54 protein-coding genes, 2 tRNA genes and 1 pseudogene (2 of these 57 only partly in view) are annotated in these 56,588 nt (G+C 59.1%); 23 read left to right on the top strand and 34 right to left on the bottom strand.

All coding sequences use genetic code 11. The annotated features are described in order from the left end of the window. From M1E04_RS23395 to rfbB, 7 genes are all read right to left on the bottom strand, one after another. On the bottom strand, window positions 1–226 hold the beginning of the coding sequence (locus M1E04_RS23395; protein ID WP_456292129.1) for a YiiD C-terminal domain-containing protein. It extends 242 nt beyond the left edge of the window; the window shows 226 of its 468 coding nt (coding positions 1–226); its start codon is at window positions 224–226; its stop codon lies off the left edge, out of view. Continuing rightward, entirely contained in the window at window positions 219–1,595 is a 1,377-nt protein-coding gene (locus M1E04_RS23390) for a sigma-54-dependent transcriptional regulator (protein WP_065987417.1), read from the bottom strand. Before M1E04_RS23390 ends, M1E04_RS23395 begins: the two co-directional genes overlap by 8 nt. Then, on the bottom strand, window positions 1,592–3,406 hold the full coding sequence (locus tag M1E04_RS23385) for a sensor histidine kinase (protein ID WP_065987515.1): 1,815 nt from the start codon (window positions 3,404–3,406) through the stop codon (window positions 1,592–1,594). The genes M1E04_RS23390 and M1E04_RS23385 overlap by 4 nt, the downstream gene beginning before the upstream one ends. 88 nt (window positions 3,407–3,494) lie before the next feature. Next, window positions 3,495–4,376, bottom strand: a complete 882-nt coding sequence (gene rfbD, locus M1E04_RS23380) for a dTDP-4-dehydrorhamnose reductase (RefSeq protein WP_456292128.1) — start codon at window positions 4,374–4,376, stop codon at window positions 3,495–3,497. Next, complete coding sequence (gene rfbC / locus M1E04_RS23375) at window positions 4,373–4,918, bottom strand: dTDP-4-dehydrorhamnose 3,5-epimerase (RefSeq protein ID WP_192130733.1); 546 nt, start codon at window positions 4,916–4,918, stop codon at window positions 4,373–4,375. The genes rfbD and rfbC overlap by 4 nt, the downstream gene beginning before the upstream one ends. Continuing rightward, the gene (gene rfbA, locus M1E04_RS23370) at window positions 4,915–5,790 is read right to left on the bottom strand and encodes a glucose-1-phosphate thymidylyltransferase RfbA (protein ID WP_456292127.1); all 876 of its coding nucleotides are present in this window, start codon (window positions 5,788–5,790) and stop codon (window positions 4,915–4,917) included. Before rfbA ends, rfbC begins: the two co-directional genes overlap by 4 nt. Beyond that, window positions 5,787–6,866, bottom strand: a complete 1,080-nt coding sequence (rfbB, locus tag M1E04_RS23365; RefSeq protein ID WP_456292126.1) for a dTDP-glucose 4,6-dehydratase — start codon at window positions 6,864–6,866, stop codon at window positions 5,787–5,789. The genes rfbA and rfbB overlap by 4 nt, the downstream gene beginning before the upstream one ends. A gap of 296 nt (window positions 6,867–7,162) precedes the next feature. Between rfbB and M1E04_RS23360 the strand changes: the two genes are divergently transcribed. From M1E04_RS23360 to M1E04_RS23330, 7 genes are all read left to right on the top strand, one after another. Further along, entirely contained in the window at window positions 7,163–10,078 is a 2,916-nt protein-coding gene (locus M1E04_RS23360; protein ID WP_456292125.1) for an aminotransferase, read from the top strand. A gap of 212 nt (window positions 10,079–10,290) precedes the next feature. Beyond that, complete coding sequence (gene aguA / locus M1E04_RS23355; protein ID WP_456293233.1) at window positions 10,291–11,355, top strand: agmatine deiminase; 1,065 nt, start codon at window positions 10,291–10,293, stop codon at window positions 11,353–11,355. A 180-nt stretch (window positions 11,356–11,535) separates the two neighbouring features. Then, complete coding sequence (locus M1E04_RS23350) at window positions 11,536–11,766, top strand: hypothetical protein (RefSeq protein ID WP_083233037.1); 231 nt, start codon at window positions 11,536–11,538, stop codon at window positions 11,764–11,766. A gap of 242 nt (window positions 11,767–12,008) precedes the next feature. After that, the gene (locus M1E04_RS23345) at window positions 12,009–13,277 is read left to right on the top strand and encodes an OprD family porin (protein ID WP_456292124.1); all 1,269 of its coding nucleotides are present in this window, start codon (window positions 12,009–12,011) and stop codon (window positions 13,275–13,277) included. 143 nt (window positions 13,278–13,420) lie between these two features. Continuing rightward, the gene (locus M1E04_RS23340; protein WP_456292123.1) at window positions 13,421–14,197 is read left to right on the top strand and encodes an AraC family transcriptional regulator; all 777 of its coding nucleotides are present in this window, start codon (window positions 13,421–13,423) and stop codon (window positions 14,195–14,197) included. 49 nt (window positions 14,198–14,246) lie between these two features. After that, window positions 14,247–14,384, top strand: coding sequence for a hypothetical protein (locus tag M1E04_RS23335; protein ID WP_192130740.1), 138 nt, complete (start codon window positions 14,247–14,249; stop codon window positions 14,382–14,384). A 38-nt stretch (window positions 14,385–14,422) separates the two neighbouring features. Beyond that, window positions 14,423–15,382, top strand: coding sequence for a quinone oxidoreductase family protein (locus M1E04_RS23330; protein ID WP_192130741.1), 960 nt, complete (start codon window positions 14,423–14,425; stop codon window positions 15,380–15,382). A 35-nt stretch (window positions 15,383–15,417) separates the two neighbouring features. Here M1E04_RS23330 and M1E04_RS23325 read toward each other — a convergent pair whose 3' ends face one another. The 3 genes from M1E04_RS23325 to M1E04_RS23315 form a co-directional block, all read right to left on the bottom strand. Further along, on the bottom strand, window positions 15,418–16,167 hold the full coding sequence (locus M1E04_RS23325; protein ID WP_456292122.1) for a substrate-binding periplasmic protein: 750 nt from the start codon (window positions 16,165–16,167) through the stop codon (window positions 15,418–15,420). Window positions 16,168–16,309: 142 nt separating this feature from the next. Beyond that, the gene (locus M1E04_RS23320) at window positions 16,310–16,630 is read right to left on the bottom strand and encodes a hypothetical protein (RefSeq protein WP_065987406.1); all 321 of its coding nucleotides are present in this window, start codon (window positions 16,628–16,630) and stop codon (window positions 16,310–16,312) included. A gap of 172 nt (window positions 16,631–16,802) precedes the next feature. Then, a complete protein-coding gene (locus tag M1E04_RS23315) occupies window positions 16,803–17,294 on the bottom strand; it encodes an AAA family ATPase (protein WP_456292121.1) in 492 nt (163 codons plus the stop codon). 723 nt (window positions 17,295–18,017) lie between these two features. Here M1E04_RS23315 and M1E04_RS23310 point away from each other — a divergent pair. The 3 genes from M1E04_RS23310 to M1E04_RS23300 all read left to right on the top strand — a co-directional run bounded on the left by M1E04_RS23310 (window position 18,018) and on the right by M1E04_RS23300 (window position 23,014). Continuing rightward, window positions 18,018–18,890: a hypothetical protein gene (locus M1E04_RS23310; RefSeq protein ID WP_456292120.1), complete on the top strand. Its 873-nt coding sequence runs from the start codon at window positions 18,018–18,020 to the stop codon at window positions 18,888–18,890. Beyond that, entirely contained in the window at window positions 18,887–22,006 is a 3,120-nt protein-coding gene (locus M1E04_RS23305; protein WP_456292119.1) for a DEAD/DEAH box helicase, read from the top strand. Before M1E04_RS23310 ends, M1E04_RS23305 begins: the two co-directional genes overlap by 4 nt. A gap of 369 nt (window positions 22,007–22,375) precedes the next feature. Next, window positions 22,376–23,014 carry a hypothetical protein gene (locus M1E04_RS23300; protein WP_456292118.1) on the top strand — a complete coding sequence of 213 codons (639 nt, stop codon included), beginning with the start codon at window positions 22,376–22,378 and terminating at the stop codon, window positions 23,012–23,014. Between the two features lie 188 nt (window positions 23,015–23,202). Here M1E04_RS23300 and M1E04_RS23295 read toward each other — a convergent pair whose 3' ends face one another. Then, window positions 23,203–23,715, bottom strand: coding sequence for a hypothetical protein (locus M1E04_RS23295; RefSeq protein WP_456292117.1), 513 nt, complete (start codon window positions 23,713–23,715; stop codon window positions 23,203–23,205). Window positions 23,716–23,930: 215 nt separating this feature from the next. Between M1E04_RS23295 and M1E04_RS23290 the strand changes: the two genes are divergently transcribed. Further along, window positions 23,931–24,740, top strand: a complete 810-nt coding sequence (locus M1E04_RS23290; protein WP_456292116.1) for a hypothetical protein — start codon at window positions 23,931–23,933, stop codon at window positions 24,738–24,740. Between the two features lie 113 nt (window positions 24,741–24,853). Here M1E04_RS23290 and M1E04_RS23285 read toward each other — a convergent pair. The 7 genes and pseudogenes from M1E04_RS23285 to M1E04_RS23255 all read right to left on the bottom strand — a co-directional run. Further along, window positions 24,854–26,084 (bottom strand): annotated as a pseudogene (locus M1E04_RS23285) (DNA cytosine methyltransferase); the annotation flags it as partial. A 149-nt stretch (window positions 26,085–26,233) separates the two neighbouring features. After that, window positions 26,234–26,309 (bottom strand) — tRNA-Thr (locus M1E04_RS23280). A gap of 295 nt (window positions 26,310–26,604) precedes the next feature. Beyond that, window positions 26,605–27,810, bottom strand: a complete 1,206-nt coding sequence (locus M1E04_RS23275) for a methyltransferase (protein ID WP_456292115.1) — start codon at window positions 27,808–27,810, stop codon at window positions 26,605–26,607. Between the two features lie 157 nt (window positions 27,811–27,967). Beyond that, window positions 27,968–28,657, bottom strand: coding sequence for an ABC transporter permease (locus tag M1E04_RS23270; RefSeq protein ID WP_074889863.1), 690 nt, complete (start codon window positions 28,655–28,657; stop codon window positions 27,968–27,970). Beyond that, a complete protein-coding gene (locus M1E04_RS23265; protein WP_065987400.1) occupies window positions 28,654–29,349 on the bottom strand; it encodes an ABC transporter permease in 696 nt (231 codons plus the stop codon). The genes M1E04_RS23270 and M1E04_RS23265 overlap by 4 nt, the downstream gene beginning before the upstream one ends. A 67-nt stretch (window positions 29,350–29,416) precedes the next feature. Further along, on the bottom strand, window positions 29,417–30,181 hold the full coding sequence (locus M1E04_RS23260; RefSeq protein ID WP_065987399.1) for an ABC transporter substrate-binding protein: 765 nt from the start codon (window positions 30,179–30,181) through the stop codon (window positions 29,417–29,419). 13 nt (window positions 30,182–30,194) lie between these two features. Continuing rightward, window positions 30,195–30,968 (bottom strand): ABC transporter ATP-binding protein, encoded by a 774-nt coding sequence (locus M1E04_RS23255; protein ID WP_296316150.1) that lies wholly within the window; start codon window positions 30,966–30,968, stop codon window positions 30,195–30,197. A 495-nt stretch (window positions 30,969–31,463) separates the two neighbouring features. Here M1E04_RS23255 and gabP point away from each other — a divergent pair, with 495 nt between their 5' ends. Beyond that, window positions 31,464–32,855 (top strand): GABA permease, encoded by a 1,392-nt coding sequence (gene gabP, locus M1E04_RS23250; protein ID WP_456292114.1) that lies wholly within the window; start codon window positions 31,464–31,466, stop codon window positions 32,853–32,855. Window positions 32,856–32,961: 106 nt separating this feature from the next. Here gabP and M1E04_RS23245 read toward each other — a convergent pair whose 3' ends face one another. From M1E04_RS23245 to M1E04_RS23215, 7 genes are all read right to left on the bottom strand, one after another. After that, window positions 32,962–33,504 carry a cytochrome b gene (locus M1E04_RS23245; protein ID WP_456292113.1) on the bottom strand — a complete coding sequence of 181 codons (543 nt, stop codon included), beginning with the start codon at window positions 33,502–33,504 and terminating at the stop codon, window positions 32,962–32,964. A gap of 90 nt (window positions 33,505–33,594) precedes the next feature. After that, window positions 33,595–34,089, bottom strand: coding sequence for a hypothetical protein (locus tag M1E04_RS23240; RefSeq protein WP_065987396.1), 495 nt, complete (start codon window positions 34,087–34,089; stop codon window positions 33,595–33,597). Window positions 34,090–34,153: 64 nt separating this feature from the next. Then, window positions 34,154–34,813, bottom strand: coding sequence for a hypothetical protein (locus tag M1E04_RS23235; protein ID WP_456292112.1), 660 nt, complete (start codon window positions 34,811–34,813; stop codon window positions 34,154–34,156). 98 nt (window positions 34,814–34,911) lie between these two features. Next, window positions 34,912–34,987: transfer RNA gene (locus tag M1E04_RS23230), tRNA-Phe, on the bottom strand. A 102-nt stretch (window positions 34,988–35,089) separates the two neighbouring features. Continuing rightward, entirely contained in the window at window positions 35,090–35,362 is a 273-nt protein-coding gene (locus M1E04_RS23225; RefSeq protein ID WP_456292111.1) for an oxidative damage protection protein, read from the bottom strand. Then, a complete protein-coding gene (gene mutY / locus M1E04_RS23220; RefSeq protein ID WP_192130803.1) occupies window positions 35,359–36,426 on the bottom strand; it encodes an A/G-specific adenine glycosylase in 1,068 nt (355 codons plus the stop codon). Before mutY ends, M1E04_RS23225 begins: the two co-directional genes overlap by 4 nt. A 134-nt stretch (window positions 36,427–36,560) precedes the next feature. After that, window positions 36,561–38,789 (bottom strand): AsmA family protein, encoded by a 2,229-nt coding sequence (locus tag M1E04_RS23215; protein ID WP_456292110.1) that lies wholly within the window; start codon window positions 38,787–38,789, stop codon window positions 36,561–36,563. Between the two features lie 330 nt (window positions 38,790–39,119). Here M1E04_RS23215 and M1E04_RS23210 point away from each other — a divergent pair, with 330 nt between their 5' ends. The 6 genes from M1E04_RS23210 (at window position 39,120) to hisF (ending at window position 44,250) form a co-directional block, all read left to right on the top strand. Beyond that, entirely contained in the window at window positions 39,120–40,781 is a 1,662-nt protein-coding gene (locus M1E04_RS23210) for an OFA family MFS transporter (protein WP_065987389.1), read from the top strand. A 288-nt stretch (window positions 40,782–41,069) separates the two neighbouring features. Continuing rightward, window positions 41,070–41,663, top strand: a complete 594-nt coding sequence (gene hisB, locus M1E04_RS23205; RefSeq protein ID WP_065987388.1) for an imidazoleglycerol-phosphate dehydratase HisB — start codon at window positions 41,070–41,072, stop codon at window positions 41,661–41,663. Further along, complete coding sequence (hisH, locus tag M1E04_RS23200; RefSeq protein ID WP_456292109.1) at window positions 41,663–42,301, top strand: imidazole glycerol phosphate synthase subunit HisH; 639 nt, start codon at window positions 41,663–41,665, stop codon at window positions 42,299–42,301. The genes hisB and hisH overlap by 1 nt, the downstream gene beginning before the upstream one ends. After that, complete coding sequence (locus M1E04_RS23195) at window positions 42,301–42,561, top strand: DUF2164 domain-containing protein (protein WP_037016295.1); 261 nt, start codon at window positions 42,301–42,303, stop codon at window positions 42,559–42,561. Before hisH ends, M1E04_RS23195 begins: the two co-directional genes overlap by 1 nt. A 91-nt stretch (window positions 42,562–42,652) precedes the next feature. Beyond that, window positions 42,653–43,402, top strand: coding sequence for a 1-(5-phosphoribosyl)-5-[(5-phosphoribosylamino)methylideneamino]imidazole-4-carboxamide isomerase (gene hisA, locus M1E04_RS23190; protein WP_456292108.1), 750 nt, complete (start codon window positions 42,653–42,655; stop codon window positions 43,400–43,402). Between the two features lie 77 nt (window positions 43,403–43,479). Beyond that, the gene (hisF, locus tag M1E04_RS23185) at window positions 43,480–44,250 is read left to right on the top strand and encodes an imidazole glycerol phosphate synthase subunit HisF (RefSeq protein ID WP_065987385.1); all 771 of its coding nucleotides are present in this window, start codon (window positions 43,480–43,482) and stop codon (window positions 44,248–44,250) included. Between the two features lie 76 nt (window positions 44,251–44,326). Here the strand turns inward: hisF and M1E04_RS23180 are convergent, their stop codons facing one another. After that, a complete protein-coding gene (locus M1E04_RS23180) occupies window positions 44,327–45,844 on the bottom strand; it encodes a trypsin-like serine peptidase (RefSeq protein WP_456292107.1) in 1,518 nt (505 codons plus the stop codon). Window positions 45,845–46,043: 199 nt separating this feature from the next. Here M1E04_RS23180 and M1E04_RS23175 point away from each other — a divergent pair, with 199 nt between their 5' ends. Further along, window positions 46,044–46,826, top strand: coding sequence for a substrate-binding periplasmic protein (locus M1E04_RS23175; protein ID WP_456293232.1), 783 nt, complete (start codon window positions 46,044–46,046; stop codon window positions 46,824–46,826). A gap of 34 nt (window positions 46,827–46,860) precedes the next feature. On the opposite strand, the gene M1E04_RS23170 is transcribed toward M1E04_RS23175, so the two are convergent. From M1E04_RS23170 to gpmI, 4 genes are all read right to left on the bottom strand, one after another. Next, entirely contained in the window at window positions 46,861–47,661 is an 801-nt protein-coding gene (locus M1E04_RS23170) for a divergent polysaccharide deacetylase family protein (protein WP_065987382.1), read from the bottom strand. A gap of 1 nt (window position 47,662) precedes the next feature. Beyond that, on the bottom strand, window positions 47,663–48,994 hold the full coding sequence (locus tag M1E04_RS23165; protein WP_065987381.1) for a S41 family peptidase: 1,332 nt from the start codon (window positions 48,992–48,994) through the stop codon (window positions 47,663–47,665). A gap of 30 nt (window positions 48,995–49,024) precedes the next feature. Continuing rightward, a complete protein-coding gene (locus tag M1E04_RS23160; protein WP_065987380.1) occupies window positions 49,025–50,347 on the bottom strand; it encodes a murein hydrolase activator EnvC family protein in 1,323 nt (440 codons plus the stop codon). A gap of 138 nt (window positions 50,348–50,485) precedes the next feature. Next, a complete protein-coding gene (gpmI, locus tag M1E04_RS23155) occupies window positions 50,486–52,021 on the bottom strand; it encodes a 2,3-bisphosphoglycerate-independent phosphoglycerate mutase (protein WP_065987379.1) in 1,536 nt (511 codons plus the stop codon). 161 nt (window positions 52,022–52,182) lie between these two features. Here gpmI and M1E04_RS23150 point away from each other — a divergent pair, with 161 nt between their 5' ends. From M1E04_RS23150 to secB, 3 genes are all read left to right on the top strand, one after another. Beyond that, window positions 52,183–52,596, top strand: coding sequence for a rhodanese-like domain-containing protein (locus M1E04_RS23150; RefSeq protein ID WP_065987378.1), 414 nt, complete (start codon window positions 52,183–52,185; stop codon window positions 52,594–52,596). Between the two features lies 1 nt (window position 52,597). Beyond that, entirely contained in the window at window positions 52,598–52,852 is a 255-nt protein-coding gene (grxC, locus tag M1E04_RS23145) for a glutaredoxin 3 (RefSeq protein ID WP_065987377.1), read from the top strand. 76 nt (window positions 52,853–52,928) lie between these two features. Then, window positions 52,929–53,423 (top strand): protein-export chaperone SecB, encoded by a 495-nt coding sequence (gene secB, locus M1E04_RS23140; protein ID WP_065987376.1) that lies wholly within the window; start codon window positions 52,929–52,931, stop codon window positions 53,421–53,423. 77 nt (window positions 53,424–53,500) lie between these two features. Here secB and M1E04_RS23135 read toward each other — a convergent pair whose 3' ends face one another. Then, window positions 53,501–53,956: a tRNA (cytidine(34)-2'-O)-methyltransferase gene (locus M1E04_RS23135; RefSeq protein WP_037016260.1), complete on the bottom strand. Its 456-nt coding sequence runs from the start codon at window positions 53,954–53,956 to the stop codon at window positions 53,501–53,503. Here M1E04_RS23135 and M1E04_RS23130 point away from each other — a divergent pair. Continuing rightward, window positions 53,955–54,395, top strand: a complete 441-nt coding sequence (locus tag M1E04_RS23130; RefSeq protein WP_192130818.1) for a hypothetical protein — start codon at window positions 53,955–53,957, stop codon at window positions 54,393–54,395. The genes M1E04_RS23135 and M1E04_RS23130 overlap by 2 nt on opposite strands. 362 nt (window positions 54,396–54,757) lie before the next feature. Here the strand turns inward: M1E04_RS23130 and tauD are convergent, their stop codons facing one another. From tauD to tauB, 3 genes are all read right to left on the bottom strand, one after another. Then, window positions 54,758–55,591 carry a taurine dioxygenase gene (gene tauD, locus M1E04_RS23125; RefSeq protein ID WP_456292106.1) on the bottom strand — a complete coding sequence of 278 codons (834 nt, stop codon included), beginning with the start codon at window positions 55,589–55,591 and terminating at the stop codon, window positions 54,758–54,760. A gap of 68 nt (window positions 55,592–55,659) precedes the next feature. Beyond that, entirely contained in the window at window positions 55,660–56,505 is an 846-nt protein-coding gene (tauC, locus tag M1E04_RS23120; protein ID WP_065987371.1) for a taurine ABC transporter permease TauC, read from the bottom strand. After that, window positions 56,502–56,588: the 3' portion of a taurine ABC transporter ATP-binding subunit gene (tauB, locus tag M1E04_RS23115; RefSeq protein WP_456292105.1), read on the bottom strand. Its footprint extends 705 nt past the window's final position; 87 of the gene's 792 nt are visible here — the last part of the coding sequence; its start codon lies beyond the right edge, outside the window — the gene reads right to left on this strand; the stop codon is at window positions 56,502–56,504. The genes tauC and tauB overlap by 4 nt, the downstream gene beginning before the upstream one ends.

The following is a 56,588-nucleotide window of genomic DNA, read 5'->3' as shown; positions in this document are numbered from 1 at the left end:
TGAGCCGCAAATACAACCAGCCCCATCCTGCCAGCACCGCGCCGCAATACAGGCTGCCGCCGAACAAGGTGTTCTTGTGATTGACGTTGGGCGCCAACGGCAGGTGCAGACGAAGTTGGTGCTCTCGCCAGCCCAGCACCTTGATGCCCATCTCCCGGGTGAGGGGGATGTCCCGGTGCAGCACCGCTTCCAGGTCTTCAGCAGACAAGTAATCCCGATCAGTCATTGTCGTCGGACCCCGCGCCGTTGAAGGTCAGCCCGTGCTTGCGCAGTTTGTCGTGCAGGGTTTTGCGTGGCAGGCCCAACGCTTCGGCGAGGCTACGGACCGAGGTGTGCGGGCGGGTCAATTCGGCGGCGATCAATGCTCGCTCGAACGCCTCGACCTGCTCGCTCAGCCCGCCATTGGACGCCACCAGATCTGGCTGCGCCTCGCCTTCCAGTTCCAGCTCAAGGCCCAAGGCGAAACGCTCGGCGGCGTTCTGCAGTTCACGCACGTTGCCCGGCCAGGTGTGGCGCAGCAGCAGCGCACGATGCCCAGGCTGCAGTTCATGGCGTGGCAGGCCGTGGCGCAGACTGGCGGTGTCGGCGAAATGCTGGAACAGCACCAGTGCATCTTCGCCACGCTCGCGCAGCGGCGGAATGCGCAATGGTGCAACGTTGAGGCGGTAATACAAGTCGGGCCGGAAACGCCCTTGATCCGCGGCCTGGCGCAGGTCCTCCTTCGTCGCCGCGATCACCCGGATGTCCAGCGGGATCTGCTGATTCCCACCCAGGCGCTCGACCACGCGCTCTTGCAGCAAGCGCAGCAGCTTGACCTGAACGTCCATGCTCATGCTTTCGATTTCATCCAGAAACAGCGTGCCGCCGTTGGCGAATTCGAACTTGCCGATGCGCCGCTTTTGCGCGCCGGTAAAAGCCCCCGACTCGTGGCCGAACAGCTCGCTTTCCACCACCGACTCGGCCAACGCGCCTGCGTTGATCGCCACGAACGGACCGTTTCTGCGATTGGACAAATCGTGAAGGGCGCGGGCGACCACTTCTTTGCCGGCACCGGTTTCACCGAGAATCAACACGTCGGCCTTGGTGGCGGCCAGCGCGCCGATCTGATCGCGCAGGCGCTGAATGGGGGCAGACAACCCCACCAGTCGCGTGCTCAGTTGCTGACGATCGCTGAGCTCAAGGCGCAGGCTGCGGTTGTCCAGCACCAGCCGGCGCAGCGCCAGAGCCCGCCGCACGCTGTCGAGCAGTGCGTCACTGGCGAAGGGTTTTTCCAGAAAATCGTAAGCACCCGCGCGCATGGCCTGCACCGCCAGCGGTACGTCGCCGTGGCCGGTGATCAGTAGCACCGGCAGCTCAGGATCCTGGGCGTGCAACTGGTGGAGCAGTTCGAGGCCGTCAATCCCCGGCATGCGAATGTCGCTGACGATGACGCCCGGCCAGTCGCGCTCGATGCGCGCTTGCAGCCCTTTGGCGTCGCTCAGCGGCAGGATTTTCAGGCCGGCGAGGTCCAGCGTCTGGCTCAGCGCCTGGCGCAGGTGCGGGTCGTCGTCGATCAGCACCACCTGAATGCGGCTGTCGATGGCGTCGGTGCTCATGCAGATAAGTCCTCAGACGGTTGAAGGTTGACGCCCGAGGCGCCGGTGCGCATCCGCAACGTCAGCAGCGCGCCGCCTTCCGGGTGATTGGCGAACAGCAGCTCGCCACCCAGGGCGCGCATCAGCGTATCGCAGATCGCAAGGCCCAGGCCGAGTCCCTGTGTGCGTGTCTTGGTGGTGAAGAACGGCTCGCGGGCGTGCTCCAGTGCCTCTTGTGAAAAGCCCGGGCCGTTGTCACGGATGAACAGATTGACACCCTCGGCGTTGTACTCGGCGCTGATCCACAACTTGCGCGGCGGGCCTTTCTCGGTCAGTGCGTCCAGCGCGTTCGCCAGCAGATTGCCCAGCACCTGACGCAGGCGCGTCTCGCCGGCCTGCACCCACAAGGTGGCGGCGGGCAGGTCACGAATCAGTTCCACTTCCATCGCTCGCCGTCGCTTGGCAAGCAGGGCCAGTGCATCGTCCAGCGCCGGTTGCAACGCCACGCTTTCGGGCGCATGCCGGTCGCGGCGGGCGAAGGCGCGCAGGTGCGCAATGATCGACGCCATGCGCCCGGTAAGTTCGCTGATCAGCTTGAGGTTTCCGCGCGCGTCTTCGGTGCGCTGGTGATCGAGCAGCACTTCAGCGTTTTCGGCGTAGCTGCGAATGGCCGCCAGCGGCTGGTTGAGTTCATGGCTGATGCTCGCCGACATCGTGCCCAGCGCCGACAGCTTGCCGGCCTGAACCAGTTCGTCCTGGGCGCGAAACAGTTCTTGCTGCGCCTGCTCGCGTTCGAGCACTTCCTGGCGCAGTCGCTGGTTGACGCCTTCCAGGTCACAGGTCCGCTCGGCGACTCGCACTTCCAGTTCACGGCGCGCCTTGGCCTCGAAGTTGATGCGATCCAGATAATGCCTGCGCCTCTGCATCATTAGCCCCAGCAGCAACATCAAGACCAGCAACGCCGCGCCGCCAATCGCCACGACGGTTCGAACAGGCCTCGACAGGAGCACCTTGGGCGCGAGGATGTTAACGCTCCAGCCGGTTTCGTCGATCTGCTGGGTTTGCGTCAGCCAGCCGTTTTCATCCAGCTGCAGCGGGCGCGGATCGCGGGTCGGGTAGGGCTGAATGGCGACGATGGCCTGCTTTTCTTCCTCGCTGAGCGGGCGCGTGGCGCGGAAACGCCAGTTGGGGTTGGAGGTGAGGATCACCACGCCGTTGTGGTCGGTGACGAGCAACTGTTCTGGCGTCTTGCCCCACAACGTTTCAGTGAGGTCCAGATCGACCTTGACCACCAGCACGCCAATTACGGTATCGCCGTCGCGCACGGCGGCGGCGAAGAAGTAGCCGCGTTTGGCCGACGTCGTGCCCAAACCGAAAAAGCGGCCGAGATTGCCGGCCATGGCGTTGCTGAAATACGGGCGGAAGGCGAAGTTGCGGCCGACGAAGCTGTCGCGTTTGTCCCAGTTCGACGCAGCGAGGGTCTCGCCATTGGGCGCCATCAGGTAGATCACCTCGGCGCCGGTCTGGCTGGCGGTGTTCATCAGCAGCACGTTCGCCTGGGTCTGGGCCTGTGTGTCCTGCGGGTTCGCCAGCATGGCGCGCAGCCCGGGCAGGTCGCCGAGAATCTGCGGCAGCACTTCGTAGCGGTGCAACGTGCCCAGCAGGTTGGCGACGTACAGGTCGAGGGTCTGGCGATTCTGGCTCAGCAGCTCATTGCGGTAATAGTGTTCGGCCAGGCGTTCGAGCGGCCACAATAGCGGGGCAAGGATCAGCGCCAGCAAGGCAAGGCTGCGCCAGCGAGGACGGCGGGGAAGGGCGTTAGTGCTGATCATGGAATCGCCGGTGGGTGCGTTGCGATGCAGGCGGCTGCGGATGAATCAGTATTCCGCAGCCGCTCAACATCGAGTCGGCCCATTATGCCTACCGCTGCTGCGCTAAGCACTCCAGCAACGCATCGTGCCAGTCGGGCTGGCTGACACCCCACTCGCGCTGCAACAGGCTGCAATCCAGGCGTGAATTGAGCGGACGTGCGGCCGGCGTCGGGTACGCGCTGGAAGCAATCGGCTCAAGTACTGCGCAGGGTTTGCCGCTGTTGATCAATTGCTGACCGATCGCTTCAGCGAACCCGAACCAGGACGTCTCGCCGCTGGCGGTCAGGTGATAAACACCCCAGGCGCCCGGCGCCCCATCACGCCAGCGTTCAATCAGCGCGCCAGTGCTGGCGGCGATGGTGCCGGCCCAGGTGGGTGCGCCGATCTGGTCGGCAACAATCGACAGCTTCTCGCGCTCTTGGAGCAAGCGCTGCATGGTCAGCAGAAAGTTGCGCCCGGTCAGGGAGTAAACCCAGCTGGTGCGCAAAATCAGGTGCTGCCCGCCCGCTGCGGCGATGGCCCGCTCGCCCGCCAGCTTGCTGCTGCCGTAGACGCCCAGCGGGTTAGGCGCGTCCGATTCAACCCACGCGCCGGCCTTGCTGCCGTCGAACACGTAATCGGTGGAATAGTGAACCAGCGGAATGCCCAGCGCGGCGGCTTCTTCAGCAAACACACCGGGAGACGTCGCGTTAATGGCGAAGGCCAGGTCCGGCTCGCTTTCGGCCTGATCCACCGCCGTGTGTGCGGCAGCGTTGATGATCAGGTCAGGCTTGATGTCGCGAACCACCGGGCGGATGGATTCCGGCTGACTCAAATCCAGCTGATCGCGACCCAGCACGATCAGCTCGCCCATGTTCTGCAGGCGTTGCTGCAGCGCCTGGGACACCTGGCCCTGTTGCCCGCTGATCAGAATCCGCAGCGGCGCGCTCACGGAAACAGGTCCGCGTCTTTCAAGAGCTTGCCGACCTGATCCTTGGCCGACAGTTGAGGCGCTTCGCTCAAGCCCCAGTCGATGCCCAGCTCGGGATCGTCCCAGCGAATGCAGCGCTCGGCCGACGGCGTGTAGTAGTCGGTGGTCTTGTAGAGGAACTCGGCGTAGTCGCTCAACACCACGAAGCCGTGGGCGAAACCCTTGGGAATCCACAGCTGACGAGCGTTCTCGGCAGACAGCTCCAGACCGAACCACTGGCCGAACTGCGGGGAGCTGCGACGGATGTCGACGGCGATGTCCAGCACGCGCCCAGTGGTCACGCGCACCAGTTTGCCCTGCGGGTTTTCGATCTGGTAATGCAGCCCGCGCAGGACGCCTTTTTGCGAGCGCGAGTGATTGTCCTGCACGAACTGATCGGCGACGCCGGTGGCCTCGGCGAAGGCCCGGGCGTTGAAACTTTCGTAGAAGAAGCCACGCTCATCGCCGAACACCTTGGGTTCGATGATGAGGACTTCAGGCAACTTGCTGGCAACCACTTTCACTGACTTTCCCCTGCGATCTTGAACAGGTACTGACCGTAGCCGGTCTTGCCGAAATAGTCAGCCCTGTTCAACAGGTGAGCGCGGTCAATCCAGCCGTTCTGGAAAGCGATTTCTTCCAGGCACGCGACTTTCAGGCCCTGACGATGCTCGATGGTTTGCACGTACTGCGACGCGTCCAGCAGGCTGTCATGGGTACCCGTGTCGAGCCAGGCGAAGCCGCGGCCAAAGCGCTCGACGCGCAGGTCGCCGCGCTTGAGGTAGGCGTTGTTGACGTCGGTGATCTCCAGCTCGCCGCGCGGGGACGGCTTGACGTCCTTGGCGATCTGAATGACTTCATTGTCGTAGAAGTACAAACCCGTCACGGCGTAGCTCGATTTAGGCGCTTTGGGCTTCTCTTCGATGGACAGCGCGTGGCCGTGCTCATCGAAATCGATCACGCCGAAACGCTCCGGATCCTTGACCCAGTAGCCAAACACGGTCGCGCCTGACGTGTTGTCCGCCGCACGCTTGAGCTGCTCGCTGAAGTGCTGACCGTGGAAGATGTTGTCGCCCAGAATCAGGCACACCGAGTCATCACCGATGAACTCTTCGCCAATCAGGAATGCCTGGGCGAGGCCATCCGGCTTCGGTTGCTCCTCGTAATGAAAGTGCACGCCGAACTGACTGCCGTCACCGAGCAGCGCACGGTATTGCGGCAGGTCCAGCGGCGTCGAGATGACCAGAATGTCTTTGATCCCGGCCAGCATCAGCACCGAGATCGGGTAATAGATCATCGGCTTGTCGTAGATCGGCAACAGCTGTTTGGAGACCCCGAGGGTGATCGGGTGCAGGCGCGTGCCAGAGCCGCCGGCCAAAACAATTCCTTTAGTCATGCAATCAGTTCCTTCACGTTGGTGCCCAGGCGTTCGCCCTGATAACTGCCGTCTTGTACGTTGCGGCACCATTCAAGGTTGTCGAGATACCACTGCACGGTTTTGCGCAGGCCGGATTCGAATGTCTCTTCCGGTGTCCAGCCCAGTTCGCATTCGATTTTGCTGGCGTCGATGGCGTAGCGCATGTCATGGCCGGGGCGGTCGGTCACGTAGGTGATCAGGTCCGCGTAGTTCGCCACGCCTTTGCGCTGTTCCGGCGCCAGCTCTTCGAGCAGCGCGCAGATGCCGCGCACGACGTCGATGTTCTTTTGTTCGTTGTGGCCGCCAATGTTGTAGGTCTCGCCGACCTTGCCCTCGGTCACCACCTTGAGCAGTGCGCGGGCGTGATCTTCGACGAACAGCCAGTCACGCACTTGCAGGCCGTTGCCGTACACCGGCAGCGGCTTCCCGGCCAGGGCGTTGAGAATCACCAGCGGGATGAGCTTCTCGGGGAAATGGAACGGGCCGTAGTTGTTCGAGCAGTTGGTGACAACCACCGGCAGCCCGTAGGTGCGCTGCCAGGCACGAACCAGATGGTCCGACGCCGCTTTGCTGGCCGAGTACGGCGAGCTTGGCGCGTAGGGCGTGGTTTCGGTGAACAGGTCGTCCACGCCGTGCAGGTCGCCATACACTTCGTCAGTGGAGATGTGGTGAAAGCGGAAGGCGGCGCGCTCGGCGTCGGCCAAGGTCAGCCAATAGCTGCGAGTCGCTTCCAGCAGGCTGTAGGTGCCGACGATGTTGGTCTGGATGAACTCCGACGGGCCGTCAATCGAGCGGTCGACGTGGGATTCAGCCGCCAGGTGCATGATCGCGTCCGGCTTGAAGCGCGCGAGGACTTTACTCACGGCGGCCTGATCAACGATGTCCTGTTGCACGAACTCATACCGAGTGTTCGTGGCGATGCCCTGCAGCGACTCAAGATTGCCGGCGTAGGTCAGCTTGTCGAAATTGAGAACGTCGTGATCGGTGTTGTTGATCAGATGACGGATCAGCGCAGAGCCGATGAAGCCGGCGCCACCGGTAACAAGTATTCGCATGGATAAACCTTCTTCCCTGGAAAGACGTAAGACGATAAAGGCGTAGGACGATGGAGCATAGCTTGTGGGGCCTTGCTGACTGGCGCAAGAAGCAATCCACCGACGAGCGATGATATTAATTGATGGCCCATCGTAATTCGCGCCATTAAACCGCCGCAGGTGTTGCACGAGTTTAACGTCTGGCCTATGTATCGGTCTCATAAGCCATTTCTTGACTGGCGCAGGTCGCGGGGTTGATTAACGGTCGCGCAACTGGCGATATTGTCGGCGTGCCTTCATCTCTCAGGACTCCCTCCATGTCGCTCGACACTTTGATTCGTCGCTCCAGCTTGCCATGCCCGGACGTCGACGCCGCGCAGGCCGCCGAGTGGCTGACGACGTATTACGGGCTGTCGGGGACGTTGAAGGCGTTGGGCAGCCATCAAGACCGAAACTTCCTGCTGGACTGCGGTGACGGGCGACGTTTCGTCCTGAAGATCTGCCACTGTGCTTACTCAGCCACCGAACTTGCCGCGCAACATGCAGCGTTGCGGCATCTGGGCGCTGCGCCGCAAATGCGCGTTCCGGCAGTGATGCCGGCGCTGAAGGGTGAGGACTTGCTGTCCGTCGAGCACAACGGCAATGCCGTGCACCTGCGCGTTCTGGAGTTTATCGACGGGCAGTCACTGGCTCACGTCGCGCATCTGAACCGGCACATCGTGACCGGATTGGCGCAGCTCTGTGCCCGTGTCGACGTGGCGCTGGCCGGGTTCGAGCACCCAGGCCTGGACCGTGTGTTGCAGTGGGACCCGCGTCACGCCTTCGCGTTGATCGAGCACCTGCTCCCGGTCATCGCCGATGCCGACAAGCACGCCTGTATCGCCGAGGCCGCCGAGCACGCCCAGGCCTATTTGCTGCCGCTGGTGGCGTCGCTGCCGGTGCAGGCCATTCACATGGACATCACCGAGTACAACGTGGTCTGGGCGGGAGATGCCCATCGCCAGTGGCAGCTTCAAGGGCTGATCGACTTTGGTGATCTGGCGCGCACGTGGCGCATCGTTGACCTCTCGGTGACCTGCGCCGCGCTGTTGCACCATGCCGAGGGCGATCCTTTTTTCATCCTGCCCGCCATTCAGGCCTATCACCAGATCAACCCGCTTCAAAGCGAGGAACTGCTGGCGCTGTGGCCATTGATCGTTGCGCGCTCGGCCGTACTGGTCTTGAGCAGCGAGCAACAGGCCAGCATCGAGCCGGACAACGGCTATATCCAGGCCAATCTGGCCAGCGAGTGGAACATCTTCGACGTCGCCACCTCCGTGTCGATTGCGTTGATGGAAGCGGCGATTCTCGACGCGGTGGGTGAATGGGAAGCGGACAAAGAGGCCGAGCCGTTCTCGCCGCTGTTGCCGAGCTTGAGCGGGCAGGGTTTTGCCCTGGTCGATCTGGGTGTGCTCAGCGAGCATTTCGTCGCGGGCAACTGGGAACAAAGCGGCATCGACGAGCAACTGCTGAAAGAGGCGGCCGAACATGGTCTGGCCGCCAGTCGCTATGGCGAGTACCGGCTGTCCCGCACCCTGCCAGACAGTGCAAAAGAGCCGGACACCTTCGCGCTGCATACCGAATTGCAGATCCCCCACGGCACCGCTGTTCATGCGCCATTTGCCGGCAGCCTGCGTCACACGGCCGACGGCGCGTTGCAGTTGGTGGGCGCCGAAGTGAACCTGCGTCTGTGGGGCGTGCGCTCTGATTTTGACGCCGGTGTCGAGTTCGGCGCGGGCGACGTGATCGGGCAGGGCGGCGGCGCGTTGATCGTGCAGCTGTGTTCGGAGCCGGACGTGAGCCCGCCGCTGTTCACTGCGCCTTCGCGAGCCGCAGCCTGGCGTGCGCTGTGTCCGTCACCCAAAGGGCTGCTGGGTTTCGATTGTGATGCGCCTGCGTTGGCAGATTCTGCTGCGCTGCTTGCCCGTCGCGATGCCAGTTTTGCTCGGTCGCAAAAGCATTATTACCAGGCCCCGCCGCAGATCGAGCGCGGCTGGCGCAACCACCTGATCGACATGCAAGGCCGTTCTTACCTGGACATGCTCAACAACGTCGCGGTGCTCGGTCATGGTCATCCACGCATGGCCCAAGTCGCCGCGCGGCAGTGGTCGCTGCTCAATACCAACTCACGCTTTCATTACGCGGCGATCGCCGAGTTTTCAGAGCGCCTGCTGAAGCTGGCGCCCGCCGGGATGGATCGGGTGTTTCTGGTGAACAGCGGCACCGAGGCGAATGACCTGGCGATTCGTCTGGCCTGGGCCTACAGCGGCGGGCGCGATGTCTTGAGCGTGCTGGAGGCTTATCACGGCTGGTCGGTGGCGACCGATGCCATTTCGACGTCCATCGCCGACAACCCGCAAGCGCTGAGCACGCGCCCGGATTGGGTGCATCCCGTGGTTGCGCCCAACACGTATCGCGGTGAGTTTCGTGGCGCGGACAGCACACCGTTCTACCTGCGCAGCGTGGACGCGCATCTGACTGCGCTGGCCGAGCAGGGGCGGCAAGTGGCGGGTTTCATCTGTGAACCGGTGTACGGCAACGCCGGCGGAATCTCGCTGCCGCCGGGCTATTTGCAGCAGGTCTACGACAATGTCCGCGCCCAGGGCGGCGTGTGCATCGCCGATGAAGTGCAGGTGGGGTATGGCCGTCTCGGTCACTCCTTCTGGGGCTTCGAAGAGCAGGGCGTAGTGCCGGATATCATTACGATGGCCAAAGGCATGGGCAACGGTCATCCCCTCGGCGCCGTTATCACCCGTCGGGAAATCGCTGAAGCGCTGGAGGCTGAGGGCTATTTCTTTTCGTCGTCCGGTGGCAGCCCGGTGAGTTGCCGCATCGGCATGGCGGTACTCGACGTCATGGAAGAAGAAAAGCTGTGGGAAAACGCCCAAGTGGTCGGCGGCTATTTCAAGGAACGCCTGCTGGCGCTGATCGACAAACATCCGCTGGCCGGGGCCGTCCATGGTTCGGGGTTCTATCTGGGGCTTGAACTGGTCCGCAATCGAGAGACGCTGGAGCCTGCAACCGAGGAAACGACCTACCTGTGTGATCGCCTCCGTGAGCTGGGGATCTTCATGCAACCTACGGGGGATTATCTGAATGTTCTCAAGATCAAGCCGCCCATGGTCACCACCCGGCGAAGCGTGGACTTCTTTGTCGACAGCGTGTCGAAGGTGCTGAGCGAACTGGAGAACTGAGGGGGTTCTTATTCGTCACGATTGGAATTTTTTCCGATATATATCGGCGTTAGATGCCCGGATCTGCGCCGATTGCTTGATTAGTGTTTTTAAATCCGATTTTTATCGTCTATAACGTCTGTCTTCTTTTGCCGCAGACGCCCTCGTCGTTTCATGGAGTTCTGATTACTGTGACCACTCTCAACAGCACCCCCCGCGCCGATGGTTTCTACATGCCTGCCGAGTGGGCGCCGCAGACGCAAACCTGGATGATCTGGCCCGAGCGCCCTGACAACTGGCGTCTGGGCGGCAAGCCGGTGCAGAACGATCATGTTGCTGTGGCCAAGGCCATCGCCCGGTTTGAGCCTGTCACCGTCGGCGTCTCGGCTGCACAGTACGACAACGCCCGCGCCCGCCTGAATGTGCCCAACATTCGCGTCGTCGAGATCAGCAGCAACGACGCCTGGGTGCGTGACAGCGGGCCGACCTTCGTCATCAACGACGCGGGCGAGGTCCGGGGTGTCAATTGGGGCTTCAATGCCTGGGGCGGTTTCGACGGCGGGCTTTACGCGCCGTGGAACCTGGATGAACAGGTCGCCAGCAAAGTGTTGGAAATCGAGCGCTGCCCCCGCTACGTCACCGAAGGTTTCGTGCTGGAAGGCGGCTCGATCCACGTCGATGGCGAGGGCACGCTGATCACCACCGAAGAATGCCTGCTCAATCGCAATCGCAACCCGCATCTGTCGCGCGAAGACATCGAAGCCGTGCTGCGCGATCACCTGTCGGTCGAGAAGATCATCTGGCTGCCGGACGGTCTGTACAACGACGAGACCGACGGGCATGTGGATAACTTCTGCTGCTACGTGCGTCCCGGTGAAGTGTTACTCGCCTGGACAGATGATCCGAAAGACCCCAATTTCCCGCGTTGCCAGGCGGCCATGGCGGTGCTGGAAAACGCCCGCGACGCCAAGGGACGCCCGTTCGTCGTGCACAAGATGCCGATTCCCGGCCCGCTGTTTGCCACCGAAGAAGAGTGCGCCGGGGTGGATCAGGTGCACGGCAGCCAGGAGCGCAACCCATCGGTGCGTCTGGCCGGTTCGTACGTGAATTTCCTGATCGTCAATGGCGGCATCATTGCCCCGTGTTTCGACGATCCGATGGATGACACGGCCCGCCAGATTCTCCAGCAGCTGTTCCCTGAACACGAGGTGGTCATGGTCCCGGGCCGCGAAATGTTGCTGGGTGGAGGCAACATTCACTGCCTGACGCAGCAGCAGCCGGCGCCCCACCGCAGCTGAGTTGGTTCGCTTCTTGCTGTTATCAAGCCCATCAGACGATGGGCTTTTTTATGGCTGGACGGTTTCAAGCCGGTCGTAGGAAGACGGGATCCCAGCAGCGCGTAAATGCCCTTGCGGGGTCGTCCGTCTGTAACAAAAGCTCCGTAGATTTCGCAGTCCACGACATAAGAGGTTGTCCTTATGAACGCAGGTCATGAGTTGCGAGTGGCTCGAGGTTTTTCTGCGAGCAGTGAAGCACGGCAGATGATGGCGGACTGGTTACGGACGACCCGGATCCCGCTGGTGCGCATGCAAGAGCTGCAGGCGCTGAAACAACGCGGTGATTTTCGCAAGATGCTGTCCAGGCGATACCCCAGCGGGTTGATCAATGACGCGGAAATCGAAGCGCTGCTGGGCGTGCTCCACAGCTGACGAAGGGCGGCATCAGGCACTGCAGAGGCTCCGTTTGACTCCCATCAAATTGACACCTTCCGCAGACGGGGGATAGCATTCGCGCCTCCACCGCCTGTGGCCTAGCGCCATGTACGTGCATCAGTCCTCCACTGTGATGATTTCGTGCGGGCTTCCGGGACTGTTTCAGAGCCGGAAGACGCAATTGCCCACACCGGGCATTTGCCACAGCGCGCGATTAATCCGCTCACAAGGACAACAAGATGAAACAGCGTATCGGCCTGCTCGCCCTGAGCATTCTCGCCGCCACTCACGCCATGGCGGACGGTCAGGCAGATTCCAAGGGATTCGTTGAAGACAGCAGCCTGAAGATCAACCTGCGTAACGCCTACATCAATCGCGATTACAAAAACGGGCCGCAGGACCGCTCGGAATGGGGGCAGGCGTTCATGGCCGGCTACACATCCGGTTTCACCCAAGGCGTGGTGGGCGTCGGCGTTGATGCTTTCGGCCTGTACGCAGCGCGTCTGGACGGTGGCAAGGGCAAGAGCGGCGCAGGCGGTATCGACTTCTTCAAGCAGGGCGACAGCGGCAATGCGGCGGACGACCTGTCGCGCTTTGGCGGTGCGGTCAAATTCCGGGTGTCCAATACCGAACTGAAGTACGGCGACATGATGCCCGAGCTGTCCGTGCTGACGTACGACGGCTCGCGCCTGCTGCCTGAGTCCTACACCGGCACCATGATCACCTCCAAAGAGATCAAGGGCCTCACGCTGGTGGCCGGCCGCTTCACCGCCGAAGCCCGCAAGAGCGCTGAAGGCCGCGACAGCGGTGATCTGAAGAGCATCAACGTGTACGGCGGCACCTATAAATTCACCGAGGCCCTCAGCGCCGCGTTTTACGCCTCCGACGACGAAGACGTGCTGAAAAAGCAGTACGTGAACCTGAACTACGTCTGGGCGATGCCGAAAGATCAGTCGCTGACCTTCGACTTCAACGGCTACAAGACCAAGCTGGACAAGGACTTCGCCGTCGACGACGCCCGCGACAACAAGATCTGGAGCCTGGCGGCGACTTGGGCGGTGGGCATCCACTCATTCACCCTCGCGCATCAGCGCAGCACCGGCGAAACCGGCTACACCTACGGGGGCTATCGCAACGCAGGCGGCACCGGCGATGGCGGCAACACCATCTACCTGGCGAACTCGTACTGGTCAGACTTCAACGGCAAGGACGAGCGTTCGTGGCAGGTGGGCTATGGCGTGAACCTGGGCACCGTCGTGACGCCAGGCCTCAGCTACCGCGTGGCCTACGTGCGCGGCGACAACATCGACGACGGCAGCGACCGTGGGCGTGGCGAAGAGCGCGAACTGTTCAGCCAGTTGACCTACGTGGTCCAGAGCGGCCCGGTCAAAGACCTCTCGGTACGCCTGCGCAACTCGTTCCTGCGCGTCTCCAACGATGTGGACCAGTACAACGTCGGCGGTAACGAAACGCGGATCTTCGTCGATTACCCAATCAACGTGTTTTGATGTCGAACGGCTGAAGAGCTGACGGCTTCACCCAGACGCCCCGGTCGCAAGATCGGGGCGTTCGGGTATGAGCGTTCACTGAACTGGCGATCCTGCCCGCGCTCCCGCTACCATCGCCGTATCCCACTCCAGCCGGTTTCACCATGGCAATCGCCGCGCCGCCCGACCTCTCCAATACCGCCGTCCCCGTGCAGCCTCTGTCACGGACGTATCCCCGCGGGTTGTACATCGAGCCCCATCAGCACGAGTGGGGGCAGGTGTTGTATGCGATGTCGGGCGTGATGTGGGTCGAGACGCCCCATGAGGCGCTGGTCGTGCCGCCGCAGCGCGCGGTGTGGTTGCCGCCCGGCGTGCCCCATGGGATTCGCGTGGTCTCGGACTTGGAAATGCGCAACATCTACCTGCGGCCGGCGCTCGCCCGAACCCTCGACGCCACCGTTCAGGTACTGGAAGTCGGCCGATTGCTGCGCGAGTTGATCGTCGGCCTTGTGGCCGAGCAGGACAAGGAATCGGACTACTACGAGGCCGTCGTTAATCTGGCGTTGCTCGAACTCAAACGCGCCCGGCGTTCGCTGCTGAGAGTGCCGATGCCCGATGACAGCGACCGCAGGCTGATGAGCGTTTGTCAGGCGGTGATGATCGAGCCGTCCATCGACGTGTCATTCGAGCAGCACGCAGAAAACGCCGGCGCCAGCGTGCGAACGTTGTCCCGGCTGTTTCAGGCGGTGCTTGGCATGGGCTTCGCCGAATGGCGGCGGCAGGTGCAACTGGCGACCTCGGTGGCGGAGATCATCCAGGGCGTGCCGGTCAACGCCATCGCTCGTTCAATGGGGTATTCGCCGAGCAGCTTCAGCGACATGTTTCGCCGCGAACTGGGCATGGCGCCTTCTCAGTACCCGGTGGTTGATCCATCTCACTAACGCCTGCGCCGATACTGTCCGAAATTCAGAAGCTCTTGGCCGGTAGACCTTGCCGGCCCCCCTTACACTCTGGTCATCGCTTAACGCCGTCGCGCCTCTGCTCGCAGTGGTTGGCTTGCTTGGCATGCAGGCCGGTGAATGGCTGTGGCCGGTGGGCAAGCAGTTCTTCTCCCATCTGGCCTCCTGAACCGACGACCCCCTTTCCTCACTCTGGATGAACCCATCATGAAAGCACTGCAATTCTTCCGCACCGGCGACCTGGCTGCGCTGGAAGTCGTCGATCTGCCCACGCCAGTCCCGGCGGCCGGCGAAGTTCTGGTGCAGATAAAAGCAGCGGGCCTGAACCCCAGCGACGTCAAAAACGTCCTGGGCCGCTTCCCCTACACCACGATGCCACGCATTCCGGGGCGTGACTTCGCGGGCGTGGTCGTGGAAGGCCCGCAGGAACTGATCGGCAAGGAAGTATGGGGCACCGGCAAGGAAATCGGCTTTGTCCGCGACGGCTCCCACGCCGGCTACATCACGCTGCCGGCCAAAGGCGTGGCGATCAAGCCTGCCTCGCTGAGCTTTACTCAGGCCGCCAGTCTGGGCGTCCCGTACACCACCGCCTGGGACGCGCTTGAGCGCAGCCTCGTGCAGGCCGGCACCCGGTTGCTGGTCATCGGCGCCAATGGCGCAGTGGGAAGCGCCGCCATCGCGCTGGCGAAAGTGCGTGGTGCACAGGTGCTGGCAGCGGTGCGTAAACCTGATCAGCTGAAAGTGCTGCAAGAGCAAGGCTTCAACGCGATCCAGCTCAACAAGCCGGAAGACCTGGGTGCTCAAGTGAACGCTGTTTTTCCAGGCGGCGCCGACGTGATCTTCGACACCACGGGCTTCTGGCTGCCGGCTTCTGTGCCTGCGCTGGCCCAGTTCGGTCGCATCGCAATCATCGCCGCGCCGGTGGACGGCCACGTGCAACTGCCTGCGCTGGCGCTTTACCGCAAGGGCGGTTCGGTGGTGGGGATCAACTCGCTGCTGTATGGCGTCGAAGCCTGCGCACGGATGCTGGAGCAGTTTGGCAAACAGTTCGACGACGGCACCTTGCCGCTGCCAACCGGGCTGATTGAGTCGCCGCTGGAAGAAGGCCTGGCGCGTTATGCGGAAGTGAATCAGGGCGGCGCCGACAAGGTCATTCTGCTGCCGTGACAGGCAAGCACGAATCTTGGGGCAGGGCTGCCGGATTACTGGACGGGTAGCCCTTTGAGGTAGTCATGCTGGACGCGTTTGATCGAGCCGTTTGACCGCAGCGTCTGGATCGCGGTTTTCAGCTTTTCGACCATCTGGGGGTCGCAGTCTTTCGAGCACGCCAGATACAAATCGGCAGTCATCAATGCCCGGCTCATCATCAGCGGGCGATCACTGATCTGCTTCCAGATATAAAGCGTTTCCGGCACGCCGTTGAACCACGCGTCCACCCGGCCCTTGAGCAACATCAGCGCCGGGTTCTCGCCAATCTTCAGCGGATAAATCTGCGCGGCGGAAAAACCTTCCTCACGTAGACGCGTCTCCTGCGCCGAGCCACTGCCCACGGCAATCATCTTGAAGGCCTTGCGCGCCTCCTCAAACGTCTCGACGTGACGATCAAGGCTGAAAAACGCCCGATCCATTGTCATCACCGGCGCGATCCAGATGAAGCTGTCTTCGCGACTTTGAGTACGGGTCAGCGGCGCGATGAGCTTGTTGGTGCCAAGCTCCACATCCCGCTGCGCCCGTGGCCACGGCGGCGAGAGCAGGTGGGCGGAATACCCGGCCATCGCCATGGCCTGCAGGGTGATGTCGCCCGCGATGCCGTGATGGTCGCCTTGACTCACCATGGTCAGCGGCGGCGCTTCGGCCACGTACACGTCAACGACCGGCAGCGCAAATGCCGCTGACGAGCACGCCAACAGCGCGCTGGCCGCGTAACGGGTACAACAGGAAATCCATTTCATGGCAGTTATGCTCAGGGGAAATAAGGCGCCAGGACAGCCCTTGTGCCAGGTTTGTTATCCAGTCTGGCATCGATCTTCATTTCTGCCGGTCGCAGTGCGCGTCCTGCGTCTACTGCAGAGAACATACTCAGGTGGCGGCGACTCAGGTCTTGTTGTGCTCATTGGTGTAGCGACCGCTCATCTCCCAGCCACACTCCACCAACATCTCGATCCAGTCTTCGTACGAGTCATCCACATCCAGCAAGTTCATGAATTGATCTTCGATATGGCACCGAAAGGTCTGCTCCTCGACGTTCCACTCAACATCCCGAATGCGCCAGACGCGCTGCATCGGCAACTGAATGTTCAAGCCATGGAAAGGGACGAACGGCAGCTCCACTTCGTAGAGCAGCTTGGACCATTCAGACGAAATCTCCGGGGTCTGGTGGGTCCAGACGTACTTGATCAATCGGACTTTGTGCACGGTTGGGCCTTCTATCGTGTTTCTGATGACGGGTCGCTGTCCTGACGAAGACGCGAGGGCCCGTTGGATGGGTATACGTTACTCGATGGGGGCGGGATGGGGGAGGGGGGCGCTCTGAATCTAAGGGCACCGTTTGAGCATGATGGTTTAGTTCTCTCCGGGTGGCAGCCGTTTAGAAGCGATCCTGGTGAATGACTACGTTGAGCCCTTCTTCATTGTCTGGGGCTTGGAAGTAGCTGGTGATCAAATCGAATTCAGCGTCGGTTGCTGCGAAGTCATGCTCGCCACGCTCGTTTCTGAGGTGCAGCCGGGCTCGGCAGGTTTCGTCGTCGACGTCGAGGAAGTGCAGGCTGTGCGAGGCCTGGGCGGTGTCAGCCAGATCGCGTAACCAGTGGCGGTCTGCAGGAGTGTTTGCGGGGAAATCGAGAACCACATTGATCCCGGCCTTCAGCATGTCGATGACCAAAGGGCCTACGACATCTCGGAGTCTTCTTGAGAGTGTTACGTAGTCTGCGACCGAGTGGATCTGGTCTGGGTAGAGTCTTGAGAGCCAATGGTCTTCGGTTAGGAGGATGGCCGCGTGTTCACGCTTTAGAGAGTTCGCCAGCGTTGATTTCCCGGAGGCGATCTTGCCGCATAGGAGGTGGAGTGTGGGGTTGGCCATGGAGACGCGTCCTTATGTCGAAGCATGATGATGCCTGTGGGATGATGCCAGGACAATGAGGGGCAGTGTCGAGTCGGCCGAGGCCTTTCAGTAGGTGAACGCGTCACTCAACTCCCACCCTGAAACGCCCAAACAAAAAAGGCCCACCTTTCGGTGAGCCTTTTTGCTAAATCTGGTGCCGGCGCCAGGCGAACGGTATGTTCCGGGGAGGCTGGAATTTTCGAGCGTCTGGATTTCGGTGGAAAATTCAGCGTACCCCAACTAGTAACCATAAATAAATCAGGTAGTTATGGCGTTCAGTGGAATCGAAGTCGGCTTTTCCGCCGAGATCGAAGGGGGAGGCCAGATAGTATTTGCAAGAAAATCTTTCCCCACAGCGAGCACGGAGTGGGGACCAGCTGCGAACAGCTGTGCCGTCTGAGTAGTCATCAGATCCCTAAGAGCCTCCGGTGCAGCTAATGGCAGAAGCCGTCACAACCTCACTAAACTGTAGAAATAGTGATGGCAAGTAACTATCAATCCGTTTGCTCCATGATACGTTACTGTTGGCAGGTTCATCCGGCAGACATGTGACCTGTGTCTGCGAGCTTCCTGTACAATTTAGCGCTGTTCGTTGATATCGGATAGCCACCACGCTAGGTTCGGCTGGTATGATTGCTGGACGGTACCGTTAGTTCTGCCTCGCATTTTACTGAGGCCAGACGCCCAGGGAGTGGAGTTAGAATGACCAGCATTGCTACGGAATTTTGTGCCGTTGTTGATCGTATAGAAGATGGTGATCACCATTGGGCAGTGGTGATGGAGCAGTGCGATCCATCCAACCCAACCGACGCGCTTTTAGTCTTAACTGCCCAGGCTATACGAGATGCTTATGGCGAGCAGGAGCTAAAAGAGATTGCTGACGAAGCATTTTTACTTCAGCTTCCCGAACCAGCTGAAGCTGTGTTATCGCAATTCACTCTCGGTGACTTACTTGCAAGTTTTCGAGGCGGTTTGCCTAACCCAGAAGCCGAAGGAAATAAACCTCCGCAATTGTCTAATTATCGCTCTGAAACGGCTGAAATTCTAGCGAGAGAGGCTTTAAGCCGTGTGTTTAACATGATTACTCCACCATCACTTCATGCAGTGAAGGGAAACAGGAATCAGCCGATTCTAGGGTTTGATGGCTGGACATTAATGGCCCTAGGGTGCGGAAATTTAGCCCTTGTGCTAATTCAGGTTAAAGCTACAGATGATAAAAACAGGCCGCCAAGTGAGGCTGCGAAGCTTATTACTGAGTGTTCAAAGGCCCCTGTAGATGTAGAAAAACTCAAAGGGTTCGTATCTGCTTGTGCGATTCGCTGTAAAGGGACTCCTTTTGATAAGATCTTAATAAAAATGCTGGCTGACCTGCATCGCGAAAATAGTGTAAAAAATATAATTGTGGCTCCGGTTATAATTCGAGGTGTAGTCGAGGCTGATCATCGCGACTTGTCGACCTTGAAGTTGGCAACTGAAAATTTTGTAGGGGCCAGCACTCGAGGCATTAGTTTGTCTGTCGGTGCCAATCTGAATGATTTTGGCAAGATGGCAATGAACATGGCGCGGCAATCATGAATAATGTCGTTCGAGAATTTTATGAGTCGGAGTCTATTAGCGGCTTAGTTAATAGATTGGATGACTATGCCTTTCAAGAGGCTGTATCTAATCAAGTCGAAATCTCACCACCTGATAAAGATGAAATCAGTGAGTTATGGGCGGCAGCAATGTTGTCCGTAGACGACAATTTTTCGGCTGCTCGTCCAGAAATGTTAGATGCAGAGTCAGCAGATTGGGCAAGTAAATCCTTCGACAAGTGGCTCACATTTATTGAGTCAAGTATGCGTTTAGGTGTCCCGCAACAGAGGGATGTATTACGACTCATATCGACTGGGTTGCTCTCAAATAGACAAACAGAGTTACGTCAATTGCTCCAAAAAACTCAAATTGAAAGCATCATTGCTTTTGATGGGGGCGCGACGGGAGACTGGTTGGCTGAAGTCCGCAGATTAGTTACCCAGTCTATATATCTTTTAGCTCGACAAAGAAATGCTTCAGATATTAATGAAGCTATGGATACCCTTGCTCAGCTAAGGTTGAGGCAGAGTGAATCCGAACAAATCTGGTTAGAAAAAAAGGATAATAAAGAGCAATCTGCACTCAGCTTGCTTTCCTTGTATCATATGTCCGCTGCTGCAGATGCGTTAGGTAACTATTTGCTTAGCGGAGAAGTTAGAACTGCTGCGGGGCGCGTCGGGAGTGCTCAAAATGAGCTAGGAGTTCTGACAGGTAAGGCAGATGAGTACGCCGAACTATCATCTGATCCAGAATTAATTAGTTGGGTGAAGTCTGCAGCTAGCGCAATTTCTAATTTGCGTGCTGACGCTATATGGGCTAATGCGAAAAATATAAACGATATAATCGATAAGTTTATTTCTCATTTGACCGCGCGCGGGAACCCAATATTTAGTTTGCTGCCTTCTCAGCAGGAAGCTTTAAGGAAAAATTTTTTAGATGCTCGTAATGAGGCAGTAATTCTTCAGATGCCAACTAGCTCTGGGAAAACGCTGATGGCGGAACTTGCAACACTTCATACAGTTTCATCGTATTCGGACGCCCGGGTCGTCTATTTGACCCCTACACGTGCTCTATCAACCCAGGTTCGCCGCACGTTAGGTACCGACTTTCGCGACATGGGTATAGAGGTCGTATCCGCAGGAAGTGCTTATGAAGAAGATCCTTATGAATTGACGTTACTTGAGAATTCATCAGGAGTTGTAGTTGCTACGCCTGAAAAAATGGATCTCCTTTTGCGTAGCCATCCTGAATGGTTTTCCAATGTGCGTTTATTGATAGTTGATGAGGCTCACCTGATTCGAGATGGTGAACGAGGCGCTAGATTGGAGTTGCTTCTTGCAAATTTTCGGAGAGAGCAGCCACATGTTCGAATGCTTCTTCTTACTCCGTTTGTCGATAACGCCGCTGAACTCGCTGAGTGGTTAAGTGGTGAGCGAGGTTCTCCAGTTGATGTTAAATGGCGCCCGTCAAGACTAATGGTTGGTTTGGCGTCTTTTACAGGGCGGCGGCCCAATAAGATGCTGGAAATTGAGTGGAGAGAACCCCATCGTCCTGGTGGATCGTTAACCAAGACACAGATGAAGTTGACGGCTGAAGAGGTTGGTAAGTTTGCTGAGTCTGATTCAGCGCTTAATAGATCTATAATCGTTGGTAGTCGTCTGAGAAAGATTGGACCAGTTCTAGGTATGTATCCTTCTTCCCGTACCGCTGCGGAAAACGCAGCGTCTGAATTTGCCTCACAGCAAGAAGAAGTAGACTTACAAGGATCGTCTGCGGAGCACAGAGTCGCTGTCGCCCTTGCTGAGTGCGAATATGGTCAAAGCTCTAGTTTAGCTTATTGCCTGCGTCGAGGAGTTGCATACCATCACTCCGCTCTATCCAGCGAGCTTAGATATTTAGTAGAGCGATTGGCAGTATCGAAAAAAATTGATTTCCTCGCTGCTACCACTACGTTAGCTCAAGGAATGAACTTCCCAGTTTCGAGTGTCGTAATACATTCAGTTCATACTCAGAGTGGCAATTTATCACCTGCGGAGTTTTGGAATATCGCTGGTCGGGCTGGGAGGGTCGGCCTTTCTGAGCGTGGACTAATCGTTTTTGCGAACCAGAAACACAGGGGGCTTTGGGAACACTATACTAATAATTTGTCTGAAAGGATTGATTCTGCACTGGATGAGGTTATAGAGGAAATTGACAATGCTGACTCATTAAAATGGATATATAGGAAGCACGAGGCTATTCGGCCATTTTTGCAATATCTGTCTCACGCAAGCGCGACATTAGGAATTAGAAATACATATGCTGACTTGGAGCGGCTTGTGGAAGCTAGTTTGTCAGGTAGAACTAAAAAATCTAAAGATTTTTTGTTCGCTTTAGCCAAAAGATATCTTGGCGAGATTGCAGATAAGAACCAAAGTTACTTAAAAATGTCCGATAAGACGGGCTTGGGATCTTACAGTTTTGATGAGCTGTTTTATCATATTAAAAATGATAGGGTCCTCATGGATGGCAGCCCCTCTATGATTGGTAGTCCTGAAGGGTTAAAACATTTGGTTGACGCATTATCTACTCTGCCAGAGCTGTCGCTAGCACTGGAGCGTGGGAGTGGTCCGATTAATACTGCACTTGTCGCGAAAATAGTTCATGGCTGGATAAATGGTTCGTCTATTTCAGAGCTTTCTTCCTCGTTCGGAGGTAAGACTTCTGCAGATAAAATCCGAGCAGCTGGTACTTATGTTTTTAGTAAGGTATCTCAAACTGTTTCTTGGGGAGCGCATGCGTACTTGAAAGGGAGGACTGTGGCGCGCGGAGAAAGTGAAGGGAGTACAGGTGCAGAATTAATGCTCCCAGCCTACATTCAATATGGAGTTAGTAAGCCAGAGGCAGTCGTGGCTTCGATCTTGGGCGTACCAAGGGTTTTGGCAATGGGAGTTGCAGAGGTGTACGAAGCCGATAATGGGAAACTCAAGTCAGACGACAGCGTTAAATTTAAAAAAATTCTCGAGTCATCTGATAAGCGTTTTTGGGATCGAAGCGTATCCCGTTCTTCTTTGCAAGGGAAAGTGAGTGGAGCTGACCTTCGTTCGGTCTGGAGAGAGGCCCAAGGATTTATCTAGCTCAAATAACAGGGGCACTAGTATGAAAGTTTTAAAGCATAGTGCTCCTAATGACTAAGCAATCACTGCAGTATGACCGCTATTTTTTTTCGAAGAAGTACAGCGATATGCTTTAATAGCGTTACGCGGACGATAAATATTTGTACGCAGTAATTACTGAAAAGTTGGCGGGTTTGTTTTCTAAAAATATACGTAAAAAATGAAACAACCTCCATTTTGCTTTCCAATGATAATCTGCTACCTTTGTGCTGTTAGATGGTTAGAGTTGAATTTCGTCAGAGAAAGGTGTGTTTGTAGTTTGCGTACTCCCCTTCTGGCATAATATTACTTTTGGAAATGAACATTGCCTAACTTGTTGGTGAGGGATTTATGAAGTCTAGAGAGCTTTTTACCACGCATGATTTGATCGCTAGTAATTACAAAATTACAAAAATTTCTGCTGGAAATTATCTGCATAAATTTACGCCTGCAACTACAAAAACTGTATATGAATTTGAAGCTAGCTCTGCTGCGGTAATTGTTGAGGGTGAACGTTATAATGTCGGTTTTATCGTCGAGGGTGGAAGAAATATCGTCGACCTCTCAGCTTTGTCGTTGACCTCAATAATAAACCCTATACTGAGTTATCTGGCGGCGCAACAAATAGCTAAGGGAAATTTTTTAATTGAAAAAACAAAAAATGATGAGCGTGTTACGCATGATGCTGTTGATGGTTATTATTGGGGCAAGAAATATGCGTGGCGGATGTTTGGTACTGTAATTGCTAAGGAGGCTTTCTATAAGTATCTAGATGAAATTGCTCATCCGAGAGTAGAGTGTTTTACACGAGATCCAGACTTTGCCTACTCAAATGATAAATCTAAAGCGTATGCGCAGGACGGTCTGGAGGACGCTGTGAGAAGGCTAATCGAAACTGCAGAGAGAGTGTCTCCTGCATATTTTAAATCTCCGAGATACTCTAAGAAATTTTCTATAAACGGAATTAATTCCGTTACTGATAAAAAATGACTAGCTCTTGAGATTTATGGTGTGTCGAGAAAAAATGGGTAGATTTACTTTTATGTCAATGTGCAAAAAATAAATCTATCCCGATTCGTCACTGCAATTCTTCAAATTCAAGTTCCTTAGCTGCCCTCATAGCGCCCTGCTTCACTCTGAGACATGAAGTTTCTGCGCTTCCGCGATTTCTCCGCCATCTACGAAGTGCGCGGTGCTTGGTCAAGCTGCTTGCAGGCCGTTGCATGACCTACGCAAACTCTTGTGGGCTCTCCGGCATCCTCGATGTAGGCATGGCGCATGAGGCCCTCGCTGTTGAAGACCACGTAAGCGGCGTCCGTGGTGGCGATCGGCGACTGGTTCACGATTGATCCGAAGCGGCAGGCGCAGCAGTGACCCGCCGGCTCGCAGCCACTTGCGAGCGCCACACCTTGGAACGCGCCAAGGATGGTGGGCATGTTGACGCTCTTGAACTTGTCCGGATGCACGCCGCACTCATCGATGAGGACCAGATCGCTCATCTCTGCGCGGTTATCTGCGACCGAATTGGCCAGGCCGATAAACGGGCCGAACGTCTCAGTTAGCGACTTCTCCCCGCGCAGGTGCATGAACGTCGTCAACAGCTCCACGCGATGTGCCAGGTCGCTCTGAACTATGCGAGCCAGGTCGAGAGCTACCGTAGGAGCCATGTTGTATTCAGTATTTGCAGGCATAAGTTCTCCAGGCCCACCAGAGGCCGGCAAACAGCTTTCAGTGATGTAGATACTTAATTGCTTAGCGGTGCGGCGCTCTGAAGCTGGAAGCGGTGGGATAGGACAGCCTCGATGTCAACGCCGAACGACTACAGGTGGTTACAGCGCGCGTATGCGGTTAAGATCGGGTAGAAATGGCTTAATGCCATATGTCAAAAATGGTCAAGGATGCACCTATGGATATCGCAAGATGCACTGCAGACGGGCAAAACTATAACGCCCATCAATTCGAGCAATTGGATGCTGGAACGCTTGAGCACTACCGAAGGCTTTTGATTTGCCCACAATGCCAAGCTCCGGCTTTTTTTCGTAAAGAGTCACGCAGCGGTCAAGCAGCATGTTTCGGGGCCCGCCCTCATCTAGACAATTGTCCATTAGCAGCCGTAGAAACCACACCGCGCGGCGCGCGAGGAGATGATCAGGAGGAGCGCATCAATGTTGGCGACCGGATCGAAATCGACTTCGATTTTGGCGCTCAGGAAATCGTTCGTCCCCAGCCGGATGCGCCGATAGAACCCGGCGGGGCTGGCGGTCGGTATGTCGTCGGTCCTGGTAGACGCACGGCTGTCAGGCGGCGCAGGCTTAGCACGATCCTGCGAAACCTGATGCTATCGGAACAGTTTGCAAACTCTGATCAGTTAATCGCCCTGCCTGAAGGTGAGTTTCGCGTCAGAGATTTCTTTGTCCGATTCGATGATGTTACCGCCGAGCGGCGTGGACAATACCGAGGGTACTGGGGGATGTTGTCTGACGCGAGGGAGTGGCAGGGTAGCCTCTGGCTTAATAGCGGTGGACGGGCTGGTGTCAGCATCGCCGTAGACGCCTCCATCCTGCAGGATTTCCGTAATCGATTTAGGGTCCGTGACAATGAAGACCTTGCCGGGGCGTATGTTCTGGTATTCGGCCACCTACATCGCTCTCAAAACGGAAAGATGTATGTGGCTTGCAATGATATGCAGTTCATCACTGTCAACCTTGCTGAGTGAGTCGAAAAACTGCGTGGCTACGCTAGTGATGCGCTTTTAAAAACCATCGTGCAACGCCATGCATTTAGCCACGAGGTTATTCGGAGTCATGGGTCCGCTGAGGTAGATGCGTTTCATGCAGCCACCTCCTGCTGAACGTTGGTTCGCCATGGGTCGTTAGCGCGGCCGAGGGCTGACGCTGTTGCCGCAAATATGGACCTGTTCAGCCTTCGTAAACGCCTTCCCGTCGGCGCCGTGGGTGATGACGTAATCCGGCGGGAAGCCCTGCGCCCGGTACATCTCTGCCGGCTGCATCATCCGCAATCGGATATCGACGATCACGTACGGAGTGCCCTTGACCATGACGGTGACCAGGCCGAGGCGATCCTTCGTGGTGATCGTCGGAGCGGGCTGGTCGCAGCCGCTCATGATTTCGGTCCCTAGTAGGTGATCAGGAACGCGGCAACGCGCAGCGCGCCTTCTTCGTGCTCGGGGGACAGTTCGAAGCTGACCAACGATCTCTAGCCTCCGCCGCCCGCCTTGATGGTCGGCGCTGGCTCATTCAGGTCCTGGCCGACGCTGGCGCCAAATTGGCGTTCTATGAAAGCCGACACCAAGCCGTGATGTGTTCCTCCGGCGCTGACGGTATGCAAAGGATCGTTGACGTCTCGGGCATCACAGTTTCTGCGCAAATGCACTAGGTTGGCGGCAATCAATCGTTGCTGGCTGCCTGTATTGGTGACCGTGGTCATCGGCTCGTCGGCGCTCTTGGCGTGGGTGGCGTTAAAACTACCGTGCATTTGGGCCATGAAAACCGGTGATATGCCCATCGCGTGAGCGGCACGGGCGGGACGTTGATAGTTGCCGCCGCTGGTGATCGTCGGCAACGGTCCGTCCAGGGCTTGCCACCATCGTCGAAATGAAACTTCACTAGGTGTGCAGCGGCTACGCCGTATTTGCCACCCGATGCCATGATGGTGCCGAGTGAGTCGTGCAGGTCCGCGGTACGCGGCGCGGATCCAGCATTGTCATCATTACCGAACTGTACCAGTGACGCAGCAGCAATGACCCGGTAATTCTGCGCGAGAAGGGTACCAACGGGTTGGTCGGCAGCTGTCAGCTTCCCGGAATACTTCGGCCCGCCAGTACCTATCAGGACAGCGCTGGTCAATGCGTGCTTCACGCCGCCGGCGACCACGGTGCCAAGGGCCTGATCCATCCCGGTACCCGCGGCTCTTGACCGTCCCGCTCGCCGTAACTGGCCTGAACCAACGTAGGGCTGATCAGCGTTAGCTCGCCGCATTTGGCGCAAGTCACCATATGTAGCGGGTTAAGTGGATCGTTGATGTGATCGCTGCCTTGGTGTGGGGGGGCGGGGAGTGGCTTGAATAGCGTGATCGAGGTGGACTGTGGATAACTTTGATCAGCAATCAGTTATGGCTTTTTTGTACGTGCAATTGTACGTGGGGCGCAAAAACGAAAGGCCCGCATTTCTGCGAGCCCTTTGTTTTGTATGGTGCCGGCACCAGGAGTCGAACCCGGGACCTACTGATTACAAGTCAGTTGCTCTACCAACTGAGCTATACCGGCGTTGTGGGCGCTGATTATAGGGATTTGATCTGGCGAGTAAAGCCCTAATTTCAGTTTTTTCGCGGCCCTTATGCCGGAAGGTGATTACCGTTATTCACAATCCGCACAAACCGAAGGTGACGATCGGTCAGATTCAGGAACCATTCTCAATCGTTCGCAAGCTACTGTTTTAGCGCCAATTTTACGCTGACCAAAAAATGAACAAATGGTTACATCCCTCCCAAAGCAGGATTTCCGGGCGTTCGCTGGGATTTCATCAACAGACTTATCCACAGGCACGCGCGTCAAAAAAAGCTCACATCCGTTCTGCGAGAATGAGCAGATTCCGCGGAGTGACTTGGCTGTCGCAGAAGGTGCCGATGTGCACGTCGTACCCGCACTCGGTCATATAAAGCGCCCGGTCGAGGATGAGCCACATTTCCAGCGGTCGGCGGAAGAGGTTGCGCAGCAATTCGAGGTTGCGCACTTCGGTCAAGCGCGCCCATCCCGCTGTTTCAAGGGCGTTCCAGTCCTGAGTGCCGGGGGAGGGGAGTTGCTTGAGTTCGGCGAGGTCGCGGCAGTAGTCGGCGAAGGGTTTGTCGAGCCAGGCGCTGGGCAGCGATGGCGTTGGCAGATAGTCGTCGATGCCGCGCAGCTCTCGCTGCAGCAGGTCGAAGGCGAGGCGTCGGGCCATGGAGGTGTCGCGTTGGCGGCGTACGCGGGCGCCGGCGGTGACGGTTTCGCTGAGGGGCAGGCCGAGATCATCGATGGAGAGCGTAAGCGGGGACGCTTTGCCCTGCTGGGAGATCGGCAGGTAGTGCTCGCCGGCGATACGGTTGTAGCAGCAGGGCGCGATTGCCAGTTGTTGGCAGCGCGCATCGCTGGCGAGGTGCATGAGGCGCACATGAAGGTCGCCGCAGGCGTGGAGGGCGACGGGCGTGTGATGGGCTTCGAGGCGCGCGCCGGCATCGTCGGCCATGACGTCTTGATGCAGATGGTTTGCGGTGATGCCCAGTTTGTCGCTGAGTTGCCTTCCCGATTCAACCAGGTGCGCATCGTATTCCAGGCAGGTGAGCGCTTGGCCGCCATGGGCGAGGCGCCGACCCAGATGGCCTTTGCCCGAGCACCAGTCCAGCCAGTGGGTTGGCTGTCGCTGAAAGCTTAAACGGCTGGCGAAGGCTTCGATCTGTTGCCACTTGCGCCCGGGCACGTCGACGCTCATGCGCGATGACACGGGCTCCAGGCTGACGGGAGGCAGCGGGTCGATCTCGCTTAACGCCCTCGACTGTAAAGCTAGCTGAGCAAAGGGCTGCGGCGCACTGAGTTGTTCGGGGTGGTTGTGCGCCGCTTCTGCCTCTTCGAGCGAACGTTGTCGCAGCCAGCGTGACAGCTCAGGGTGCTGGGACTCCCACGGCAGGTGGCGATGGGTGAAAGGTCGTGGGCGCCACAGGGCCTGATGCTCCAGGAGGAAGGCATCAAGCGCGGCGAATCGGGATTGGAGTTGCGCGGGTGTGAGTGGCATTGGGTTATGGCAGTTGAGCGGTGATGTGCAGCATACGGTGAATCAGTGCCTGAGCGCGTTTATCAGGCTCGGCAATCTTCGGCGGCTGAAATACCGCTTTCGCGAGCAAGCTCGCTCCCACCTGGACCGTGTTCTCTGCGGGAGCGCGCGGCGATCCTCAGCGCCCTTGGCTGGCATCCACTCGCAGATAGCGCTCAAGTAGCTTGAAGCCTTGCACCAGCACGAACGACATCACCAGATAGATCAACCCGGCGATGAGGAAGGTCTGCTCCGGCATGTAGGTTCGCGCGTTGATGGTGCGGGCCATGCCGGTGATGTCGAGCAGGGTCACGGTGCTCGCCAGTGCGCTGGCCTTGAGCATCAGAATGACTTCGTTGCTGTAGGCGGGGAGGCCGATGCGTGCGGCGCGGGGCAGGATGATGTACAGCAGCGCTTTGCCTCTGGACATGCCCAGTGCGCGGGCCGCTTCGATTTCACCGGGCGGCACGGCCTGAATGGCGCCGCGCAGTATCTCCGCGATGTAGGCGGTGGTGTGCAGCGTCATGGTCAGCGCCGCGCAGAAGAACGGATCGCGCAGGTAAGGCCACAGCGGACCCTTGGTGACGGCGTCGAATTGCGCCAGGCCGTAATAGACCAGAAACAGCTGGACCAGCAGCGGTGTGCCACGAAAGAAGAAGATGTAAGCGTAGGGCAGCGCCCGGACATAGGCGTTACGCGAAGCGCGGGCGATGCCCAGCGGAATGGCGAGGATGAGGCCGGCAATCACCGCGACGGCGACCAGTTCCAGCGTGACGGTGGCGCCGTGCAGCAGTTTCGGCAGCCATTTGAGGACGAATTCCCAGCTCATGACGCGCTCCTCGCAAAGCCCACCGACGCGCGTTTCTCCAGCCACGCCAGGCCTATCATCGACAGCGCGGTCATGCACAGATACATCAGCGCCGCGACCATATAGAAGGTGAAAGGCTGCTTGGTGGACGTGACGGCGATCTGCGCGTGACGCATGACCTCTTCAAGCCCGATGACCGAGACCAGCGCCGTGTCCTTCATCAGGATCATGAACAGGTTGCCGAGCCCCGGCAGCGCGATGCGCCACATCTGCGGCATCACCAGTTTGAAGAAGATGCGCGATCGCGACATGCCCAGCGCCAAGCCGGCCTCGCGATGACCTTTCGGGATCGACAGCATGGCGCCGCGGAACACCTCGGTCGCGTAAGCGCCGAAGCACAGGCCCAGGGCAATGACGCCAGCCGCGAAAGCACTCAGTGACAGGTTCGGAATATCGAACAGCTTGCCGATCGCCCGCATCGAGCTGACCGTGCCGAAGTAGATCAGCAACACCCACAGCAATTCAGGGATGCCGCGAACCAGCGTGGAATACGTGCCGCCCAGCCACTGCAAGGCACGATTCGGCGAAGTCTTCGCGAGCGCCCCGAGCAGGCCGAGGACCAGCCCCAGGCACAGGGCCGACAGCGCAAGTTGGAGGGTCATCAGCATGCCGGCGGCCAGGGCCGGGCCGAATCCATAGAGATCGAAGTTCATGGCGTTGTTTGTCTAGAGGACAGACGCCGACGTCTGCGCGGGCAAACGGCGGCGATGGTTAGGCAGGTCAGAGGATGCTGAACGGGAAATACTTGTCGTTGATCTTCTTGTAGGTGCCGTCTGCGATGATTTCTTTCAGGGCTTCGCTCAGCTTGTCGCGCAGCGGGTCGTCTTTGCGCACCGCGATGCCGATCTTGTCGTCAACCGGAAGCGCATCACCTTTGAACTCGAAGCTCTGGCCTTCCTTGCCTTTGAGCCACTCGTAGCTCGCGTATTTGTCGCCGAGCAGTGCGTCGAGGCGGCCCGACGCCAGATCGAGGAAGGCGTTTTCCTGGGAGTCGTACAGCTTGACGGTCACGTCGTCGCCCCAGTTGTCTTCCAGCCACGTCCCGGACAGGGTCGCGCGTTGGGCGCCGATGGTCTTGCCCTTCAACGTTTCCTTGATGGCGGCCAGGTCGCCGCTGAGGTTCGTGGTCTTAGGCGCGACAAATTGCAGCTTGTTGGAGTAGTACGGAATGGTGAAATCCACGGCCTGCTTGCGTTCTTCGGTGATCGACATCGACGAGATCAGGAAGTCGAACTTCTGCGCATTCAGGGCTGGAATGATGCCGTCCCAATCGGAGGTGACGGTTTCACAGGTCACTTTCATCTTGGCGCACAGGGCGTTGCCGATCTCCACGTCAAAGCCCACCACCTGACCGCTGGCGTCTTTGTTGTTGAACGGCGGATAGGCGCCCTCGATGCCCATTTTCAGGGTGTCGGCAGCAAAGGCGCTGGAGGCCATGGCCAGGGTGGCGGCAGCGGCCAACAGAATGTTTCTCAGGGTCTGCATCGATGTTGCTCCGTTAGCGATTGCTGGACATGAATTGTTTGCAGCGCGCCGACTGCGGGTCATCGAAGACCTGGTCTGGCGAACCTTGTTCTTCTATCAGCCCTTGGTGCAGGAAGATCACTTCGCTGGACACCTGCCGGGCGAAATTCATTTCGTGGGTCACCATCAGCATGGTCCGGCCTTCTTCGGCCAGGCCACGAATAACACTAAGCACTTCCTGCACCATCTCGGGATCGAGGGCAGACGTGGGCTCATCGAACAGAATGACCTTGGGCTGCATCGCCAGCGTGCGCGCAATCGCGGCACGTTGCTGCTGACCGCCCGACAACTGTGCCGGATACGCATGACGCTTGTCGGCGATTCCCACTTTGGCCAGCAATGCTTCGGCAACTTCGGTGGCCTCGGCCTTGCTCTGCCCCAGCACGCGGCGCGGCGCCTCGGTGATGTTATCGAGGACGGTCATGTGCGGCCAGAGATTGAAATTCTGAAAGACAAAGCCGATCTCGCTGCGCAGGCGGTTGATCTGACGGTTGTCGGCGGCGATCAGTTCACCTTTGCGGGTGGCTTTGAGCTTGAGCTCTTCGCCGGCCACGAGAATCTGGCCCTGATGCGGGTTCTCCAGCAGATTAATGCAGCGCAGCAGCGTCGACTTGCCTGAGCCAGAGGAACCCAGAATCGAGATCACGTCGCCATCGCGCGCACTCAGCGAGATGCCCTTGAGCACGTCGAGTTCGCCGTAGCGCTTGTGCAGATTGCGGATTTCCAGGGCGGGCGTGGCCTCGGCCATGTTCAGTCCTCGTGTATTCGGTGGGCTCATCGGGTTGTCGAGTGGACGCAACCTAGCGGCGGCAGCAGTCATGCTGCGCGAGGCCTTTTGAGGATGAGCTTGATGAGCGCTAGCGCAGAATGCCGTTGCGCAAAAAGGGCGCGATGGTGCCAGCTTTAACCGCCGTGGGGAAGGGTGTTCCGGCCATTGCGGGGATTGACGGCCGTTAATGTGCGCTTATTTGGTGCTATTTCATCTTGAGTGTGTATTTTCGGTGCGGCTAATCGTCACCCTCCTGTTGCTCCAGGTAACGTTTCCTACGCGACTGGCGAATTGCTATTGCATTCATGGACTTGCGTAAAAGGTCTAGAGCGGGCGTATCCCGCTGCGACGTCGTATCTGAAACATCCTGGCGTAATTCTTGCGTAAAAAATAAATAACAGAGCTGTTGTGTTCTCTTTACGAAGAGCCGCCACGCGTCCTGATCCGTACAGAAATCCTTCTAAGGTTGGTTCCATGAGCAGTACACCCAACGCTTCAAACCTTGAACAAGGGCTCAAACCGCGGCACATCACCATGCTGTCCATCGCGGGCGTCATCGGCGCCGGCCTCTTCGTCGGCTCCGGCCACGCGATTGCCGAAGCCGGGCCGGCTGTGCTTCTGGCCTACGGCGCCGCGGGTACGCTGGTGGTGCTGGTGATGCGCATGCTGGCGGAAATGGCCGTCGCTTCGCCGGACACCGGTTCTTTTTCGACCTACGCCGACCGCGCGATCGGGCACTGGGCCGGCTTCACCATCGGCTGGTTGTACTGGTGGTTCTGGGTGCTGGTCATCCCGCTGGAAGCCAACGCCGCCGCAACCATCCTGCACGCGTGGTTCCCGAACGTGGCGATCTGGGCGTTCACGTTAGTGATCACTCTGCTGCTCACCGCGACCAACCTCTTCAGCGTGAAGAACTACGGAGAGTTCGAGTTCTGGTTCGCGCTGATCAAAGTGCTCGCGATCATCGGCTTTGTGGTGCTCGGCATTGCGGCGGTGATGGGACTTCTGCCGAACAGCCAGGTCAGCGGCGTCAGTCATTTGTATGACACGCAGGGTTTCCTGCCTAACGGCATGGGGGCGGTGCTGGCGGCGATGCTGACCACCATGTTCTCGTTCATGGGGACGGAGATTGTCACCATCGCGGCGGCAGAATCGAAGAATCCCGGCCAGCAAATCACCAAGGCAACCAATTCGGTGATCTGGCGGATCTGCCTGTTCTATCTGCTTTCGATCTTCCTCGTCGTTTCGCTGGTGCCTTGGAACGATAGCCGTCTGGCTGAAGTGGGTTCGTACCAGACCGTGCTCGATCTGATGGGCATTCCGAACGCCAAGCTGATCGTCGACATCGTCGTGCTGGTCGCCGTGACCAGTTGCCTGAACTCGGCGCTGTACACGGCTTCACGCATGCTCTTTTCCCTCGGCAAACGTGGCGACGCCCCTGCTGTTTCCCAGCGCACCACCAAAGCCGGCACGCCTTACTGGGCGGTGCTCCTGTCGACCGGCGCTGCGTTTGCTGCCGTGTTCGCCAACTACGTCGCACCTGCGGCGGTGTTCGACTTCCTGCTCGCAAGCTCGGGCGCCATCGCACTGCTGGTGTATCTGGTCATCGCCGTGTCTCAGCTGCGTATGCGCCGCAAGCGTGAAGCAGAAGGCCAGGCCGTCGACTTCCGCATGTGGCTGTTCCCCGGCCTGACTTGGGCAGTGATCGTGTTCATCGTCGCCGTGCTGACCATCATGCTGTTCCAGGAAGGCCACCGCATGGAGATCATTGCCACCGGGCTGCTGAGCCTGATGGTCGTGGCTGCTGGCCTGATCGTGTCGAGCCGTCGCAAAGCGGGGAAGGCAGGCAAGGCTGTGCTGAATTGATGGAGCAGTGAGTCGGTTGTGACCGACCGCTGTCGAGAAGCCGCTATCAGGGATGATGGCGGTTTTTTTTCGTCCCGATGATCGGGTCGCGGTGGGGGTCAGTGTCTCAGCGCATCCTGCCCAGCACCGATTTGCCGCGCACTTGATGCAGCACCACTGCGGCCAGATGCAGCGCCACCAACCCTGCCAATACCGCGCACAGGACGTGATGCAACTGATGCAGCTCCAGCAGCGCGATCTTTGAATGGATGAGCTGTGGCAGTGGCACCAGCGCCAGCAGCATGACCGGGTGGCTCATCATCAGCACCCCGGTAATCAGCACGCCCGCCACCGCCCCATAGATCGCCTTGTGCGCAGCGCTTGCCAGTCGCGCCTGGACGTTTTTGGCTGAGTGCCGCGCAGGGGCTTTGATCGCCAGCCACAAACGCCAGGCAAAGAACGGAATAAACAAGCTGGTCAGTTGGGGATTAAACGACTCGACCCATTGCCGAAACGGGTCGCTCTGGTCGAGCAATGCCACGCCGAAGCCGCTGAATGTCGCCCACAGGATGACGGCCGCGGACAGCCAATGCAGGAAAATGCGGGTTCGGGAGTAAGTGCTCGTTTCGCCTGACGTCGGTGCCGGCAAAGCGGTGTTTAGAGGTGTCAAAACGGCCAGCCTTTAGGTGAGAAGGAGTTGCATTCTCGTAATGGCGCAAAGCTACCGTTTTGACCGGGGTCATGTAAATCAAAAAACGTTTTAAGAGCGCCCGCCTGCACCTTTCGCGTTCTTTTTCTGCAGGATCACGGACGCTTCGTTGTAGGCAGTCTGGAAGGCGTCGCTGCCGATCCATTCAACGGCCGAGTCTTCATCTTCCTCGTGGAACAGCCCGCGGTAGGTGATCAGCAGGCCCATCATGAAGTCGGTCGCCGGCTCTTCGTCTTCTTCGGCAATCACCAGCTCCAGCACCGGGTATTGCAGGAAGACCACGCACAGCGCCAGCAAGCTGACTGATTCGGCCTGCTTCATTGCTTCGAACAGGTCGTCGAAATCCGCAGGGTCGAAACCGTTTTCTTCGATGTCTTTGAAATCAAACGTGCTCAGGTCGATCTCGACGTCATCGAAAGGCTCGTTGACGAAGGCATGGTTGAGCACCGGGTGAATGACGCTCGGCCGGGCCTTGCCGGAACGGTTCTGCTTGGCTTTGGCCTTTGCACGCTGGGCGCGTTTTTGCTGTTTGTCGGGGGAGGCCATGACGGCGGTTCCTTGTGCGGTGCAGCCATTCGCATGGCCCAGGATCATCGGGCGCGTATTGTATTCAGTCTTGCGCCGGTTCGTCGTGCTTGTTGCGGTCGATCCCCAGCATCTCCATCGTGGATTCCATCTCGATCTCGTCGAGAATCGCGCGGAAGGCCTCGTAGAAATCATCGTCGTGAATGCGCGCCCTGACGGTAGCCTCATCCAGTCCGTGGGCCCACATCAAGTAAGCGCCAAGCGTGTTCACCAGGACGTCGAGGTAGTCGTCGAAGTCGATGTCGTAGAAAGCGTGGGCGGCTATGGGACCTCTGGCAAAAGCATCGAGCAGATCGAGGAACCCTTGCTGCTCGGCAAGCTTGAGCACTTCGTAATGCGCGAGGCGTTGCTCCTGAGACGGCTCTGGCGCAGGGGAGTGATACACCTCCGCTATCAGCATTTCGTCCTCAGTGATCGACATCTCGTCGGACTCGCCTCTTATCACCGCCGCCATCGCCTCCCGCTCTTCTTCGTCCATGGTTTCGAGGATGTCGGGCTCTACGAAATTCTTCAGCAGGGTATCGTCGTCCAGCAGCGCTGCGTCGTCGTCCGAGAAGAAATCAGGCATGAAGTAATCCGGGACGATCGGGTTGGGAGTCTGCGGATGCTGGCGATCGACACGCTGCTCTTTGGCTTTGGTCTTGGCGCGCTTGGCTCGTTTTTGTTGCTTGCTGACAGATGCCATCACGAAGCTTCCTTGGTTAGCTCAAGCCTGCGATGTTAATAAATTGCGCCCAATAAAAAACCCCTGAATCTTTCGATGCAGGGGTTTTTCGGTATTTATGGTGCCCAGAGACGGAATCGAACCGCCGACACGGGGATTTTCAATCCCCTGCTCTACCGACTGAGCTATCTGGGCAACGGGGCGCATTAAACGTGTTTTTCAGGAGGTCGTCAAGCGGGGTGTCGAAAAAAATCTGAATTATTTCCTCCGCTTACGACGAACACTGTCTGCGAAGGGTTAATCGGCAGGGGGAACATAGCCGTCGGCCTTGGCGTATTCCTCGCCGGACAGGTATTTGTCCATCTCGGTCTGCAGGAATTTGCGATCTTCGGCGTTCATCATGTTCAGACGACGCTCGTTGATCAGCAGGGTCTGGTGTTTCTGCCAGTCGCCCCAGGCTTTCTGCGAGACATGGTTGTAGATGTCTTCACCTTTGGCGCCCGGATACGGCGGACGGTCCAGGCCAGGCAATTCTTCTTTGTATTTGCGGCACATCACGGTGCGGGTCATGAGGACTCTCCTGCATTCAATACGTCGGCTGCGTTTTTCAGCAGTTTCTTCACCGGGGCGGCAAGGCCCAGGCGCGGCGGGGTGGCGAGGTTATACCAGAGCCAGTCGTCCTCGGCCACGTGATGGGCGGACGCGCGGACCCGGACCAGCCAGGGTTCGATGCTTAGCTGAAAGTGGCTGAACGTGTGGATCAGGCCCGGCAAGGCTTGATGCTCGCCCAGCTCAAGGGCGTGCTGGTTGGCCAGATGCTGCATGTCGTTGAAGTCGTCCAGTTCCGGCAAGCTCCATAGCCCGCCCCACAGCCCGGTCGAAGGGCGGCGATACAGCAGAATCGCGCCTTCGCCGTTGGCAAAGATCGGCATCAAGGTGCGCTTTTGCGGCACGACCTTGCGCGGCTTAGGAATTGGATAACGGGTTTCCTGGCCCAGCATGTGGGCTTCGCAGCCACGCTCGAGGGGGCAGAGCAGGCAGCTGGGTTTGGTCCGGGTGCAGAGCGTGGCACCCAGATCCATCATCGCCTGGGTGTAGTGATTGACCCGGCTGTGCGGCGTGTAGCGCTCGGCCGTGGTCCACATCTGCTTCGCCACTTTGGGCTCGCCGGGATAGCCTTCCTGGGCGGTGAAGCGGGCGAGTACGCGCTTGACGTTGCCATCAAGGATCGGCGCGCGCAGGCCCATGCTGATGCTGGCAATCGCGCCGGCCGTTGAGAGGCCGATACCCGGCAGCTCGACGAGCTTTTCCACGTCGCGGGGGAATTCTCCGCCGTGCTCGGCCACCACGATTTTCGCGGCCTTCTGCAGGTTGCGCGCGCGGGTGTAGTAACCCAGCCCGGTCCACAGATGCAGGACCTCATCTTCCGGCGCGTCGGCCAGAGCCTGCACGGTAGGCAGCGCTTCCATGAACGTGTCGAAATAGCCAAGCACGGTGCTGACCTGGGTTTGCTGCAGCATGATTTCCGACACCCACACGCGGTACGGGGTGATGTCGTGTTGCCAGGGGAGGTCGTGACGGCCGTGGCGGTCGTACCAGTCGAGAACGGCGGAGGAGAACTGCTCGGGTTGCATCAAGGGTTCCGGTGATCAAAGAAGTTGGGTTGCTATATCCGCAGCCAGACGCCGCGCTGTCGGCGGCCAGTCAAAATGAATGTGGGAGTGTGCTCACTCCCACCACTTAACTGCGCGGCGCCTGTTAGTCAGGCTTAACGCTTGAACAATCCCTTGATCGCGTCCTTAAGCTCGGGACTGACCTTGTCCCCCAGCTTTTCATCGATCTTGTCGCCAATCCGGTCGCCTGCCAGCTTTGCAGCGACCTTGCCCAGGCCGTCGTTATCCAGACGACAGGCCTTCGCGCCCATTTCCAGCGGGCCACGGCAGAGCACCGGCCATTCGATGCCGACAAAACGCGGGTTCACTTCGCAGGCAGGGTCCGGCATGTCGCTCTTGTCGCCTTCGATGATCACCCCGACGCGATAGTTCATGCCCATGACGCGCAGGTCGATGTCGCCATCGCCGTTGACGGTCAGGCCCGGGGTACGGACTTTCAGGTCCGGGTTGCTGGCCACGCCGTTGCGGAACACCAGATTGCCATTCAACTGCTGGAAGGGCGTGTCCTTGCCACGCGGCTCGCCGCTCAAGCTCTTGCGGTTGAGCGTCGAGATGCCGCGGCAGAGCTGCTGCTCGAGGTTGGCGTTGACCAGCACGCCGTCGTTCAGCGCAAAACTGGCAGTACCGTTGAGGCTCTCGACCAGCGCCTTCTCGCTGTTGCCTTTGGCGGTCACATCGCTGTTGAGGTTGAGCAGGCCGCGCAGAGGCGGAGTGGTGCCCTGGCTCTGAATGAAGTGTTCCACCGGCACTTTGGCGATGTGCGTCTGCACGCTGGCCAACGGCACCTCGGGACGCGCGTCGAGATTGCCCTTGACCTCGAAATTACCGTTGTACAGATCGCCGCGCAGGCTGTTGACGGTTATCACGCCATCGAGCGCCGAGGTTTTCAGCGCCGCATTCTGGATCGGCAGTTTCTCCAGGGTCAGTTTGCCGAAGCTCAGATCGGCGTCGACATCCAGTTTGCGCAGGCGCTCAAGCGGCAGCAGCTTCGCGTCGCTCCAGGCGCCTTGGGTCGGCTGATTCGGCAGAGGCGAGGTGCCTGAGGCCACCATGGCTTCGGCCTCGGCGCCCTGAACTTCGGCTCTGCGAGCGGCGCCCGCGCTCTTCGCCTGCTCGCCTTCGGGCTTGCGATAGCGGTCGGCGTCGAACGTGTCGGCCTTGAGTTGCAGGCGCAGGGATTGCTTGGCGAAGTCCTCCACGGCGATGTGGCCGCTGATGGTGCTGTCGTCGAGTTTCACCGTGAGGTCGTCCAGCGCCACGCTGTTCGGCGTCGCCGCGATGCGGGTGACCAGTTCCAGTTTGTTCAGACTGCCGTCACCAAGGGTCGGCGCAGGCTGGCCGATGTTGTCGAGGAAGTCGCGCAGGTTGAACTGCGCAATCGAAACGCCCCCCGTGAGCTGCGGGGTCTTGTCCAGGTCACGCACATGCAGCTCGCCGATGGCGCGCAGCTGGTTGGCGGACAGCTTCAGGTTGGTCCATTCCGCGACGTTGGCGGACATGTCTGCCAGCAACTGGCCCTGGGCCGAGAACGTCAGCGTCTTGCCCTGAAGTGGATCGCCCGTCACATCACCCGAGAAACGCATGTCGTCGAGCTGATAACGCTTGAGGGCGCGATCAAAGCGCAGCTTGCCCGTCAGTTCGGTTTTAGTGCGCACGACGGGTTGATTGGTGCTGAGGAATGCGGTCAGTTTCAGCGGGATATCGGTCGCGTTGTGGATCGGGCCGGTGCTCAGCTGAATGCTCTCGGCGGTGAACTGCCGGGCCTTGGGAATATCGTTGAAATCGATGCGCGCGTTGTTCACGGTCAGGCTGTCGATGTCCAGCTTGAGCGGCTGCCACGGCTTGTCGGGCTTGGCCGACGCGGTATCAGTTGGCGCATCCGGCGTGGCGGGGGGCTGGGCTGGATTGGCCGCGGTCGCGGGTATTTTGCCGATGTCTTCCCAGTTGCCGTGGCCGTTTTCATCGCGGGTCAGCGTCAGGTTCAGGCCCTCGACGCGCACGTCGCTCATCTGAACTTCTTTGCGCAGCAGCGGCAGCACGCGCACGGACAGCCCGAGCATCTGCAGATCGGCGAAAGGCTTGGACGGCTCGCTCAAGGTGGCAACGCTGGCGTCGTGCAGCTCCAGGCCAAGCCATGGAAACAGGCTCCAGCCGATGTCGCCATTGAGCGTCAGCTCGACATGGGCGCGATCGCGAACCAGTTTTCGAATCTCGTCTTTGTAGTCGTTGGGATCAAAAAAGTGGGTCAGGGCAAAGCCAAGAGCCACGATGATCAGCAACAGCCCGAGAAGGGTGAGCCCCAGGATTTTGCCGAACGCTTTCATGGGCGAGTCCTTGTGTCGAGTCGTTCAAAATTTAGCCCGCGAGTATAGCGTTCTCACGCAAGCACCGGGTTTTGGATCGCCATAGACGTTGCCGATCAAGTTGGCGGCGACCTGCACAGTGACAGACGGCACTAAAAAGGTAGTAGCAGAATGCTTTCTTTTAGGCCGCAAATGGTAATCTCGCGCCATTCGCCAGCCGTGCTGCGTCGAATTGTCACGTAAAGAGATGTCCTGCCGATAAACCACCGAGGCCTGCGTGCTTTAAGAGTGGTGGTGGGGCTATGTCGCTGTTCTTGCGGGATACAACTATAAATTGGGGGCAACAATAAGATGACTACGAGCACTGCTCTGGGCGGTACTGCCGCTCAGCCTGCGTTCTTGTCCAAAGAGCGCATTATCGCCAAGCGCGGTTTCAACCGTTGGCTGGTTCCGCCAGCTGCATTGGCAATCCACTTGTGTATCGGCATGGCCTACGGCTTCTCGGTGTTCTGGCTGCCGCTGTCCAAGGCAATCGGCATCAAGACCGCTGTCGCCTGCCCGGCTGACATGGGTTTCTTCGAGCAAGTCATTTCGTCCAGCTGTGATTGGCCGATCTCCATGCTCGGCTGGATCTACACCCTGTTCTTCATTTTCCTGGGTTGCTCCGCAGCGATCTGGGGCGGCTGGCTGGAACACGCAGGCCCGCGCAAGGCCGGTGTTGTATCGGCACTGTGCTGGTGTGGTGGTCTGCTGATCTCGGCGCTGGGCGTTTACACGCACCAGATCTGGCTGATGTGGATCGGCTCGGGCGTGATCGGCGGTATCGGTCTGGGCCTGGGTTATATCTCGCCGGTCTCGACGCTGATCAAGTGGTTCCCGGACAAGCGCGGCATGGCGACCGGCATGGCGATCATGGGTTTCGGCGGTGGCGCGATGGTTGGCGCTCCGCTGGCAACCGCACTGATGAGCCACTTCGCCACGCCTGACAGCGTCGGTGTCTGGCAGAGCTTCGCGGTGATGGCGGTGATTTACTTCGTCTTCATGATCGGCGGTGCACTGTCCTATCGCGTTCCGCCGACCGGCTGGAAACCTGAAGGCTGGACCGCTCCTGCGAAGAAAGCCAACAGCGCGATGATCACCAACCGTCACGTGCACGTCAGCGTTGCGTGGAAGACCCCGCAGTTCCGTCTGGTCTGGCTGGTGCTGTGCCTGAACGTTTCGGCAGGTATCGGCATCCTGGGCATGGCTTCGCCCCTGCTGCAGGAAGTGTTCGGCGGCAAGCTGCTGGGCAACGATCAGCCTTTCGGGCAGTTGGATGCCTCGCAACTGGCGGCCATCGCGGCCATCGCAGCGGGCTTCACCGGTCTGCTGAGCCTGTTCAACATCGGCGGACGTTTCTTCTGGGCATCTTTCTCGGACTACATCGGCCGTAAAGCCACTTACTTCGTGTTCTTCGCGCTGGGCTTTTTGCTCTACGCATCGGTACCGACACTGGGTCACCTGGGCAGCGTTGCGCTGTTCGTGGCGGCGTTCTGCGTCGTGCTGTCGATGTACGGCGGTGGTTTCGCAACCGTTCCGGCGTACCTGGCCGACCTGTTCGGTACGCAAATGGTCGGCGCGATCCACGGTCGTCTGCTGACCGCCTGGGCTGCCGCTGGCGTGCTCGGTCCGGTGCTGGTGAACTACCTGCGTGAGTATCAGCTGAGCCACGGCGTTGCACGCGCCGATGCTTACGACATCACCCTGTACATCCTCGCGGGTCTGCTGGTATTGGGCTTCATCTGCAACCTGCTGGTGCGTCCGGTGGCCGACAAGTACTTCATGACTGACGAGCAGTTGAAGGCTGAGCAAGCTTTCGGTCACGATGTCGGTGCCGATCACAGCACTTCGCTGGAATGGAAAGCCGATCCAAGCACCAAGCCACTGGCGATTCTGGCCTGGCTGGCAGTTGGCATTCCGTTGGCGTGGGGCGTGTGGATCACTCTGCAGAAGACTGCGGTGTTGTTTCACTAAAGCTGATCGAGGCAGCCTGAGATGTATCAGGCTGACCTGAAACCTGTGGGCGTGAGCTTGCTCGCGAAGACGGTCTAACAGTCGACAGAGATGTCGAATGCCAGGGCCTATTCGCGAGCAAGCTCGCTCCCACATTTTTTTTGCCTGAATGTATTCGCTTGTACACACATGTCTATCGCATGCGGCCGGCATTTCCCTCGGTCAGGCATTGCTCGCTTCATGTTTCTGTTTCCCCGCCACACGCCTATAATGGCCGCCTTTTCGCCCAATGATTTAGCGGAGCTGGTGATGGCCGAACGTATGGTGTTCGTCGAGCGCGACACCCTGGAAACCCAGATCAAAGCCTCGATCAACCTGGATGGCACCGGAAAGTCCCGATTTGATATCGGCGTTCCTTTTCTTGAACACATGCTCGACCAGATCGCCCGTCACGGGCTCATCGATCTGGACATCGAATGCAAAGGCGACCTGCATATCGACGATCACCACACCGTGGAAGATGTCGGCATCACGCTGGGTCAGGCGTTCAGCAAAGCCATCGGCGACAAAAAGGGCATCCGTCGCTACGGCCACGCCTACGTCCCGCTGGATGAAGCGCTGTCGCGCGTGGTCATCGACTTCTCCGGTCGGCCTGGCCTGCAAATGCACGTCCCGTACACCCGCGCCACCGTCGGCGGCTTTGATGTGGACCTGTTCCAAGAGTTCTTCCAGGGCTTCGTCAACCACGCCAATGTCACGCTGCACATCGACAACCTGCGCGGCCACAACACCCACCACCAGATCGAAACCGTCTTCAAGGCGTTCGGCCGTGCATTGCGCATGGCAGTGGAGCTTGATGACCGCATGGCTGGCCAGATGCCGTCGACCAAAGGCGTGCTGTAATGCAGACCGTCGCCGTTATCGACTATGGCATGGGCAATCTGCACTCGGTGGCCAAGGCGCTGGAGCACGTCGGCGCCGGTCGCGTGCTGATCACCAGCGACGCCGACGTCATCCGTGAAGCCGACCGTATCGTGTTTCCCGGTGTCGGCGCGATTCGCGACTGCATGGCTGAAATCCGTCGCCTGGGCTTCGATGCCCTGGTGCGTGAAGTCAGTCAGGACCGTCCGTTTCTCGGCATCTGCGTGGGCATGCAGGCGCTGATGGAGCGCAGCGAAGAGAGTGGCGGCGTCGATTGCATCGGCGTATTGCCCGGTCAGGTGCGCTTTTTCGGCAAGGATCTTCACGAAGACGGCCAGCATCTGAAAGTCCCGCACATGGGCTGGAACGAGGTGGCGCAGGCCGTGGATCATCCGCTCTGGGCCAACATTCCGGACATGGCGCGGTTCTATTTCGTACACAGTTACTACATCGAATCGCCCAACCCGCAGCAGATTGTCGGACGTGGCCATTATGGTCATGACTTCGCCGCTGCCTTGGCCGATGGCTCACGTTTCGCCGTGCAATTCCACCCCGAGAAGAGCCATACCCATGGCCTGCAGTTACTGCAGAACTTCGCGGCGTGGGACGGCAGCCGGTAATGAGCAAGAAGACCAAGCCGCCGATCCTGACCCTCACTCCCGAGCAGGAGAGCGAGGCGTGCCACACGATCAAGCGGTTCATGGAAGACCGTTTCGAGTTGGACCTGGGTTCGTTCGAGGCGGCTGAAATTCTGGAATTGTTCACCCGCGAGATCGCCCCGCATTACTACAACCGGGCGATCTTCGATGTTCAGACGCACCTCAAGGAGCGTTTCGAAAGCATCGAAAGCGACCTGTGGGCGTTGGAGAAGAGCAGCTAGAAGCGTCAAGCCTCAAGCTGCAAGAATTAGTAGAGATGCGACTTGCAGCTTATGGCGTGCGGTTCGCGGCTTTTAGACGAAGGAAAAGCTGATGCTCATTATTCCCGCGATCGACCTTAAAGACGGCGCATGTGTACGTCTGCGCCAGGGTCGGATGGAAGATTCCACGGTGTTCTCCGATGATCCGGTGAGCATGGCTGCCAAGTGGGTCGAGGGCGGTTGCCGTCGCTTGCACCTGGTTGACCTGAACGGCGCATTCGAAGGCCAGCCGGTCAATGGTGATGTCGTGACCGCGATTGCCCGCCGTTACCCGAACCTGCCGATCCAGATCGGCGGCGGTATCCGCTCGCTGGACACCATCGAGCACTACGTCAAAGCCGGCGTAAGTTACGTGATCATCGGTACCAAGGCGGTCAAGGACCCTGACTTCGTCGCCGAAGCCTGCCGCGCGTTCCCGGGCAAAGTGATCGTGGGCCTGGATGCCAAAGACGGCTTCGTCGCCACCGACGGCTGGGCTGAAGTCAGCACCGTGCAGGTGATCGACCTGGCCAAGCGCTTTGAAGCAGACGGCGTCTCGGCCATCGTTTATACCGACATCGCCAAAGACGGCATGATGCAGGGCTGCAATGTCCCGTTCACCGCCGCGCTGGCTGCCGCGACCCGCATTCCGGTGATCGCTTCGGGCGGCATTCATAACCTGGGCGACATCAAGGCGCTGCTCGACGCAAAAGCACCGGGCATCATCGGCGCAATTACCGGCCGTGCGATCTATGAAGGCACGCTGGATGTGGCTGAAGCCCAGGCGTTTTGTGACAGCTACGCAGTCAGCTCCAAGCAGTAAGCTTCAAGCTGCAAGCTGACCTCGATCCGCTTCTACTTGCAGCTTAAAGCTTGAAGCTTGTTACTTAAGGACTAACCATGGCCCTCGCCAAACGCATCATCCCTTGCCTGGACGTCGACAACGGCCGCGTGGTCAAGGGCGTGAAGTTCGAGAACATCCGCGACGCCGGTGATCCGGTCGAGATCGCCCGGCGTTATGACGAGCAGGGTGCCGATGAGATTACCTTCCTCGACATCACCGCCAGCGTCGACGGCCGCGACACCACGCTGCACACCGTCGAGCGCATGGCCAGTCAGGTGTTCATCCCGCTGACCGTGGGTGGCGGCGTGCGCACGGTGCAGGACATCCGCAATCTGCTCAACGCCGGTGCCGACAAGGTCTCGATCAATACCGCTGCGGTGTTCAACCCCGAGTTCGTCGGCGAAGCCGCCGCCCGCTTCGGCTCGCAGTGCATCGTCGTGGCCATCGACGCCAAGAAGGTTTCGCTGCCCGGCGAAACCCCACGCTGGGAAATCTTCACCCACGGCGGTCGCAAGCCGACCGGCCTGGACGCGGTGATGTGGGCGAAGAAGATGGAAGACCTCGGTGCCGGCGAAATCCTGCTGACCAGCATGGACCAGGACGGCATGAAGAGCGGCTTCGACCTGGGCGTGACCCGGGCGATCAGCGATGCCCTCGGCATCCCGGTCATTGCTTCCGGTGGCGTCGGCAATCTGCAGCATCTGGCAGATGGCGTGCTGGAAGGTCATGCCAGCGCGGTGCTGGCAGCGAGCATTTTCCACTTCGGCGAATACACCGTGCCAGAAGCCAAGGCGTTCATGGCCAGGCAAGGGATTGTGGTTCGCTGACCCTGATGCGCTGGCTGACCATAGCCTGGTCAGCCAGCGCCACTTCCTTGATCCAGCTTACTCGGCGACTCTCCGATCAGGGCAGCAATAGATCGGTGCGCGGCGACGATGCCTGACTGGCCATGTCGTAGGCCTTGGAGCACAGCTTCATCGGTGATGGTGTCGCCTCGATGATCATCACCTCGTCGAATTCAGGTCTGTAGCCCTGCGGGTCATCGCACTGCACAGTGTCAGCCGGGCCGGATTTGAACGTGTACACCCAAAGCGTCGGGTTGGAGTAGTACGGCAGCACTTTGTAGCCGCCATCGGCCATGCGCTCGATGGTCAGTTCCGGCATTCGGGTCGGACCCGGCGGCGCGATTTCCATTGCCACAATCACCGGCTTGTTCATCATCTCTTGCGCGGGTCGCTGGTCAGGAGAGTCCACACCGATGATGCACAGAAAATACAGGCCGGCCTCCGGGCCTACGCGATCATCGATCAACGCCTGCGTGGCGCCCTGGGCGTTGCTGTAGTGATGCGGGCTTTCACATTCCGTCGGCGTGCGAACGGCTTTGTAGCGGTAGAAAGGGGTGTCCAGCGAGAACGGCCACGACCACGTGGGCAAAACGGTACGGCCCTGATCGTCAAGGGTTACCCGGCTATAGGGGTTTGGCGAGTAGCTCGCCCCCAATGTCATCTTGAGCGTCGATTGCAATGTGCATTCAATGTCCAGCGGGTTGAATACGCCTTGGCTGAAGCAGGTCTTGAGGCCCAGCGCCGGGCTGGAATAAGAGGTGTCTGGGGATAGCACCGGTAGCCCGTTGTTGATCTCGCAGGGCGCGTTCGGCTGGCAGCGATTTTCCTCTTTGACGCCCTTCGTGGACGTGCTGAGTACGCCAACGATCTGATTGGAAACCCTGTCCAGGACGGGGCTGCCGGAACTTCCCGGCGCCACACCCCGGCAGCGATGTTTATGAAATCCGCGGAAGACATACACATCCTCCAGCAGGTCCGCGCTACCTTCCAGTGGGCATGCCGACAGGCGTAATGCAGGTGCGTCTTCGTGGCCTGAAGGGACGCCGACGATCACCAGATTCACGCCATTGCCAGGTGCATGGGTACTGATGCTCAGTGGCTCGATGCCTTTGTCGAGCAGCGACTGCAGCGATGTGTCCAACTCGATAATGGCCAGGTCTGCACCACGGGTGGTCGCTCGCACCAGTCTTTTCAACCGGGAACGCTCGGTGTTTTGCAGGTTGCCCAGAAAGTAATCGAAATCGATATGGCCATCCACAGGGATGTCGCTCGAGATATTCATGGCGTCCTGACTCACGCAATGGCCACTGGTGAGGATGTAAGCAGGCCCTGATGCAACCGGACTGCCGTTGCGTGAATCAATCAAGGACGCGCTGCAATGGATGTCGGGCCTCTCTTTGCTGGGTTGCAGACGGCCTACCGCCCTCCATGGGGCGTGACGGTTTTGCGCGTTATCGAGAGGGATGGCCGCCGAGTCATTCTCCAGTCCCTGGCCATAATTGTTTGCCTGGGTAACGCCTGCGCCCATGAGGCTGATGAGCGCGACGCTGCACACAGTATGTGTGAGATTTTTCATTGAATACCTGTCTGGTCTGTTGGCGCCCGCGTCTGGTGCGGGCCGTTGGAAAGAGGCCGTCAGGTAGTCAGATAAAATGCGCTCGGGTCACATACATATTTATGGCTTCAGCGACAAAGCACGGCTGCCGGCCGAAGGCTCTGGACAACGGTGCGGAGGGCCTGCACCCTGTGCGAAGTCATGGATAGAGATGAGTCAAATGCTGAGAATTTCAGCTTTTCTTTTTGCGCTGTTCGGTTGTGTTGCAAGCGCAGTGATTCATGCAGAAGAGCTGAATGGCTCTGCTGGCGGAAGCACGCGGGCGGACACCTCGTTTGTCCTGCTGACAGAGAACTTCCCGCCTTACAACATGGCCACGGACGGGAAAAACTTCGCCCAGGAAAGCAACATCAAGGGCATCGCCGTCGAGGTGGTGCGCGAGACCTTCAAGCGCGCCGGTATCGGCTACAACCTGACCCTGCGTTTCCCCTGGGATCGCATCTACAAACTGGCGATGGAAAATCCCGGCTACGGCGTGTTCGTGACCGCGCGATTGCCCGAGCGCGAAAAGCTCTTCAAGTGGGTCGGACCGATCGGCCCCGACGACTGGATTCTGCTGGCGCGGGCTGACAGCCCAATCCAGCTGAGCACGCTTGAAGCCGCGCGGTCTTATCGAATCGGCGCCTACAAGGGCGACGCCATTGCGATGGAGCTTGCGCGTCAGGGCATAAAGCCGATCACGGTGCTCAGCGACAAGGACAACGCCCGGAAGCTGGTCGACGGTCAGCTCGACCTGTGGGCCACCGGCGATCCGGCGGGCCGCTACCTGGCGCGGCAGGAAGGCATCACGGGATTGAAAACCGTGCTGCGCTTTAACAGCGCCGAACTGTTCCTGGCATTGAACAAAGACACCCCGGATGCAGTAGTCCAGCGGCTGCAACGTGCGCTGGATCAGCTGCGCAAGGAAGGCGCGGTCGATTCGATTTTCGCCGAATATCTCTAAGGACTGCCAGCACCTCTGGCGAAGCGCCTTCGGCCTAGCGATAACGCCCGTTCTTGCCATGGCCGGCCATCGCCTCATTTCCGCGCTCAGTGACCATGTGGCGGATCTCGATCAGCTCTATACCTTGGGATTTAAGCTTGGGCAGCTCGCGCTCGAGCACATCGAGCGTCACCGGATAGGGGTGGCCGATCATCACGGCCGAGCCCTGCTTGTGCGCCAGTTTGATCGCTGTCTGAAGCTGGCCGCTAATGGCCTCTGCGGTGCGCTCGTCGTCCAGGAAGACGTCGCGGGACACGCTGGCGAGACCGATCTTCTGCGCCTCGGCAGCGGCAACGGTTTTGGCGCTGGTGCGGCTGTCGACCAGAAACAGATGGCGGCGCTGCAATTCGCCCACCAGCCAGCCCATGGCCACCGGCTCTGCCGTCATGCGGCTGCCCATGTGGTTGTTGATGCCAGCGGCAAAAGGGACTTTCAGCAGCGCGGCGTTCAGACGCGATTCGAGTTCGGGGAGTGGCAGTTCGGGATGCCAGGCGTACGGCCCGGTCGCCGGGTCCATGGGCATGTGCAGCATGACGGTCTTGCCAGCCTTGTGCGCCTGACGGGCAAACTCGGTGGCGTGGGGCGTGTCGGGCATGATCGCCAGCGTGACGGGGCCGGGGAGGGCCAGCGCGCGGCTGTCCCGATCAGGGTTCTGTCCGAGATCGTCGATGATCAAACTGAGATAGGCGACCTTCGGCGCTTTGCCGACGGTCGCTGAGGACTCGGCGGGCGCTGCATGTGCAGCACCCGTTGTGAAGGCAAGGGCGCAGATCAGCCCGGTCAACCAGACGCGCATCTCAGTTGCCGCGCGTGACACTCAAACCCTTTAGCAAGCTGAGGGCCTGGTTCATCTGGTAGTCATCGTCCTGCGGACGCGCCTTGCCAGCCTTCGCCTTGGTGGTCGGCTTGTCCGCGCCGCCGTTGCCGTTGCCCAGGTGGCCGAGCAGATCAGCCTCTTTGTAGTTGTCGCCATCGGCTTCGGCGGTGAGCTTGGCGCGTTTGACTTCGATGTCCGGGTTGATCCCCTGCGCCTGAATCGAGCGACCGTTAGGCGTGTAATACAGCGCGGTGGTGATCTTCAGCGCACGGTCGTTGGCCAGCGGCAGAACGGTCTGCACCGAGCCTTTGCCGAACGTATCGGTACCCATCAGGATGCCGCGCTTCTGGTCTTGCAACGCGCCGGCGACGATTTCAGACGCCGAGGCGCTGCCGCCGTTGATCAGCACAACCAGAGGCACGCCCTCGCTGGCGTCGGCCGGGTCTGCCGAGAAGCGCAGTTCGGAATTGGCGATGCGGCCTTTGGTGTAGACGATCAGGCCCTTGGTCAGGAAGTGGTCAGCCACTTCAACTGCCGCCTGCAATACACCGCCCGGGTTGTTGCGCAGGTCGAGGATCAGGCCGCTCATCTTTTTGCCGTTGTCTTTGCGCAGCTTGGCCAGTGCCTTGCCGACTTCTTCACCCGTTTTGACCTGGAACTGGGTGATGCGGATATAGCCGTAACCCGGCTCCAGCATCTGCGCTTTCACGCTTTTGACCTGAATGGTGGCGCGCGCCAGTGTCACGTCGAACGGATTGCCGCCGTCACGCACCAGCGTCAGGGTGATTTTCTCGCCCAGCTTGCCGCGCATCTTGTCCACGGCTTCCTGCATCGTCTGGCCCTGGGTCGGCGTGCCGTTGATCTTCACGATCAAGTCTCCAGCCTCGATACCAGCCTTGGACGCAGGGGTGTCATCGATGGGGGAGACGACTTTTACAAAGCCGTCTTCGACGCCCACTTCGATACCCAGCCCGCCGAACTCGCCGCTGGTGCTTTCCTGCAGCTCCTGGAAGTCTTCCGGGCCCAGATAAGCGGAGTGCGGGTCGAGGTTGCTGAGCATGCCCTTGATGGCGTTCTCCAGCAGGGTCTTGTCATCAACGGGCTCGACGTAAGCCGCTTTGATCCGGTCCATGACCTCGGCGAAAGTGCGCAGCTCGTCGAGCGGCAGCGGCGCCTTGATATTCGCGGCGTTGGCGGGCGCAGTGGCGGCAGGCACAGCAGCCGGGGTGGCGCCGGCAGCCTGGGCCAGAGGAGCGCCGATAACCACGGCGATAGTCAGGGCCAGCGAGGTGAGGCGGGACGAAAACAGCATGTCTTACGAACTCCTGAGTGAGGTGTCGACTTATCCTTGAGTGCGACACCATTGGGCCGGATCACTGGGGCGACCCTGCTGACGAATAGCGAAATACAACGCCGGAGTGTCCTGACCGCCACCACTGTTACCGACAGTGGAGATCGCTTCTCCGGCTTTTACGACGTCACCGGCCTCTTTCAACAGGCTCTGGTTGTGACCGTACAGACTCAAATAACCATTGCCGTGGTCGAGGATGACCAGAAGCCCGGCGCCGCGCAACCAGTCGGCGAAGACCACCCGACCACCGTGCACCGCGCGGACCTGGCTGCCTGCAGCCGCACTGATCAACACACCGTCCCACTTGGTGCGCTCGTCATCGCCACGGCTTTCGCCGAATCGCGCCAACAATCGACCATCGACGGGCCAAGGAAGTTTTCCCCTTGCTTGCTCAAAAGCGCCGCCATAGGACTGACCGGCACTGGAAACCATCGCGCCGGGCGCCTTGGTCGGGCGCCGAGGGGCCACATCGCTGTCGTCCTTCGCGTCGTCTTTCGCGCGGTTTTTCGCCAGCGCTTCTTGCTCGCGTTGCCGTTTCTCGGCTTCTTGCTGCGCCAACAGCGCTTTCTGACGCGCCTCTTCGGCTTCGCGGGCCTGACGGGCAAGGGTTTCTTCAATGGTCTTGAGGACCTTGGTCAGGTCGGCCTGATCCTGCTGCCGCGACTGCAGCTTCTGGTCGCGGGCTTTGTAATCCTGATTCAGCTTGGCCAGCGCCACCTGACGTTCCTGGCGGACGGTGTCGAGCTGGGCCTTCTGGTCATCCAGCGAACTCTTCTGCACCAGAAGCTGCGCTTGCTGCAGGTCGATGTCTTTCTCGACGCCGGCCAGCTGGCGCAGGGTTTCGTTGAAGCTGCGCAACTGCTCCAGGCGTGCCTTGCTCAGGTAATCGTAATAGGTGAGGGTGCGGGCGAATTTTTCAGGGTTCTGCTGATTGAGCAGCAGTTTGAGGTATTCCTGGCGGCCGCTCTGATAAGCAGCGCGGGCCTGGATGGCGATCAATCGTTGTTGTTCAACGCGTGCGCTCTGGAGTTTTTTTTTCTCCTGGTCGAGCCGTTGCAGCTCGCTTTCACTCTTTTTTAGTTCCTTTTGCAGGGCCTCCACCTGCTTTTCCAGCTTGCCCATCTCGGTTTCAGTGGAGCGCAGGTCTTTCTGGACCCCGGACTTTTCTTCTTGCAACTGGCCCAGCGCTTTCTTCAGTTCGGTGATGTCCTGACGCGTGGCATCCAGCTGTTTCTGCGTTTGTGCGCGATCATCGTCGGCGAAGGCCGGATTGAGCAGACAAATCAAGGCGAGGGTGATCAGGGCGCGAAGCATGAGGTTGGGCGATACCAGGAGTAAAGACGGGCCTAGTATGCCCGGCGGTGGCTGCAAAAAAAACGCTCGGACGACGTGGCCGTCAGACATTTCATACAAAACCGGCCCGCCAGCGACTGGCGGGCCGGTTCGAGGGGCTTACTTGGCGACCAGAATCGGCGTGCCGGTCATTTCTTGCGGGATTTCCATGCCAAGCAGCATCAGCATGGTCGGTGCCACGTCGGCCAACACGCCGCCTTCGCGCACCTTCAGGTCACGCTTGCCGACATAAACGAAAGGCACCGGCTCAGTGGTGTGAGCAGTGTGAGGCTGATGGGTCTCCTCGTTGGTCATCTGTTCGACGTTGCCGTGGTCAGCCGTGATCAGCGCTTCGCCGCCGACTTTTTCCAGCGCCTGGGTGATGCGGCCGACGCAGACGTCCAGGCATTCGACTGCCTTGACCGCTGCTTCCATGATCCCGCTGTGGCCGACCATGTCGCCGTTGGCGTAGTTGACGACGATCACGTCGTAACGCTGATGCTCGATGGCGTCGACGATTCGGTCGGTGACTTCCGGCGCGCTCATTTCCGGCTGCAGGTCGTAGGTCGCGACTTTCGGGGACGGGATCAGGATGCGTTCTTCGCCGGGGAAGGGTTCTTCACGGCCGCCCGAGAAAAAGAACGTCACGTGGGCGTACTTCTCGGTTTCGGCGATGCGCAGCTGCGTCTTGCCGTTGTTCGAGAGGTATTCGCCGAGCACGTTGTGCAGGCCGGCTTTTTCGAACGCCGCGGGTGCGTCGATGTTGGCGGCGTACTTGGTCAGCGTCACGAAGCCGGCCAGTCTGGCCTGACGACGACGGGCGAAGTCTGCGAAATCGTCTTCGACGAACACGCGGGTCAATTCGCGGGCACGGTCGGAGCGGAAGTTCATGAACACCACCGCGTCGCCGTCCTCCACTGTCACCGGCGCGCCAATGCGGGTGGCTTTGACGAATTCGTCGTTTTCGCCGCGCTCATAGGCAGCGTCCAGCGCGGCCTTGGCGGTGTCGGCGTGGAATTCCGACGTGCCGTCAACAATCAGGTTGTAGGCCGACTCGACACGGTCCCAGCGATTGTCGCGGTCCATGGCGAAGTAGCGGCCGATGATCGTGGCGGTGCGACCTTTGCCTAGGCGCGCGTAAGCGGCTTCCATGGTGGCGAGGTATTGATGGGCGCTGCGCGGTGGCGTGTCGCGGCCATCGAGGAAGGCGTGCAGGTAGATTTTGTCGGCGCCGCGCTGGGCAGCCAGCTCAACCATCGCCACCAGGTGATCTTCATGGCTGTGAACGCCGCCGTCGGACAACAGGCCGAGGATGTGTACGGCCTTGCCAGCGCCCACGGCCTGATCGACGGCTTTGCAGATGGCGGGATTTTCGAAGAACTCGCCGTCGCGGATCGCTTTGGTCACGCGGGTGAAGTCCTGATACACCACACGGCCGGCGCCCAGGTTCATGTGGCCGACTTCGGAGTTGCCCATCTGACCGTCAGGCAGACCGACATCCATGCCGGACCCGGAGATCAAGCCGTTTGGCATGGTCTGGTACAAGCGATCGAAGACCGGCATCTTCGCTGCGTAGACCGCATTGCCGTGGTGGCTGTCGCTGTGACCGAAGCCGTCCAGGATGATCAGAACCAAAGGTTTAGGCGTGGTAGTCATGAATCCCACTCTTGGCTAATAGGTGAAGTAGAAAAAAGATCGACAGTTTAGGGACAAGTTCAAATCAGCGACAAGCTAAACGGAGTGACTGCCGTACGGGCTTTGGCCCACCTTGGGGGCTGTGTATACTGGCCGACATTTTAACGCCCTGGAACCTGATGATGGTTGCTCACCTGATTGAATTTGCCACGAATCACTATTTGCTGACGGGTGCTTTCGTCATCCTGCTGGGCCTGCTGATCGCAACGGAGCTTAGCAAAGGTGGCCGCAGCCTGAGCACCGGTGAACTGACCGCCATGGTCAACCGCGATGAAGCCGTTGTTATCGACGTGCGCGCCAAGAAAGACTTCACGGCTGGCCACATCGTCGGTGCCGTGAATTTCCCTCAGGACAAAATCCTGACCCGCACTGCGGAGCTGGAGAAATTCAAGCCTAAAACCCTCATTATCGTTGATGCCGCTGGCCAGCACGCCGGCCACACTGCCCGTGAGCTGCTGAAAGCGGGCTTCAACGCCGCCAAGCTGTCCGGTGGTGTCTCATCATGGCGCGGCGACAACCTGCCGTTGGTGAAGTGACATGACCGACGTCGTCGTCTACTCCAGCGATTACTGCCCATATTGCTCCCGCGCCAAGTCGCTGCTGGCGGGCAAGGGCGTCGGCTTCCAAGAGATCAAGGTCGACGGCAAGCCACAGATTCGCGCTGAAATGACCAAAAAATCCGGGCGTACCTCGGTTCCGCAGATCTGGATCGGCTCGGTCCATGTGGGCGGTTGCGACGACCTGTTCGCCCTGGAGCGCGCCGGCAAGCTGGATAAGCTGCTGAGCGCCTGAATTCGAGCCGGGATGTGGAAGCGATGGTTCGTCGCACAGCCCGGAAGCCTACAAGACCTCAATGTAAGGATTTGAGATGACTGATCAACCGAATAACGGCGCCATTTCCAACGAAGAAGAAGCACCGCAGTTTTCCCTGCAGCGCATCTATGTTCGCGACCTGTCGTTCGAAGCGCCAAAAAGCCCGGCGATCTTCCGTCAGGAATGGACCCCGAGCGTCAGCCTGGACCTGAACACCCGCCAGAAGCAGTTGGAAAATGACTTCTACGAAGTCGTGCTGACCCTGTCGGTCGAAGTGAAGAATGGCGAAGAAATCGCCTTCATCGCTGAAGTGCAGCAAGCCGGTATCTTCCTGATCAAGGGCCTGGATGCCAGCTCGATGAGCCACACCCTGGGCGCGTTCTGCCCGAACATCCTTTTCCCGTACGCTCGCGAAACCATCGACAGCCTGGTTGTCCGTGGCTCGTTCCCTGCGCTGATGCTGGCCCCGGTGAACTTCGACGCCCTGTACGCGCAAGAACTGCAACGCATGCAGGAAAGCGGCGAAACGCCAACGCCTACCGTTCAGTAAGCGTTGTCGCTGCAATGAAAAAGCGCCTGTGATGGGCGCTTTTTTGTGGGCGGCGTATGACTTTCGGCGCGTAACGGCTACTTGAACCCCAACTGCCGCCAGCCCTCATACACCGCAACCGCGACAGTATTCGACAGATTCAGACTGCGGCAGCCTTCGCGCATCGGCAGGCGCAGGCGTTGATCGCTCGACAGCGGATCCAGCACCTCCGGTGGCAGGCCTCGGCTTTCCGGGCCGAAGAGAAAGGCATCACCCTCCTCAAATTGCGCATCGTGGAAAACCCGTGAGCCCTTTGTGGTAAAAGCGAACAACCGCGGATGGCCGATGCTTTCAAGGCAGCTCGGCAGGTCGGCGTGACGATGCAGCGTGGCGTATTCGTGGTAATCAAGGCCGGCTCGACGCAGGCGCTTGTCATCCAGCTCGAAGCCCAGCGGCTCGATCAAATGCAGGCTGCAGCCGCTGTTGGCGCAGAGCCTGATGATGTTGCCGGTATTCGGCGGAATTTCTGGTTGAAAAAGGATCACGTGAAACATGCACGGCTCCGAACGAAAGGACGGGATGCATTCTACCCCTGAAGAAGACCCCAGACCGAAGCTGTGGCCCAAGTTTCTGGGCTCGGTGGCGATCGTCGGCGTCATGGTCGGGCTGATGATCGGCCGCGTGACGACCCCGGACCCCATTCAGCTGCAAAGCATCGAAGTGTTACCCAGCGGCGTTGCCGTGTGGTTCAACCGCGAGCCGCAGCTCCACGGCGAACACATCGATGGCGCGGTGGCGTTGCTGTTCAACGCCCAGGGTCAGCCGCAGAAGGGCGAACTGAAGCTCAACGGCAAAGACGTGCGCTGGAGGGTGCAACGAAGCGATAAGGGATTGTTGCTGAACCTGCTTGCGGCCCGTCCTCTGCACGGCGACTGGCGCGGTGCAACCCAGGACGGGCGCTGGAGACTGGAGGTCAGTCTCCGGGAGGAATAAAAGAGGGGAATCCCCGGCCTGCCTGTACCAAGGTCCCCAAAACTGGTGATGTATAACCTATTGCAGCCTGCGTGCCAGTTTTGAGAAAAGTCTGTAGGAATATTCGTAATGTCCCGCAGGCGTCGGGTTTAGGGCCTTGGAGACCGTGCCTTTTCAATGCCTGCATCGAGCTGAGGTTCGAATCGGCTTTCGGAGTTGGACGTTTGATGAGCGTTTTTGCACGCTATTCGCGCATTTACCCGTGTCGAGTGACCAAAGTGATGCACGCCCTAAAGCAGCCGCAAATCTATAGCGCACTCACCGGCCTCTTCCCGGCTGAAGCCGGTCCTACTAAAAGCATCAGCGCATCTGCCGGCCTTTTATCAGAACGGCGCATCACCCAGGATCGTCGCACGGTGCATCACACGGCGCTGCGGGCGGTAATCGTCCACCGCGTAATGCTGGGTCACGCGGTTGTCCCACATGGCCACGTCGTTTGCCTGCCAGCGCCAGCGCAGGGTGAACTCCGGTCGCGTCCCATGGGCGAACAGCAACTTCAGAATCGCCTCGCTTTCAGCAGCTTCCAGTTCATTGATCCGGGTGGTGAAACCGTCGTTCACGAACAACGCTTTGCGACCGCTGACCGGGTGCGTGCGAATGACCGGGTGCGACAGCGGCGGGTTCTTACGGCGCGTCTCCTCCCAGCGCGCGAGGTCTTCAGCCGTGTTGCCAAAACGCTCCAGCGGAAATGACCGGGTGAAGTCATGGGTCGCGGTCAAGCCGTCGAGCAAGGTCTGCATCGGCCCGGACAGCGCTTCGAACGCGGCGATGCCGCTCGCCCACAATGTATCTCCACCGTAAGCCGGCACCTGCTTGGCGCTGAGCACCGCACCCAGCGCAGGCGTCGGCAGAAAGGTGACATCGGTGTGCCAGATGGCGTTGTCGCGCCCGTCGGTGACCGCGGTGTCGAGAATCAGCACTTCAGGTTGTTCCGGCACGTTCGGGTAGATCGGATGAATGTGCAGGTCACCAAAGTTGGCGGCGAAGCGCGCTTGCTGCTGCGGCGTGATCGGCTGGTCGCGGAAGAACAGCACCTGATGATCAAGCAGCGCCTGTTCGATAGCGTTGCGTTGTTCGCCGGTCAGGTCGCGGCTGAGGTCAACGCTGCTGATCTGTGCGCCCAGTGCCGGGCTGAGCGGGTGGATGTCGATGCTCATGATGGTCTCGAGTGTGCTCGTGTGTTCGGCGCCGAGGTGTCGGCGTAGTCAGTCATAAGGTTGTCGATTCAGTGGTTCTGGCCATGCCAGGGCACGAGCTTGCGTTGCAGCGCGCGCAGGCCCATTTCCAGCGCGAAAGCGATCAGCGCGATGACCAGAATCCCCAGCACTACCACGTCGGTCACCAGAAATTGCGCGGCTGACTGGACCATGAAACCCAGGCCACTGGTGGCGGCGATCAGCTCGGCAGCCACCAGCGTCGACCACCCCACGCCGAGGCCGATGCGCACGCCGGTGAGGATGTCGGGCAGGGCGCTGGGCAGAATGACGTAGCGAATGAGTTGCCAGCGGGTGGCACCCAGGGATTGAGCCGCGCGCAGTTTTGCGCTGTCGACCGTGCGCACACCGGTGGCGGTGGCAATGGCGATCGGCGCGAAGATCGCCAGATAAATCAGCAGGACTTTGGAGAATTCGCCAATGCCGCACCAGATCACGATCAACGGCAGGTAGGCCAGCGGCGGCACCGGACGATAGAACTCGATCAGCGGGTCGAAAATGCCTCGCGCGATTCGGTTGTGACCAATGGCGATGCCGATGGGGATGGCCGTCAGCACGGCGAAGAAAAGCGCCAGGCCGATGCGCTGCAAACTCGCGCCCAAGTGCTGCCAGAGCGTGGAGTCCATATAGCCCTTGGTCATCAGCAACCAGGCTTTTTCCAGCACAGCGGCGGGCGGCGGCAGAAACAGCGGTTCGACCCACTCAAGGGCTGTGATCACCCACCAGCCGCCCAGCAGGACGGCGAGGGTAAGGGCGCTGATGGTGCGCGTGCTCAGATAAAAAGAAGAGGGCTGATGGCGTGCGGTGTTTGCCGGCGCGCGGGTGAGCGCCGGCTCCGGCGATTGATAAAGACTCATGCCCGTTGCTCCCGAACGCTCTGCCGCTGGGAAAATACCCGTGCCAACACGTGCTCGCGGGTTTCGATGAAGCGAGGGTCGGA

This window comes from Pseudomonas sp. AK106 (assembly GCF_053903055.1).
The sequence above is the reverse complement of the archived record's forward strand: the minus strand, read 5'-3'. Positions and strand labels throughout refer to the sequence as shown.

Coding starts and splice junctions, on each gene's coding strand:
- M1E04_RS23390 (WP_065987417.1), bottom strand. CDS start 1,595: ATGAGCACCGACGCCATCGACAGCCGCATTCAGGTGGTGCTGATCGAC.
- M1E04_RS23385 (WP_065987515.1), bottom strand. CDS start 3,406: ATGATCAGCACTAACGCCCTTCCCCGCCGTCCTCGCTGGCGCAGCCTT.
- rfbA (WP_456292127.1), bottom strand. CDS start 5,790: ATGACTAAAGGAATTGTTTTGGCCGGCGGCTCTGGCACGCGCCTGCAC.
- rfbB (WP_456292126.1), bottom strand. CDS start 6,866: ATGCGAATACTTGTTACCGGTGGCGCCGGCTTCATCGGCTCTGCGCTG.
- M1E04_RS23360 (WP_456292125.1), top strand. CDS start 7,163: ATGTCGCTCGACACTTTGATTCGTCGCTCCAGCTTGCCATGCCCGGAC.
- aguA (WP_456293233.1), top strand. CDS start 10,291: ATGCCTGCCGAGTGGGCGCCGCAGACGCAAACCTGGATGATCTGGCCC.
- M1E04_RS23350 (WP_083233037.1), top strand. CDS start 11,536: ATGAACGCAGGTCATGAGTTGCGAGTGGCTCGAGGTTTTTCTGCGAGC.
- M1E04_RS23345 (WP_456292124.1), top strand. CDS start 12,009: ATGAAACAGCGTATCGGCCTGCTCGCCCTGAGCATTCTCGCCGCCACT.
- M1E04_RS23340 (WP_456292123.1), top strand. CDS start 13,421: ATGGCAATCGCCGCGCCGCCCGACCTCTCCAATACCGCCGTCCCCGTG.
- M1E04_RS23330 (WP_192130741.1), top strand. CDS start 14,423: ATGAAAGCACTGCAATTCTTCCGCACCGGCGACCTGGCTGCGCTGGAA.
- M1E04_RS23325 (WP_456292122.1), bottom strand. CDS start 16,167: ATGAAATGGATTTCCTGTTGTACCCGTTACGCGGCCAGCGCGCTGTTG.
- M1E04_RS23315 (WP_456292121.1), bottom strand. CDS start 17,294: ATGGCCAACCCCACACTCCACCTCCTATGCGGCAAGATCGCCTCCGGG.
- M1E04_RS23310 (WP_456292120.1), top strand. CDS start 18,018: ATGACCAGCATTGCTACGGAATTTTGTGCCGTTGTTGATCGTATAGAA.
- M1E04_RS23305 (WP_456292119.1), top strand. CDS start 18,887: ATGAATAATGTCGTTCGAGAATTTTATGAGTCGGAGTCTATTAGCGGC.
- M1E04_RS23300 (WP_456292118.1), top strand. CDS start 22,376: ATGAAGTCTAGAGAGCTTTTTACCACGCATGATTTGATCGCTAGTAAT.
- M1E04_RS23295 (WP_456292117.1), bottom strand. CDS start 23,715: ATGCCTGCAAATACTGAATACAACATGGCTCCTACGGTAGCTCTCGAC.
- M1E04_RS23290 (WP_456292116.1), top strand. CDS start 23,931: ATGGATATCGCAAGATGCACTGCAGACGGGCAAAACTATAACGCCCAT.
- M1E04_RS23275 (WP_456292115.1), bottom strand. CDS start 27,810: ATGCCACTCACACCCGCGCAACTCCAATCCCGATTCGCCGCGCTTGAT.
- M1E04_RS23270 (WP_074889863.1), bottom strand. CDS start 28,657: ATGAGCTGGGAATTCGTCCTCAAATGGCTGCCGAAACTGCTGCACGGC.
- M1E04_RS23265 (WP_065987400.1), bottom strand. CDS start 29,349: ATGAACTTCGATCTCTATGGATTCGGCCCGGCCCTGGCCGCCGGCATG.
- M1E04_RS23260 (WP_065987399.1), bottom strand. CDS start 30,181: ATGCAGACCCTGAGAAACATTCTGTTGGCCGCTGCCGCCACCCTGGCC.
- M1E04_RS23255 (WP_296316150.1), bottom strand. CDS start 30,968: ATGGCCGAGGCCACGCCCGCCCTGGAAATCCGCAATCTGCACAAGCGC.
- gabP (WP_456292114.1), top strand. CDS start 31,464: ATGAGCAGTACACCCAACGCTTCAAACCTTGAACAAGGGCTCAAACCG.
- M1E04_RS23240 (WP_065987396.1), bottom strand. CDS start 34,089: ATGGCCTCCCCCGACAAACAGCAAAAACGCGCCCAGCGTGCAAAGGCC.
- M1E04_RS23235 (WP_456292112.1), bottom strand. CDS start 34,813: ATGGCATCTGTCAGCAAGCAACAAAAACGAGCCAAGCGCGCCAAGACC.
- M1E04_RS23225 (WP_456292111.1), bottom strand. CDS start 35,362: ATGACCCGCACCGTGATGTGCCGCAAATACAAAGAAGAATTGCCTGGC.
- mutY (WP_192130803.1), bottom strand. CDS start 36,426: ATGCAACCCGAGCAGTTCTCCTCCGCCGTTCTCGACTGGTACGACCGC.
- M1E04_RS23215 (WP_456292110.1), bottom strand. CDS start 38,789: ATGAAAGCGTTCGGCAAAATCCTGGGGCTCACCCTTCTCGGGCTGTTG.
- M1E04_RS23210 (WP_065987389.1), top strand. CDS start 39,120: ATGACTACGAGCACTGCTCTGGGCGGTACTGCCGCTCAGCCTGCGTTC.
- hisB (WP_065987388.1), top strand. CDS start 41,070: ATGGCCGAACGTATGGTGTTCGTCGAGCGCGACACCCTGGAAACCCAG.
- hisH (WP_456292109.1), top strand. CDS start 41,663: ATGCAGACCGTCGCCGTTATCGACTATGGCATGGGCAATCTGCACTCG.
- M1E04_RS23195 (WP_037016295.1), top strand. CDS start 42,301: ATGAGCAAGAAGACCAAGCCGCCGATCCTGACCCTCACTCCCGAGCAG.
- hisA (WP_456292108.1), top strand. CDS start 42,653: ATGCTCATTATTCCCGCGATCGACCTTAAAGACGGCGCATGTGTACGT.
- hisF (WP_065987385.1), top strand. CDS start 43,480: ATGGCCCTCGCCAAACGCATCATCCCTTGCCTGGACGTCGACAACGGC.
- M1E04_RS23180 (WP_456292107.1), bottom strand. CDS start 45,844: ATGAAAAATCTCACACATACTGTGTGCAGCGTCGCGCTCATCAGCCTC.
- M1E04_RS23175 (WP_456293232.1), top strand. CDS start 46,044: ATGCTGAGAATTTCAGCTTTTCTTTTTGCGCTGTTCGGTTGTGTTGCA.
- M1E04_RS23170 (WP_065987382.1), bottom strand. CDS start 47,661: ATGCGCGTCTGGTTGACCGGGCTGATCTGCGCCCTTGCCTTCACAACG.
- M1E04_RS23165 (WP_065987381.1), bottom strand. CDS start 48,994: ATGCTGTTTTCGTCCCGCCTCACCTCGCTGGCCCTGACTATCGCCGTG.
- M1E04_RS23160 (WP_065987380.1), bottom strand. CDS start 50,347: ATGCTTCGCGCCCTGATCACCCTCGCCTTGATTTGTCTGCTCAATCCG.
- gpmI (WP_065987379.1), bottom strand. CDS start 52,021: ATGACTACCACGCCTAAACCTTTGGTTCTGATCATCCTGGACGGCTTC.
- M1E04_RS23150 (WP_065987378.1), top strand. CDS start 52,183: ATGGTTGCTCACCTGATTGAATTTGCCACGAATCACTATTTGCTGACG.
- grxC (WP_065987377.1), top strand. CDS start 52,598: ATGACCGACGTCGTCGTCTACTCCAGCGATTACTGCCCATATTGCTCC.
- secB (WP_065987376.1), top strand. CDS start 52,929: ATGACTGATCAACCGAATAACGGCGCCATTTCCAACGAAGAAGAAGCA.
- M1E04_RS23130 (WP_192130818.1), top strand. CDS start 53,955: ATGCACGGCTCCGAACGAAAGGACGGGATGCATTCTACCCCTGAAGAA.
- M1E04_RS23135 (WP_037016260.1), bottom strand. CDS start 53,956: ATGTTTCACGTGATCCTTTTTCAACCAGAAATTCCGCCGAATACCGGC.
- tauD (WP_456292106.1), bottom strand. CDS start 55,591: ATGAGCATCGACATCCACCCGCTCAGCCCGGCACTGGGCGCACAGATC.
- tauC (WP_065987371.1), bottom strand. CDS start 56,505: ATGAGTCTTTATCAATCGCCGGAGCCGGCGCTCACCCGCGCGCCGGCA.